Genomic DNA, 55,387 nt, shown 5'->3' with positions numbered 1-55,387 from the left:
CCGCGCAGCATGCGGCTGTCGGGGTCGTAGACGGCGTGGTCGAGCGGGGACATGGGCGTGGCCGGGATCCACGGCGGGTTGCACACCACCAGCGGCGCCCGTCCCACCGGGAACAAATCGGCCTGTTCGACCAGGACCCGGCCGGACAGGCCCAGCCGTTCCATGTTGTCGCGGGCGCACTCCAGGGCGGCGGGGTCGAAGTCGGTGGCGATCACCCGGCGCACGCCCCGCCTGGCCAGCACCGCCGCCAGCACGCCGGTGCCGGTGCCGACGTCGAAGGCCACCTCGGCGTCGGGCAGCCGCGTCTGGGCGACGAGGTCCACGTATTCGCCTCTGACCGGGGAGAACACCCCGTAGTGCGGGTGAATGCGCTCGCCCAGCGCCGGGACCTCGACGCCCTTGGCCCGCCATTCGTGCGCGCCGATCACGCCCAGCAGTTCGCGCAGCGACCCGACCGCCTCACCGCCGGCCGGGCCGTACACCTCGGCGCAGGCCTCGCGCACGTCGGGCGCGCGGCGGAGCGCGATCTCATGCTCTCCCGTGTACGGCACCAGCAGCATCCCCAGAATCCGGGCCCGCTGCGACTGCGCCTGGCGCTGCCGGTGGAACCCGCTGCCGGGCCTGGGCCGGGGACAGCGCCGGTCCATCGCCCTGAGCAGTTGCCTGGCGTTGTGGTAGTCGCCGGTCCACAGCAGCGCGGTGCCCTCGGCGGCCAGGCGGTGCGCCAGGTCGGCCTTGGTGGTGTCGTCGGCGAGCTCGACGTGTGCGGGCTCGGGTGCTCCCGCCGCCGAACGCCAGGCTGCCCGCCGCTCGTGTCCCTCGTCATTCCAGGAGATCATCGTCATCCGACGGTGTCACGCCCCCCGGCCACGGGCAACCGGTTTAACGCCTGCGATCAGCCAAAAGGGCCTCAGACCAGCACGCCCGGATTGAGCACCCCCGCCGGGTCCAGCGCGTCCTTGGCCGCGCGGAGCGCCAGCGCGAACGGCTCCGGCCGCTGCTCGTCGTAGTAGGGGCGGTGGTCGCGGCCGACCGCGTGGTGGTGGGTGATGGTGGCGCCGTGGTCGAGCAGGATGCGCGAGACCCTGGCCTTGAGCGCGTCCCACTGCGCGACCTCGGCGCCGCGCTCGGCGGGCAGGGAGACCGTGTAGTAGGGCGCCGGCCCGTCCGGGTAGACGAACGCGAAGCGGCAGGTGGCGTCCACCGCGCCCATGACCGCCGCGTGCAGGGCCGGGAACCGGTCCCAGGTGACCGCGGTCTCGAACGTCTCCACCACCTTGCCCATACCGGGAAAGGCATTGCGGAAGTACGGCATCCGGGTAAACGTGCCCTTCCACTCCTTGTCCTGGCGTACGCCGCCGACCTCGCCACCGGCGATCTCCAGCGCCCTGGCCATGGCCGCGTCCACGGGGTGGTCGGCCGACTCGAAGCCGAGGATGAGCACCGCGTGCTCGCCGTCGCCGCCCGCCGCGAGTTGTGCCTCGGCGGCGTCGAGCAGGCGGCAGTTCGACGGGTGCAGCCCCGACTGCGACAGCTCGCGCACCGCCGCGACCGCCCGCTCCCACGAGGCGAAACGGACCGACGCCGACAGCTTGTGCGCGGGCCGCCGCTGCAGCCGCACCCATGCCCGGGTGATCACGCCGAGCGTGCCCTCGGAACCCAGCAGCATCCGGTCGGGCGAGGGTCCCGCGCCAGAGCCGGGCAGCCTGCGCGACTCCCACACCCCGGCCGGGGTGATCGCGCGCACCGACTCGACCAGGTCGTCGATGTGGGTGTGCAGGCTCGCGTAGTGGCCGCCGGCCCGCGTGGCGATCCAGCCGCCCAGCGTCGAGAACTCGTACGACTGCGGGAAGAAGCGCAGCTGCAGGTCGCCGGGCAGCTGGGCGTTGAGCGCCGGCCCGCTCGCCCCGGCCTGCACGAGCGCGGCGCGCGAGACCTGGTCCACCTCAACGACCCGGTCCATCCGGCTCAGGTCCAGGCAGATCGCCGGCCCGTCGAAGCGCGCCTCGACGCCGCCGACCACGCTCGTGCCGCCGCCGCGCGGCACCACCGCCACCTGCTGCGCGGTGGCCCACTCCAGCACCTGCTCGACCTCGGTCTCGGTGCGGGGCAGCGCCACCAGGTCGGGCGCGCAGGCGAAGTCGCCCCGGTAGGCGCGGATGAGGTCGCGGTAGGCCTGGCCGTAGGTGCGCTCCGCGCGGGCGCGCGCCTCGCCGATCGCGAACTCCTTCCATGCCTCCGGTACGGCCAGCCGTGGCGGCGGCAGCCGTACCCGGTCGAAGGGGACGGGTTCCTCGAAGTCATCGCTTCCGCTGATCATGCGGGCGATGCCCCGCAGCTCGTCCAGATCCGGCTCAACGCCCCACGCCCAACGGCTCATGGGTCCTTGCTACATCATCGGCGGCCCGGACATCATCGGAGCCATGGCTCGAACGGTACTGGCGTGATCAAGGCCGTGCTGGCTGTGCTGGCCGTGGTCGTGCTGCTGCTGGGGTTGCTCTGGGTGTTCCAGCGGCGGCTCATCTACCTGCCCGACGCCGGTGCGGTGCCTCCGGCGGCCACGGTCCTGCCCGGCACCCGCGAGGTCACCTACACCACGGCCGACGGGCTGAAGCTCGGCGCCTGGTATCTGCCCGGCACCCGGAACGTCACCGTCCTGGTGATGGGCGGCAACGCGGGCAACCGCGTGCACCGGGCGCCGCTGGCCGCCGCGCTGGCGCGCGAGGGCTTCGCCGTACTCCTGATGGACTATCGGGGCTACGGCGGCAACCCCGGCTCGCCCACGGAGGACGGGCTGGCGCTCGACGCGAAGGCCGCCCGCGCGACGCTGTCAGGAAAGATCCTCTACTTCGGCGAGAGCCTCGGTGCCGCCGTCGCCACGCGCCTGGCGACCGAGATCCCGCCGGACGGCCTGCTGCTGCGCTCCCCCTTCACCGACCTGGCCGACGCCGGTCAGCACGCCTACCCCTTCCTCCCGGTACGCGCGCTCCTGCGCGACCGCTTCCCGCTGAAGGAGCAGCTCGCCACCATCCGGACCCCCATCACCATCGTGTACGGCTCCCGCGACACGATCATCCCGCCCGCCCTGAGCCGGGCCGCCGCCCCGCCGGGAGCGACCCTGGTCGAGGTCGGGGACGCCGACCACAACGACCGCACCCTGCTCGACGGCCCGGAGCTCATCGCCGCCGCGGTGGAGCTGGCTCAGAGGGTGTAGTCGAGGACATAGGAGTGCGAACCATCGGGCGCGATGAGAATGTCCATCTCGCCCCTGATCCCGGCCAGGCCGCCCACGCCGGAGTCGGGCACGACGGTGACGCGCAGCGACTGACCGGTCGGCTCGCTGACCGCCGAGTGCGCGACGGTGAAGGCGCCGGTGCGCCCGTCCAGGGTGGCGTCGATGCGCTCCAGCGCCACGTACGCCTTCGACTCCTCCACCGGAGTGGCCACCATCAGCATCGTGACCAGGCTGGTGCCGGTCAGGTCGCCGTGGAAGGTCTTGGTCAGGGTGACGACGCCGAGCGAGACTCCGTCGCGGTCGTCGTAGGGCGGCTGAGGGGTCCAGTCCGCGAGGTCGAAGGTGCCTTTCGCTGTCATGGGCACCAGCGTGGCAGGGATGCCTGTCATCTTCTGTCAGGTACCGGTCAGCCGTTCCACGACCGGGGCGAACTGCTCCATGAACTGGGCGCTGATCGAGATGTAGGAGATGCCGAGCCGGTCGCGGCGGCTGCGCAGCGTGTCGGCGATCTGGTCGGTGGAGCCGGTCATGATGCCGTAGCCGCCCCTGGCCACGATCTCGCGCGGGTCAGCGCCGAGCTGCTGCGACAGCCAGCCCGGCAGCTCGTCGCCGACGGCGGCCAGGTTGGTGTTGATCTCCAGCCGGTTGAAGCGGTCACCGGCCAGTTCGTAGAGCTCGTCGAGTTTGGCGGCCAGGTCGTCCTCGGTGGCGGTCGCGGGCAGCCCGAGCGCCACCGTGTCGGCCCGCTCGGCGGCCAGCCGCAGCAGCCGGGTGCCCGCCGCCGCGATCAGCACCGGCACGTCCTTCACCGCGTCGAGGGTCTCCACGACCCGCTCCACCCGCTCGGACGGCGTGCCGAACCGCACGCCGAGCGCCGCCGCCTCCTGCTCGGCGCCGGGCCGACCGGCGCCGATGCCGAGCTCGAAGCGCCCGCCGCTCAGCGCCTGCAGCGTGCTCACCTCACGCGCCACCACCGCCGGTGTCCGGTACGGCGCCGCCGCCACATACGTGCCGACCCGCAGCCGGCTGGTCACGGCGGTGGCAGCGGCGGCGGCGGTGAACGGGGAGAGCGTGTTGAGCGTGTCCGGGATCAACAACGTGGAGTAGCCGAGCTCCTCGGCGCGCCGGGCCAGCCCGGTCCACGCCTCGCCCGTCGCCGCGAAGCCCCCGACGGTTCCGAATCTGAACGCGTGAGAAGTCATGTCTCCCACCTTCTCTCCGGACCGCCGCCGGGACATCGTCCACAGGACCGGTGATCTCCTACCGCACCGGACGCAGCGGGCGGGCGGCGCCGTACTCCCGTGGCTGTACAGAGGTCGGCTCGTCTGTTACCTTCCGCCCGTGCTGTACCTCTACCAAGCCATGGGACTGGCCACGCTGGTGCTGTGGATCTACTGCCTCTTCGACGCGATCACCACGCCCGACGAGGCCGCGCGCAACCTTCCCAAGATCCTCTGGGTGATCATCGTCCTGCTGTTCCCGCTGGTCGGCTCGCTCTTCTGGCTGGTGGCGGGCCGTCCACAGACGCAGGCGCCGCGCGTGGCGGGCCACGCGAGGGCGACCAACCCGGACGACGACGAGGAGTTCCTGCGCCGCCTGCGCGAGCGCGCCGAGGAGCAGCGCAGGAACGCCCCGAAGGACAAGCCGGACGACAAGGAGTAGCCGGATCTACTGGGCCACCGCGCAGCGGCCGCGGTCGGCCCTGCGGGGGCCTTCAGCGTTGGGCTTGATGTCGAAGTCGAAGATCGCGGTCGGCAGGTAGAGCGAGCAGCACGCGTTGGGGATGTCGACCACGCCGCTCACCCGTCCCTCGATGGGCGCCGAGCCGAGGATCAGGTAGGCCTGCTCGCCGCTGTAGCCGAACTGCTTCAGGTACTCCACGGCGTTCAGGCAGGCGTTGCGGTAGGCCAGAGTGGCGTCGTTGTAGTGGTTCTCGTTGGTCTTGTGGTCGACGGAGATGCCGATGAACGACAGGAACTCGGTGTAGCGCGGCTCGACGTTGCCCGGCATGAAGATCGGGTTGGTGGAGACGGCGTACTTGCTCATGCCGTCCTTGATGAGATCGACGTGCATGTCGATGAAGCCGCCCATCTCGATGGCGCCGCAGAAGGTGATCTCGCCGTCGCCCTGGCTGAAGTGCAGGTCGCCGCCGGAGAGCTTGGCGCCGGGCACGTGCACGGGGTAGAGGACGCGCGAGCCCCGGGAGAAGTTCTTGATGTCGTGGTTGCCGCCGTTCTCGCGGGCGGGGACGGTGCGGGCGCCTTCCCTGCCGACGCGTTCGAGGTCGGAGCCGCCGAGGGTGCCGGCCAGGACGCCCTGCTCCAGCGGGGGCAGCGCGAGCGGGGGCACCCGGCCGGGGTCGGTGGCGATGAGGGCGCGCTCGCGCTCGTTCCACTTGGCCAGCAGGTCGTGCGAGGGCGCGGTGCCGAACAGGCCGGGGTGGGTGATGCCGGTGAAGCGCACACCGGGCAGGTGGCGGGAGGTGGCGACCTGGCCGCGGAAGTCCCAGACGGCCTTGCAGGCCTGCGGATATTCCTCGGTCAGGAAGCCGCCGCCGTTCTCCTTGGCGAAGATGCCCGTGTAGCCCCAGCCTTCGCCGGGCGCCTCGCCGCGCGTCTGGGGTACGGGGCCGAGGTCGAGGATGTCGACCACGAGCAGGTCGCCGGGCTCGGCGCCCTCGACGGCCACGGGTCCGCTGAGCATGTGCGCCACCGACAGGTCGACGTCGCGCACGTCCTTGGCGGTGTCGCTGTTGAGGATCTGGCCGTCGGTCCATTCGCGGCATTCGATGCGGATCGAGGTGTCGGGCGGGACGGTGGCGACGGCGGGGATGTCGGGGTGCCAGCGGTTGTGTCCGGGCGCGGCCTGGTCGCGCATGGATCGGGACTGGTCGACGGAGAAGACGACGTCAGGCATGGGACGGCTCCCGTTCTTGGGGAAGGCGGGCGTACATCCACAGGCCGCCGAAGGCGACGACGCAGATGCCCGCCAGGATGAGCGCGAGGGTGGCCGAGGGGGTATAGCGGCCGGTGAGCAGGAGGAACGCGGGGATGACCGCGGTCAGCCAGGCCTCGACGAGCGTCACCCAGCCGGTGTAGCGGGTGAGCTCCGCGCGCCCGAGGCCGAGCACGAGGAAGAAGAGCAGCCACAGGAACGACCACAGCACCCAGATCACCGCGAACGGGTAGTCGCGCACGACGAAGGCGTTGTGGGCGGCGTAGACGAGCGCGGCGATCGCCACGAACAGGGAGAACCACCCCACGCCCGTGCTGGAGAGCCCGGCGAGCAGGCCGATGCCCACGTAGAGGTAGGTGAACCCGAACAGGTAGATGCCGGAGGCGCCCATGATCGCAGCCGGGTCCCCGCCCGCGGTGATGATGATCACCGTGGGCGTCACGACCTGCAGCGCTCCGGCGAACAGGTTGAGGATCGCGGCGGACTTCGCCTCGACCTTGCCGAGCAGCATCATCGCGTTGACGAACAACACCGCGCCGACGTACAGCAGGCCCACGCTGGCCATGGCCGTCACCTCCTGACGACGCGGGGCTCGTGCGCGCTGGCCTCCTGCGCGTCCAGGGCCCGCCGCAGCCCCGGCGTCACCTGGCGTACGGCCGGCGGCGAGAACCGCCGGGCCGCGGCGGCGCCACATCCTTCGCACGCGGCCCGCTCGGGCGCCTGCCCGATCGGGTGCCGCGCGTCGAAGGGCCCGCAGGTCCGGCACGTGTACTCATAGACAGCCATCGCCACTCCTCCGCCCAGATACTTCACACAGAAACTATTATCCTGGGAAGTATTGTCAAGACCTCAGAGTTGCTGCAGCACGCGGAAGTCCATGCCTTCGGCCTCCGCGAGGAACACCGCCTGCTCCAGATGCCGCCCGCGCATCCGCATCGTGCCCCGCGGCCCCTCGTACACCAGGCCCTCGGCGATCCGCCCGATGCTGCGCAGGTCCAGCTCCCCCGCCCGGTTGAGCAGTTCGCCCAGCAGCAGCACGCCCTCGAAGCAGGACTCGCCCATGCTGTTGAGCACCGGCGCGTCGGGCCCGAACCTGGCGTGGTAGCGCCCGCCGAGGTCGAGGCTGCCAGCCGTCCCCAGGCCCTCGAAGAAGCCCGCCGCCGAGTACAGCCCGCGCGTGCTGGCCGCGCCGGTCGCCATCAGCATGTTCTCGTCCATCAGCGGGCTGAAGCGCACGTGGTCGCGGTCCAGCCCGGCCGCGGCGAAGGCCCGGTTGAAGGCCACCGCGTCCTGGCCGACGAGCAGCATGAGCACACCCTCGCCGCGTCCCTGAGCGATCCGGGTGAGAGCTGCGCCGAAGTCCTCGGTGCCGAGGCGCACGTAGACCTCGTCCACGATCTGGCCCCGCGCCTGCCTGACGTAGCGGCGGGCCGCCCTGGCCGACTCCCTCGGCCACACGTAGTCGTCGCCGACCACCGTCCAGCGCCGGACGCCGAGTTCCTCGGCCATCCAGCGCAGCGCCGGGCGCAGCTGCCGCCCCGGCGTCTCGCCGGTCAGGAAGACCCACGGGGTGTGCTCGCCGCCCTCGTAGAGCGGGGTGTAGAGGTACGGCACCCGCCCGGCTATCCGGGGGGCCACGGCCTGCCGTACCGCGGAGATGTGCCAGCCCGTGACGGCCTGGACCTCGCCCGCGGTGATCAGCCGGTCGACCTCGTCGGCGACCTCGCGCGGCGGGCGGCCGCCGTCGACCACGCGGAAGACCAGCTCGCGGCCGAGCAGCCCGCTCCTGGCGTTGATCTCGTCGGCGGCCAGCGTGGCGCACAGCTCGCAGGAGGGACCGAAGATGCCGGCCGGGCCCCGCAACGGGATCACCAGGGCGACCGCGAGAGTGTCCATGGCGCGCTCCTTCGCGGTCACTTTATCCGCGAAGTATTTGCGCGTGAACTGTTAATCTGGAGTGAACATGGAGACAGCACGCCTGCTCACGCTCGCGGAACGCCAGTTCACGCAGCGGATCTCGACCGCGCTCACCTCGGTCGGCGGCACGGTCGACCAATGGCGCGTGCTGGGCCTGCTCGCCGACGGCCAGGGGCACCCGATGACGCAGGTGGCCGAGCACGTCATCCTCGCCGCGCCGACCGTCACCAAGATCGTGGACAAGCTGGTGTCCCAGGGGCTGGTCTACCGGCGGGTCGACGACGCCGACCGCCGCCGGGTGCTCATCTACGCCTCGGCCCGCGGCAAGGCCGCCCTGCGGCGGTGGGAGACGGCCGTCGAGGGCGAACGCGCCCGGCTGGAGCAGGAGGCGGGCGAGGACCTGGCCCAGCTCGCCGAGGTCCTGACCAGGATCGTCGCCCGCCTGAGCTGACCTACTCGCCTTTCTTCCAGATCTGGCTGCGCAGGTCGGTGCCGCGGATCACCTGCACCCGCCACGGCTCCAGCCGCAGCACGTGCAGCTTCGGGTCGGCCGGGCCGGTCCAGAAGTTGCCCAGGTTGTAGCCGGCGCCGCGCGGGCTGGTCTTCCGGTAGAGGTCCCACACGCGGCGCTTGACCTCGATGTCCGTCACCCATTCCGCGACCGTGTCGACGTTCACCGCGTTCTGGCGCGGGGTCCAGTAGGAGAACGTGGTGTGCGGGTTGTTCGCCAGATGCGCCGCCTTCACCGGCGTCTTGTACGTGGCCAGCCAGCCCAGCGGCTCGTCGTCCACCATCTCCCAGATCGGGATCAGCACCCGGGCCCTCGGCCGGTTCTTCTTGTCCACTGTCGTCATGGTGGCGTAGACGATGTCGCCGATGTAGGCCTCGAAGGCGTCCTGGATCTCGCTGAACTTCGTCATGCCGTCTCCTCCAGCACCACGACCGGGATCTCGCCCCTGGCCGCGTTCGCATAGCGCTGGTAGACCGGTCGACTGGCCACCAGCTCGTTCCACAACCTGCGCCGCTCGGCACCGTGCGCGGTGTGCGCGCGGACGTGCAGCTTCTTGTCGCCCAACTGCACTTCCGCCTCGGGGTGGGCCACCAGGTCCCGGTACCAGCCGGGCAGGTGCGGGCCCCTTTCCGAACCCGGGCCTATCAACACCAAATGGCCGTCGTCGGAGCTGTAGGCGTGTGTCGTCGTTCGCAGACGGCCGGTCTTGCGGCCCACTGTCGTGATCACCAAGTCACTCATACGGGCAGCATGGCCGCCGGGACTCCAGCTTTCCTCCAGACCCCCTCTGGGCCCTTAGGCTGCTGTGTCATGTCTGAGGAACTCGCCCGCGTCCACCGGTTCCAGCGGGACTTCAACCTCCGCAAGGCGCGGCGGACCATCGACGTGCCCGGTGGCGTGGCTGTACTGAACGACCGCTTCCAGGCCTCGCACGACGACAACAAGCTGATCATCTGGGCGGGCGACGACCCCGCCGCCGTCGTCCAGGCGGCCGACGAGGCGATGGCCGAGCGGGGCCACCGCTACGTCCACGTGCTCGACGACGAGCTCGGCGCCGCCTTCGCACCCGCTTTCACCGCCGCCGGGTACGAGCACTCGCCGTACCTCACCATGGTGTACCGCGGCCAGGCCCCCACAGGCGTGCCCGCCGCGGACGAGCTCGGCCTGGACGAGATGATCTCGGTGTTGCGGGCGAACTGGCGCGAGACGCTGCCCGGCGCCACCGACGAGGAGGTCGAGGCGCTGGCCCTGCGCATCCAGGACCGGGTACGCGGCGCCGCCACCGTGGCCTTCCGCGGCGTCCGGGCGCCTGACGGGGAGGTCGCCGCCCGTGCCGACCTGTACGTTCAGGACGACATCGCCCAGATCGAAAGCGTCTACACCGCCGAGCGGCACCGAGGCAAAGGCCATGCCCGCACGCTCATGGAGTCGATGCTGGCCGAAGCCGCCGGGGCCGCACTGATCTTCCTCTACACCGGGACCGACAACTGGGCCCGCGAGTTCTACGCCCGGCTGGGTTTCGAGCCGCTGGGCCGTACCCACGGATTCCTGCGCATCGAGTAGAGACTGACCCGGAGTGGTAAACCCGTGTTGTGCCGGATGTCCAAGATCGCCTAGGGTGGACGCTTCCACCAGAGGCAGGGGGCCGCTGCGTGCCGAAGCGCCACCCGGCGACACCCGACGACTGGTCGGTCGCCTACACCCGGACCGTCGCCGGCAACATCCGTGCCCACCGCGAGCGCCGCCGCATGACCGTGCAGGCGCTCGCCGACCGCTGCACCGCCCTGGGCTACCCGCTCGAACGCACGAACCTCAACAAACTGGAATCCGGCGTCCGCGCCTCCATGTCCGTGGCCGAACTGCTGGTCCTCGCCCGCGCCCTGGACACCCCGCCCATGCTGCTCCTCGTCCCCCTGCACGACGAGCCGGTGGAGATCCTGCCCGGCGTCGAGGCGCCCGCCACCGAGGCCGCCGCGTGGCTGGACGGCACCGCTCCGGCCCCCGACGCCGACGACACCGAGGCGGGCGAGGAGCGGCGCGACGCGTTACGGCTGCTGCGCGACCACCACCGCGCCGTCGAGGAGTGGACGTCCCGCTCCCGCGCCGCCCGCACAGCCGGTACGCGCGCCGCCGACACCCAGGACCCGAACCAGCGGGAGTGGAAGGAGGCGGCGCACCTGCACGCCGAGCAGGCACGCCACGCCGCCGACCGGCTGGCCTTCCTGCGCGACGGCATGCGGCTGCGCGGCGTACCGCTACCGGAACTCCCACCCGCCCTGATCCACCTGGACACCCCCTGACCGTCACCGCGGTTCGGGATCGGTTCCGTCCCACTTCAGGGTGATCTTGAAGTCGGCGGCGGCGTCGGCCGAGACGAGGAGGCTGCTCAGGCGCCCCGACTTAGCCGAGACGTTCATGCCGAACTCCACCATCACCTCGTGTGGTCGAGCCTTGCGCAGCGCGTCCAGAACCGACTCCGAGACCCCGCGCAGGGTGTCGGCGACGGCGGTGAAGTCGGGCATGCCGCCGGCGACGTCGGCGGGGCCGCCGTCCTTCCGGCGCACTTCTATCCGGGCCCCGTTGGGCAGCACGACGGGGGTGGTGCCGGCAGTGCTGAGGTCATCCATCGGAACGTTCCTTTCGCGGACGGCCGGGGCGCAGCCAGCCGCCCCGGGACATGGTGATGCCAGGAAGGGCGGAGACGGTCAGCCTGCGGGCGTACGGCCGCAGGTCGACCTCGTGGCGGGCACGTGCCGGACCTTTGAGTTTCTGCTCGCCCAACGGCCAGACGAGCACTTCGAGCGGGGACCTGCGGGCTACGAGCCGCCACGGCTTCCACGTGGTGCCGATCACCAGCGGCGCGTGGCCGGCGACCTTGTGCGACATCTTCGGCAGCCAGACGTGCAGGCGTACGCGCTGCTCGCCCCGTACGACCCACAAGGTCGTCGGGAAGCCCGCCAGCCGGATGAGCAGCAACAACAGCAGGATCGCCAGGACGATCAGTTCCACTTGCCAGACCACGCCGGCGGGAGCGGCGAGGGTGAACGCGGCGGGACGGGCCGCGGGGGCGAAGCGGCCGTCCTGGCCGGCCGCGCGGGACATCAGATCGGAGTAGGTGCTGGTGAGCCGGTAGGAAAGCGTGCCGCCGACCGACATGGGCGGTGGACCGAGCGCGTACCAGGGCTGGGCCCCGGACGCCCACGAGAGCGTCACCATGGTTTTGACACCCTTCGCTCCCGGCGGCAGATCCAGGCACGGCGGGGTCGCGGAGGTCACGCGCAGGCCCGTCAGCCCCGACGCGCGCGCGGCGAGGCCGCAGACGCGCAAGGGAAGGTGGCGCGTGGCGGAGTCCGCGCTGACCTGGACTTCCGCCGTGCGGGCCGCCATGTCGACGGCGCCGGGCGTCACCTGAACCGTGACCGCCCGCCCCGCGGCGGCCGCGCGGGCGTCCTCGGCCAGCAGCGCCTCGAAGCGCCGGTCGGCGAAGGTCTCGGGCAGTGAGGCCAGGAACGGCGCCGCGTTGGCGGGCACGATCGCACCGGTCTCGGCGGGCGAGAAGACGCACTGCGCGATCGTGAAGCTGCTGCTGGCCCCGCACGAGGAGCCCGCCTGGAAGGACGGGGCGGTATCGCCGCCGCCCCAGCTCAGCACATAGCCACGGACGAGCTGCGGCACCCCGTCGCGCCGGCGCTCGCGCAGCTTCGCCACCCGCTCCCGCAACGCGTCCCACTGTGCGGGGGTGATCGTGCCGTCGGGGTTCTGCTTGGCGTCGGTCACCAGAATGACGGCGGACGGACGTACTTCGGTGGAGTGCTCCAGTTCCTCCAGGCCCTTGCTGAGGCCACCGCCGATGTCGGTGCCGCCGCTCATGGGCGGCACCCGGGACAGAAAGTCCGCGGCGCTGGTCAGCGGCCCCAGCGAGTAGGTGGCCTGGGTCGGCGCGGGCTTGGTGAAGGACACCAGCGCGACCCGGTCGACCGGCTTGATTCCGCTCAGCAGGGCATTGAGCGCCACGATCACCTCAGTACGGCGCGCGTCCATGGAACCGGACGCGTCCAGCACCACGACGTAGTCGGCCCCGGTGAACACGCCGAGGCTCTGGTACACCTCGCTCCGGCCGGCCTGCGGCGGTTCGGCCGGGCCGGTACCGGCCAAGGCCACCGGCGAGACGAGCAGCAGCACCGCAGTGATCACCACGAACATGTGCACTCTCACGAGGTCTCCTCGCCTCAATCCCCTGGGCCGTCACCCAGGCGGAGGATCTCCGGTACGGCCGTGCGGGCCTCGAGCTGAGCCCGCAGCGCCTGGTCGATCGCGGCCAGGCCGCGTTCGCACCGTCGTAGGGCGGCATCCACCTGCTCGATCCCCGGCTCGGCGCCCGCGGTGTCCGTGCCCGTCTCCAGCAGCGCGTCCACTAAAGCGCGATCCGCCTCCGCATAAAGCAGCAGCCCTTGGACGAAGTGCTCGCTCTCCCGCAGCGCTCGCGCGTGGCGCTCGGCCGCCGCGTCGTACTTCATCTTGCGGTCGGTGAAATGGGCCTCGGCGGCGCGTTCTTTGGCGATCTTGTCGGTCAGGTCCTTGAGCTGTGCCTCGGCCTTGGCATAGGCGTCGGCGACGCGCGGCTCGATCAGCGCCCGCAGTTCGTCCGTCAGGATCGGCCAGGCGTCCAGCGCCTCCTTGAGCGAGCGTTCGGCGCCGGCGTTGCCGGAGCGTAGCGGCTCGATGGCCGCGGCGAGCCGCTCCACGGTCGCGCGCAGCTCCGGCAGCCGTTCGGAGAGTTCCTGGACGCGTTCCAGGCGGTCGCGTTCCTCTCGCAGGCGGGTGTACTCAGCCTCCACGTCGGCCACGTCCTCGACCGACCGCCGCAACCGATCGATGCGCAGGCGCTGGTAGGCCGCGCGCCCGCGTAACTCGGAGATGGCCTCTCTCCGGCGTTCCAGCTCGGCCGTCACGTCGTCGCCGGGGTCGGCCGCCTTGAGCAGCTCGGCCAGTTGGGGCAGCACCGGCTCGGTCTCCTTGAGCGCGTCGTCCAGCCGGATCAGCGCGTCGAAGGCGGCCGCCTGCCCGGACTCGGCGGCCGCGGTCAGCGCGGCCTGCGTCCGGCGGTAGGCGGAGGCGAGGTCGGCCAGCGCGCCCGCCAGGTCGTCGGCCATCATCTCCCCCGGGGGACGGTCACCGGCCAGCTGACGGCGAGCCCGCCGTCGACCGGGGAGAACACGAGCACGGGCAGTTCAGGACCATCCAGCCGGAGCCCGACCTGGTATCGCCCCGGATTCAGGGGTGGCGCGCCCGCGTAAGGCAGCGGCACGTACGCCTCCGCGCCCTTTCTGCGCAGCCACAGGCGCAGAGCCTGCGGTGTGAGCACGTCGATGCGGGCGGGAGCGCCGTCGCGCGGGTCGACGGCGTAGAGTTCCGGCTCACCGGCGCGCAGACGATCGGCCAGCGGGAGCAACACGTCCTCCAGGACTCCCGCGTGCTGCCAGTGCAGTTCGAGCGCGAGGGCGTCCTCGAAGACCGCGGCCAGTCCGGGCTCCCCGGCCGCTATCAGGGCCGCGCCCCGGGCCGCGGCGTAGGCGCGGGCCTCCGCCGGGACGTCCAGCACCGAGCCCGTGCCCTCGGCGTGGCCCAGGCCGCGCAGCACGCTGCCGCGCAGCGGTCCGATCCCGCTGCCGCCGCCGAGAAACAGCACCGGGGCGCCGACCGCGTCAGGGCTCGATCGCGCGAGCGTCGCCGCCGTCTCGCCCAGCCGCGTCGCGATCGGTTCGAGCACGTCCATGGCCACCCTGGCCCGCAGGCGGCCCTGCCGGTCGTAGACCGGTGTGGCGTGATAGTTGGTGTCGGTCCGGCAGCGGTTGAGCGCGAGGTCGGCCTTGGTCAGGTCCCCTTGGGGCAGCACGGACAGCGCCCCCGCCAGCGCGAGCCGCTCCTCCCGGCCCGCGTCGGGCAACGCGGCCACGGCCAGCCGCCAGAAGGGGTCCAGCTTCCGTGTCCGCGCGCCGGTCGTGACGTGGTCGCGTACGGCCGGCAGCTCGCCCGAGGTGTCGCACAACAACAGCTCGGCGTGGCCGGCGCCGAGGTCGGCCACCACGACCGAGGCGGTGCCGCCCAGGTCGGTCCGGCCGCGCAGGACGGCGGCGAGCGCGGCCACGGGCCCCGGCACCAGCGTGACGGGCGCCGGGGTCAACGCGGCGAGGATCGGCTCGATCGGCTGCCGGCCCCGCCCGAAGACGGCGTACGGCACCGCCACGACCACCTTCGTGACGCCCTCGGGCAGCAGCTCGCGCAGCACGTCCGCCTGCCGGTCGGGGTCCAGCTTCTCGCGGCCGGGGGCGGCGGGGTCGGTGGCGGTGGCGGCGCACCGCTCGGTGAAACCCCCCGTCGCGGGCACGGCCACGGCGACGCGGGTGAACGCGCAACCGGCGTCCACACCGGCACTGGTCATGGCTTCCTCCTCGTCCGCTCGGTGAGCCAGGCGCTCCGGGCATGGCGCCGGTGCTCGCGCTCGGTGAACCGTTCCTGTTCCGCCGTGTTCGCCGCCCGGCGCCGCTTCATGGGCTCCGCCCAGGCCGCGGAGAAGGCGGCGGCGAGCGTGCGCAGCAGCCCCTCCGGCGGCGAGGTCAACGACTCAAGCGCGGCGAGCACCAGGTCCAGCAGAGCAACCGGGTCCCCCGGGGTGAGGGCCGTCATGGAGATGGCGGAAGAGGCGTCGTCCGGAACGTTGAGCGCCTGGTCGATAAGCCAGCGGCGCAGCTCCGCGTCCAGCTCCGGAGTGTGCCCCGCCAGGCACAGCACGTACGGCACGGCCCCCCAGCGACCCGTGGCCCGCCCGGACGCGGCCAGCCGGACGATCTTCGCGGCACCCTGCGGCGCGAGATCCACCACCATCCGCCGCACGGCGTGCGGGTCGCGGCCCAGCACGTCGGGCAGTTCGCGGGCCGGCGGAGGCGGCGGCAGCGCGCGGCTGGGGCTCGTGGACGAGTTCAGCAGCCTTTGGACCCGGGTCATGAGCCCGTCGGAGGTGAGGCTGACCGGCTCGGGCGCGGTGCGCATGGCGGCGACCATGAAGGCCATCGCCGCCTGCTTGTCGAGATGGCGCTCCAGGTCCTCCCAGCAGTCCTGAAAGATGCCGCGAAGGCTCCGGAACCGCCAGTCGCGGTCGTTGTCAGGGTGCCAGACCCGGTCCGTGGACGACACCTTGTCGGTGAAGTACAGATGGAAGGGTTCGGCGGGGTTCTGGCCGTGGGTGGTCGCGCGCAGTCCCGAGCGCACGCCGTACGGCAGGAGGGCGGTGACGGCGTCCAGCGCCTCCAGCCTGGCCCTCCACGGCAGGTCGGCCCCGGGGATCGCCACGCGGAACGGCTCGGCGACCAGGGACGCGCAGATGTCGAAGCACCAGTCCACGCGGAACCGCTTGTACAGGGCGACGGTCTCGTGGAGCTCGTACCGGGGTGTGGTGAGGGTTATGGCGCCCTTGTCGGGCGGCATGGGCGGAAGCACGGCCTGGAGGCCGACGTAACCCGCACCGTGAAGCCTCTCGAAGGGGATCGCGCAGCACCAGGCGTATCTAGGCCCCAGAGTCCCGGCCGAGGGCGGTTCGGCGGTGACGAGCAGATAGCCCGCCATGGCCGACGGGGTGGTGAAGGTGTACTGCGGATCGGTGTGCCGGAACGCCGGGAACCCGGTCAGCTCCTTCCCCTTCAGGCTGACGGACTTGATCAGGCCGGGCGCCGCGTGCCGTCCGCGGCGCGGATACGTGAACGTCGCTCCGGGCCGGATGTCGGTCTCGAATTCGGCCCAGGCGACGGCGATCTCCTCGTTCATGAGTCGCAGAGCCCGTCCAAGAGCAGGGAGAGCCGTTTCAGCCGGTCCCACTCCTCGTCGTCGCGGACCTGCTCGTCGAGCAGGTAGTCGTGCTGCAGCGCGACGAACTCCGCCGCGCGTTCGGCGCCCAGCAGTCCCTTCAGCACCGGTTCGGCAAGCCGGTGGTACAGGTCCTCGTCGGTCCCCGCGATCCGCCGGAACAGCTCGTCCAGCCCCTTGGCCTCGACCGTGTCGAGCGTGGCCACCAGGTCCTCCGTCGCCAGGTCCGGGAGCAGTGCCTTGCCGACCGCCTCGGCCAGCTGGGACCGTCCCCCGGTCCTCGCCACCCGGCGCACGGCGGCGAGCCCGGCCGCCCGGTGCAGGTCGGTCAGCGCCGTCCGGCGCAGGCTGTCCGTCGTGCCTCCCGGCCTGTCGTTCAGCCCGGCCGCTCTGGCCAGTCGCTCCCGCAGCCCCTCGTCTGGCGGCTGAACCCGCCAGTCCCTCGTCAGCCTCGTCTCCTGCTCCAGCATCCACACGCACAGGTCGCGGTCGAGCTCCGGATCGACGTCCAGCAGGTCGAGCGCCTGCCCGAGTTCGGTCAGCAGGCCGATCAGCCGCTCGCGCAGCGCCGGCATGTCGGTCAGGTACGGGTGCAGCGGACGTATCCGGTCGGGGGTGACCGGCACGGCGTCGATGCCGACCAGCAGGCGCAGGGCGTCGCTGGAGGGGCCGGAGCCCAGGTGCAGGAACGGCTGCAACCGGCTCTTCCCGTCGTCGCCCAGCGCGATCTCCAGCAACTGCGGGAAGATCATCCCAACCCCCTGTTCCGTGCACCCGCCCAGCCTGGCCGCGGCGAAGACCAGGGCCTCATAGCCGTCGATGTCCGCGAAGGGATCGGCGAACCTCACCGGCGGCGTCCACGGCCGCCGGCCGAGAAGGTGCCACAAGGGCAGGAGCCACTGCGGCTCAGGCCGTTTCGCGCACAGGTAGCCGACGTACTCGGTGGCCTGACCGGCATCGGTGCCCAGGACGTGGTCGACCAGCGCCACCGTGACGTCGTCCACCTCGCCCAGCCGCGATCGGAGCTCCGGCGGGTAGCCGAGCTCCCGGACCAGCCTGGCGAACGCGCCGACCTGGTCCGGGTCGTGCGAACGCAGCTTGCCGAGCACGTGAACGAGCAACCCGCCGAGCGTTCCCTGTGAACGAGCGCAGGTGGCGTACTCCAGCGCGACCCCGAGCCCGCCCGGCACGCCGAGCACCCGCGTCAGCCCCCGGGCGATGACGTGCAGGTACCGCTCGGAGCAGGGCAGGTCCAGCCGGCGCAGATGGTCGGGATCCAGGGGCGTGTGGATGTCTCTGACCAGCTCGACCCAGCAGGCCGCGCGCCCCTCCACAGTCGTGTTGGTCGCGTTGACACGGCCGGAGGAGAGCCCCTGCCGGACCATGGCGCGATCCTCCTCCAAGCCCGTCAGCCGCTTGACCGCCGCCTCCGGCGCCATCAGCGTCCTGGAGCGCAACGCCGCCACGATCGCCTCGGGACTGTCCAGGTCGAAAGGGCCGGTCTGTCGGGCCAGCGGTTCGAGCAGGCCGGTGGGCGCGCCGTCACCCGGCGCCCCGTCGTCCAGGCAGCGCCAGAGCAGGGCATGGTAGTCACGGGCGTCCCGGTCGCTCAACTCGCCCGAGGTACCATCCCAGCGCAGCTCGTAGGCCTCGGGGCCGGCCGTGTCCCCGAAGTACAGTCGCAGCTGGTGCACCGCGGCGCTGTCGGCCCATGTCGCCGCCGCGATCGAGGCCCGCACGCCGAAAGGCAGCAACCCGGCGATGGCGTCCAGGCAGGCCAGCCGTTCCGGGACCGGCACGGCCGCCGCACCGGTGATCACGACGCGACCGGCCAGCAGCGCGGCGGCGCCCGATGCCAGCCAGTCGAAGGGGAAGCGGGCCACCCCGGCCTGGATCGCCCCCCAGCCGCCGGGGCGGACGTTCAGCGTGATGTGCGGCTGGTCGGACCATGGGGAGGGCGCGGCGTCCATGGCCTCGGCCAGGTCCGTGTAGCCGGCGAGCAGCGGTTCCCCCGGACCGGGCGTCCCGACCAGATCGGCGAAGGTCGGGCTGTAGTAGCGCAGCCGGATGCTCGGGCGTCCCGCGGCGTCCAGGATGTCGGTGGCTTCGAGCCTGCTGAACGACATCAGGGGCGCGCCCTTGTTCCGCGCGGCGGGTCCGGGAGCGAAGGTGTAGTACGGCAGCGGCGGCGGATCGGCGCGGTTCGGCGGGGTCCCGGGCAGGTAGCGCCGGATCTCCTGCTCGAAGAAGGCGAGTTTGTCGTCGCTGGCCTGGAGCACCGTGTAGCCGGCGCCGCCGCCTTCGGCGTTGCCGAACACCGCCCACAGCGCACTGACCGCACGCGGCTCCACCGGCGGACCTGCGCTCATCGCCCACCACCCGGCGTGCCCGGCTTGGCCTTGCGGACCGCCATCGCCAGGTTGACCAGCGGTTCCAGCACGTTGATCGGGTGCAGCGGGCCACGGATGCCGTTGACCATCTTCCCGGTGACCGGATCGGGCACCGGACCGCTGTTCACGCAGTCGTCGAGGTTGACCTGCCCGTTCTTCTGGTAGAAGCCGATGGCGGACGTCGCGTAGTACCGCACTCGCTGTGGCAGGAATTTGGTCTCCAGCGCGGCGCGCATGTAGTTCACCCCCTCGTCCCGGTAGAGGTCGCAGATCCAGGCGAAGAACGCCTTGCCGTTCTCGTCGGTGACCCTGGGGGCGTGCGGCGGCTCCGGATCGCACAGCGCGAAGGTCTGCTTCAGCGCCTCGCGGTAGATCGCGGGGTGGTCGAACTTGGTGACGCAGGTCGCCACGTGGTGGTGCAGCCGTCCCTTGATCAGCTTGTCCGGGTCGTACGTCTGCAGCGCCTCGGTCATGTCGCGGAAGAAGCCCATGGTCAGGGCCTCGAACTCGTCGGCGTCGCGGAGCGGGTCGTGCAGGTAGATCAGCGCGTTGGCGTCGGCGAGATGCCTGATGATCGCGTTCTGGTTCGGGTACGGCTTGCTGAAGTCGTATGCCTCGCCCGGCAGGTCCTGGATGTGCAGGGTGAAGGTGACCGTGTCGCCGGAGCGGTTCCAGCCGCCGCCGCGCAACCTGGACGGCACCCGGAACGGCATGAGGCGGCGGCTGTGCCCGCTGCCGATCAGGTCCCCCACGAACCGCCAGGCCAGCGGCTTGCCCTCGGTCAGCGTCTTGGGCGGGAAGGCGTGTCCGTCCTCCAGCGTCTTCACGATCGCCCGCTGGAACAACGAGGACTCCTCGCTCAGCGGGATGATGTTCCAGGTGCCGAAGCCCTCGATGCGCTCAGGCGCCAGGAACAAGGCGCCGAGGAAGGTGGTCTTGCCGGAGAAGGTCGGTCCCCACAGCACGATGCGCACCTCCGAGTCACCCGGCCAGGCGAGGGGCGCCTCCGGCGCGGTGCGGGTCTGCTGAGGGGGCGGTTCAGCGTGGCCGGGTTCGGCCCGCTCGTAGTCGGCCTGCGGGCCCTGCGAAGGTGTGGCCACGGTGCTCCTTTACTCAGCGCGAGGCGGTGAACGGGATGGGGACGGGCCGCGCGACGGCCGAAGGCGGGGCCAGGGTGTTGGCGGCGGTCTTGATCGCGTCGTCGTCATCGTGGGAGACCAGGTCCCAGCGGGCCGCGCGGAACTCCTCCCAGACGGCCTCCGCCCTTCTGGCCGCCTCGCGCTCGTGCATGTTGGCCGGCCTGGCGCCGGAGTCGACCAGCAGGACGGTCCTTCCGAGCCAGTCGGACGGCTCGGTCAGCGCCGTACGCCAGTCGAGTCCCAGCGGACACCGCCTGACCATCGTCTTGTGCTCCTGGTCGCCGGCGGGATGCGGCGCCCTGGTGGCGGAGACCAGCAGGGCACGGTCGCCGTGCCTCCACGTCTCCAGTTCCTCGACCGCGTGCAGCGCGTCCTCCAGCGCGACCGCCTCCGGGTACTCGTAGTCGGCGCTGTAGTCGCTGTCCAGCAGGAAGCGCAGGTCGTTCAGCGCGTCGGCGGAGTTCTGGAACGGCGTCACGCTGGGCGGCTCCTCTTTGGGAGCGGCGCCGCGCCGCTTGCTGATCTCGTGATCCCAGTAGAGGATCACCGCGACCCGCACCTGCCCGCCCGGCCGACCGCGCTGGACGTGTTCCACGATGTCGACGACGGCGGCGACCCGCTCGTGGTTGCGCGGCCCGCCGAGCTCCACCAGCACCACCAGGTCGAGCGGCAGGTCGAGCCTGGCCTGATCCAGCTCGGTGAGCAGGCCGGACCAGCTCGCCGCGGACTCGCGCACGGTTCCCGTGGACGCCGCGACGTCCACCCGGCCCGGCCCGTTCAGGGTAAAGGCCAGGGTGGCCGACTCGCCGGGTGCGAGGTCCAGCTCGACGATCCGCACCGGCTTCCAGCCGTCGCGCCGCTCACCGGTCAGCGCCACCACCGGGATCTTGAGCGCGATCCGCTCGACGCCGCCGGGGGCGGGCGGCGCGCAGACCCGTACCTCCGCGACGGCGGCGGATCCGGCGTCGATCCCGGCCGGGAACAAGGTGCGCGGCTCCAGCAGGAAACCACCCGCCACCTGCCCCGGGCGGGCCAGCACCAGCGCGTAGTCGTGGGGAAGGAACGTGCCGCCCGCCAGCCGGGCGGCGACGGCGGCGGCGGGCGCGTCGGTGGTGACCGTCTTCACCGCCGCGTACCGCGCCGCCAGGTGGGCCGCCAGCCGGGCGGCGAGCGGCCAGTCGGGACAGCGTTCGAGGATGACGACCGCCTTCTCGCCCCTTGCCGCCGGCAGGGACGCGTCGATGGCCGCCTCCAAGGCGTCCCGGCCGGGCAGCTCGGCCGCGCGGCCGCCCGCGAGCTGGAAGCGCCGGCTCAGCGGATCGGAGCTGAGCGAGGGGATCAGCCGGTCCCACGCGATCACCTCGCCGCCGAGGACCAGCCCGTCCGGCCCGATCTCGGCCACCAGCACGTCCTCGTCCGCGGGCAGGTCCTTGAGCGCGGTGGCCAGGTCCATCGGCATGAGTTCTGGTACGGCGGAGCGCGCCCGGCCCGCGTCGGGCGAATCAGGCGTGGTCCCGGCCAGGGCGAACAACGCCCGCTCCTGCTCGGCCGGGCAGCCGCGGGCGGCTCGTACCGCGGCCCGCACGTCCAGCAGCCGGCGCGCGGCGGCCAGCCGGTCTTCCAGCGAGCGCCGGTCCACGGGCGTGGCCGACCCCATGACCAGCTCTCCGAGCAGCTCCCAGCCGCATCCGCCGCACGTCCTGGCGGCGGAGACGGCTCCGCAGACCGGGCAGCCCATCTCGCCGGAGCCCCCGATCAGCACCGGAGGAATCATCGTGCCGCCTCCCGGTAGGTCGCGGGCACGTCCTCGGGCATCATCGGCTTGTTCATCGCGGCCCTCAGCCCGGCCGGTCCCGCCGTCCGGACGATGCGTTCGGCCCAGTGTTCGTCCAGGGCCTGCGCCAGGTTGCGCATCTCGCCCGCGTTGCCGAACGTGGCGGGATCCCGCCCGAGATAGAGGCCGGTGACCACCCGCTTGAGCAGGTCCTTCAGCGAGGGGTCCACGGCGTGGCGCATCGCTGTGAGCATGCCGAGAAGGATCTGCAGCAGTTCGTCGGGCTCGTAGTCGGGGAACTCGATCTCGTTCTGGGCCGGGAACCGGCGGCGCAGCCCCGGGTTGGCCGCGATGAACTCGGTCATCTTGTGCGTGTAGCCCGCGGCGATCACCACGAGCCGGTCGCGGTCGTTCTCCATCCGGGTGAGGATGATGTCCAGCGACTCGCGGTTGAAGCCGCCTCTGCCGTCCTCGGTCAGCCGATAGGCCTCGTCCAGGAAGAGCACGCCGTCCAGGGCCCGGTCCACGACCTCCCTGGTCTTGGCGGGCGTGTGCCCGACGAACTCGCCCACCAGGTCGCCGGTGTCCACCTCGACCACGTGGCCGCGGGCGAGCAGGCCGGCCTCGCGGTAGAGCCGGCCGATGATCCTGGCCACCGTGGTCTTGCCGGTGCCCGGATTGCCGGTGAACACGAGATGGTTGGAGCGGTCGGGCAGCGGCACTCCCATACGCTGCCGTTCCGCCTGGACCTGGGCCAGCGACCGGAGCCGGTTCACCAGTTCCTTGACCTTCGTCAGGCCGGTCAGCTCCGTGAGCTCCTCCAGCGCGGTGCGGTCGTCGGGTTCGCCCGTCACCCAGGCGCTGAGCGTGCGCCGGTTGAGGTGCCGCACCTTGGACAGGCGGTTGAGCCAGGTCCTGGCCGACTGCGGTTCGCCAGCGCTCATCAGACCGACGAGCTTCGCGGCCTCGGTCCAGTCGTCGATCACCAGGCCATGTCGGATGCGCAGCAGATGGATCAGCCTGGACAGTTCGGCGGGGCCCGGTTCCGGCACGCGCCCCGCCGCGCCGGTCGCGGAGTTCACGCCCTGGCGGGACAGATAGTCGGCCAGCGCGGTGGCCGAGCCCTGGTCGCGTACGGCCTGCACCACCCCGTCCATGGTGGCGGCGGAGAACACCAGAATGCAGACGTTGCCCCCGACGCCGTCCTGTACCCACATGCCCAGGCGGTCGGCGAGTTCGCGGATGGCCCCGATGTGCCGGAAGAAGTCCTCGGCCCGCTCGATCACCAGCGCCGTGCGCACGCCGGGCTGGGTCATGTAGGAGTGCAGGGTCTGCACGGCGTACGGTGCTGTGATCGTCCCGCCGGGGCGGATCTCTCCGGTGCCGCCGCGAGGCTGCGCCGGCGGCGGCAGCTGTATCCGGGCACCCTGCGGCCCGTTCAGCCGCCGCATCCGGCCCATACCGGGCGCGGCGGTGCTCCTGGCCATGCGCCCGGTCAGCGACATGTCGCGGGACTCGGCGTCGAGGAAGTGCAGCGGCTCGCCGACCGAGCCGAACACCACCCGGTCGAACCCGGCCGAGCGCAGGAGCTGCCACAGCGCCGGTTTCAGGTTGCGTTCCTGGTAGTCCAGGCAGACGAACGAGTCGCCGGTGCCGGGGCCGTACAACGCCAGGATGGACGCTCCCGAGTCGAGCCGGAGCGCTTCGGCCAGCCGTTCCACCACGACCGCGTTCCTCTCACCTCGGCTCATGTCACCTCGCCTCGTGTCTGCGGCGGGCGGCGCAGGCGTTCCACGTCGCGGGCCGCCGGATCGGGCGTGCCGGACTCCTGGGGTTCGCGGACCTCGATGCCCTCCTCGCGCAGCCGTTCCGCCAGTGCGCGGGCCCGTTCCCAGCGGATCAGGTCCGAGCCGGTCGCGGTGTCGAAGGAATCGATGTCAAGCGTGCAACCGGGAGGGTCGCCCGGCACGGGCGCGACCCGGATCACGATCTCGCTGCCGTCGTTGTGCCGAACCTTGGCCACGAGCATGGCCCGGTAGTCCTCGCCCTCGTAGGTGTAGTCGTCCAGGCCATAACCGTTCTCCTGCAGGACCTGGATCACGCTGTCGGCGATGTTCGCGCGGATCTGCGAGGCGAGCTGTAGCGCCCCCGCCTCCTGAGCGATCTCCTGGAGCCGTTGCTTCAGGATCGGGACCTGGCGGTCGACGAGGTCGCGCAGTTCGTCGGAGCCGGGCGCCCGCGTGTCGTCGGCCACCTGCTCCAGCAGATCCTCGACCTCGACGGCGAGCCGGCTGAGCTTTCCGCTGGTCCACCAGTCCACCTCGACGAGGCTGTCGTTCTCGGTATCGTCCTGGTTCACGCCCTTGCACAGATGCTTGTCCCGGATCAGGCCGGAGACCATGCGCAATTGCCCGGTGGCGGAGCCGCGCGCCTGTCTCCATTCGCGGTCGCGCATCTCCAGGTCCAGCCGCAGCTCGCTGAGCTGGAGATAGGTTTCCTGCGCCACCGAGATCGCGGCCTCGGACCGGCCCGCGGCCACGTTGCCCTCGGCCATCGCGATCCGCTGCTCCAGGGCGGCCAGCCGCCCGGGAGCGAAGCGCTCGTGCGGCAGATGTTCTCTGATGAAGTCGCGCATGGCCGCGGCGTCGGCCAGCCACGTGCGGGCCGCCCGTGCCGCGCGCTCCTTGTCCGACACCAGGTCGTTCAGCCCCTCGCGCAGCCGTGCCACCTGACCGGCGCGTTCGGCGCGTTCCCTGGCGATCGTGTCGTCCACGCGGGCGCGCTCGGCGTCGAGCAGGCGCAGCGTCTCCTGCCGGAGTTCGGCCGCGGTGGTGTCGACCCGCTGCGTGAGGGCCGTCCGCTGCTCGGTCATGCGCCGCGTCTGCTCGTCCAGGCGGACGGTTGTGGCACGTTCCAAATCACGCACGCTTTCGCCGGCGGTGGCCAGCATGCCCTCGAAGGCGCTCTGCCGGTCGGCGACGACGGACAGCTCCCTGTCGAGGTCACGACGGACGGCCCCGCGCACGTCATCGAGCAGACTGGGCAGATTCTCGTTGAGATCGCGAAGGCGCCTCGCCGCGGCCTGCAGCCGGGCCCATTCGTCCTCGTCGACCACGATGCGCTTGCCACGGCTCATGATGGCTCCTTCGCTCTTCCCGTCGCCACGCCGAGCGAGGTCAGCACGTGGCGGGGCGGGATGCCGATGATCGTCAGGTCGCGGCCGGACAGGGTGACCTCGGCGCGGCGCGGCTGATGCTCCAGGTCGACGTCACGCAGACGGTCAGTGAGATGGTGGACACGCTGGTTCGTGCTGCCGCGCAGGCCCGTGCCGTCGTTGAGCGCGGCGACGTAGCGGCCGTCGATCAGGACGTCGATCTGGCTCAGCAGCTCCGGCACCCCTGGATCGGGAGGGTCGCGCGCGAGCCGTTCCAGCCGGAAGCCCGTGAAGCAGATGAGGGACAGGTCTCTGCGCGCACGGGCGAGCTCCGCGACGCGCGCGAGCCCCCGTGCCTGAGCCATGGGCTCACCACCCGAGAACGTCAGCCCGTCCACCTCCGGATCGGCGAGCAGGCGCTCGGCGACCTCGTCGGGCGTCATCGAATGAGCCGGGATATCCGAAATCCATTCGGGAGCAATGCATCCCTGGCAGTCGAATGGGCACCCTTGAACCCACACGGCCGCGCGCAATCCAGGACCCAATGCCCGAGTGGCCGGAGTCATGGCTGCGATATTCAGTCTTGGAGCTGGAGAACGCATGACGAACAAGGCCCTTCGCACCTCCACTTACCGTAGGCGCAGATCGGTGGAAGCCCCCCCAGGCACCGTCGATGCGGAGAAAGTAGCACGACTGGTTTTCAAGAGCCAGATTGGGATTTCGGCCCAGCGAAAAAGGGGCGGTCACTAATGTCGATCTTCAGATGCGCACCCATGATGTGGACGGTGTTAATTTCCGTTTCGGTTGGCATTTCGAGCGCACGCATTACCGAAATGCGTAGTTCCATGGCCTCGATCAGGCGCTCGCCGTATTCGGCCGGATCGGCCCGTACCAGGCGATGGGCGAGCGATTCGCTCTCGTTGACCGCGTCGAGCGCCTCCCGCGGCCGTTCCCCCTTCAGCAGGTGCCGCGCGTACGTCGCCAGCGCCTGCTGAAGGCCCGCGTCGTCCGGGGGCAGGGTGGTCCGATAACAGGCAATGGCCGTTTCCGCATCGGCCCGCGCGCGGTCGTGCGCGCCCAGCGCGGCGAGGATCTCCGCCCGCCGCACCAGCCAGGACGTCGCGCCCCGCTCCTGCCCGCCGTTCGTCGCGGCCACGAGTTCGTCGCAGTACTCCAGTGCCCGCGCCCAGTGCAGCGCCGACATCTCCGCCACGGTCAGCAGGCCGAGCACGGCCAGCACCTCGGCCCGCGCGTGCACCGGCTCCGACAGGCTCAGCTCCCGGTACGCGGCCAGTGCCTCGATCATCAGGGCGGTCGCCTCGGCATGGCGGGCGCCCTGATGGAACAGGCAGATCGCCTGCGTGCGCAGCGCGCGCGCCACCTGCCCCGGGCGGCCGGCCGTACGCGCCAGAACCACCGTTCGCGCCGCCGCCGTGGCGGCCTCTTCCGCATGGCCCAGTTCGAGCAGCGCGTCGCAGAGCCGGAAGAGCGGCAGGATCATCAGCCCCGGCCGCACGCCCTCGGGCTCCCACGCGATACGATCCGCCAGTGTCCGCGCGGCCTCGGACGTCCGGTGCATGCCCGACAGCAGCCGGGCGTGCGCCATGAGCAGTTCGGCGATCAGCTCCGGATCCTGTTCGCGCAGCAGCTCAGGCCGCAGCCGGTGCCGGGCGTACACCGAATCGAGCAGCTCCGCCGCCTCCTCGTCCCGGCCGAGCCGATGCAGGGCGTCAGCGTGCTCGAACCTGGCGCGTGCCAGCAGCGGGCCGAACTGCTCGGGCAGGTCGTCCGCCTGGCGCTCGGCCAGCTCGGCGGCCCGGGTCACGGCCAACAACATCTCGGCGGCACGGCCCAGCCGCAGCTCCTTACGCGCCAGGTCACGCCACATCCGCACCAGATCCATCGCGTGCTGGGTCGCCCGATCGGCTCTGACCAGATCCTCCTGCAGCCGCACCGCCCGCTCGGCGAGGTCACGCGCCGCCTCGTGCTGCTCGTCGGCGGCCAGGAACTCGCTCAGCTCGTGGTGCAGATCGGGGCCGGGCAGCATGTTCTCGGCCATGCCCGCCTCGTAGGCGTCCTGGAACATCTGCTGCGCCTGTCGCCCGAGCGAGATCGCCGCGATGCGATCTCCGGCCGCGAACGCCGCCTTGGCCGCCCGCTGCAGCATGAACACCCGGTTCACCAGCGAGCCGTCGGCCTCCTCTGTCAGCCGTTGCGCCTCCAAGGCGATCTGCCCGATCAGCTCCGCCTCCGGCACCGGGCCACCGGACAGCCGCTCACGTGCCTGCGGAATGAGCGTGTCGAGGAAGCCCGGTAGCCGCGCGCCCATCTCCGCCTGCGTGGCGAGGGCATGCACCAGCAACTGCCCCATCCGATGATGGCCGGACTCGGTCTGCCTGCGGGTCACGGTCACAGCCTCGATCGACAGCCTGCGCGCCCTCGCCAGATCGCCCTTCTCGAACGCGGTGCCTGCCTGGCAGATCAGCAGAAGGACGAAGTGCGGGCTGAGCAGCCCGAAGCCGTGGTCGATGAGGCTGCGCAGCCGTACCACCGTGTCGTCGACCAGGTCAGCGGCGGTGACCTCCTGGAACATCAGCGCCAGCACCGACCGTATCGTCGCCACGTGCGCGAACTCGATCGCGAAGTGGTCAGGCTCTGCCTCGACCAGCGGCGCCACGGCCCGATGGGCCTCGCCGACGCTGTCGTACGCCTCGGTGATCAGACCTTGCGCGATCAGGATCGTCGCCCGGGTGGCCTGCGCCGTGGCGCGCAACGCCATGAGGTCCGGGTCCAGGTCGGCGAAGCCGTCCATGAGCTCGATGCCCTCGTCCAGCACCTGCTTCGCGTCCTGGATCCGTCCCAGGCTGTGCAGCACCTCGCCCACGGAGACGAGGGCTGTCGCGCTGGTCACCGGCAGATCCTCCAGGCCGCGCACCAGCTCCCTGATGCGCTCCGCCACCCGAAGCGACTCCTCGGCGCGGCCCGCGTTGGCCAGGCCCAGCGTCAGCGACGACAGGACGTCCACCAGATCCGCGCGGTACGTCTCGGGCTCTGCCCGATGCAGCCCCTCGTACAACCGCAGTGCCTCGGTCAGGTGCGCCAGCGCCTCGGTCAGCTCGCCCATCAGCATGAGCTGGTTGCCGCTCCCCTCGTGCAGCCCGGCCAGCTGCCGGTCGTCCAACTGCAGCGAAGCCGTCTCCTGCGTGATCAGCCGCAGGATGTACGCCATCAGCGGGTTGAGCTCGACGCTGCCGTTCGGCAGCGCGTCCACGATGTCCTGCATCACCTCGTCGTCCAGGTCGCTCTCGGCGACGACGTCCCTGATGACCGCGCCGAGCGGCTCACCCGCCTTCGGCGCCGTCCTGACCGCCAGCGCGAGGCGGTCCGCGCGCAGCAGCCGCGCCAGCAACGGCCTGGCCTTCTTCGAGCTGTGCGCGCACGCCCGCGTGAGGACGATCAGGGCGTTGGCCAGCTTGTCCTCCGGCAGCCCGTCCAGCGCCGTGTCCGCCAGCTCCGGATGCCCGGAGAACACCTGAACGATCAGATACTCACCGAGGATGTCCGGACGCAGCGGAGCCCAGTACCGTGACTCGTCGGTCGAGCGCACGGGATACAGCTCGCTCAGCCAGGCCGCCACCTCGATGCTGTGCGCCTTGGTCAGCTCGAACACGTTCCTGAGCAGCGCCGCGGCGGAGCGCGCGTCGTCCGCGCCCACCAGCGCCGTCAGCGCGACGGCCTGCTTGTGGGTGGTCTGGCCCATCCCCGTCAGCCCGCGCGCGGCCACGCTGCGCGTCCAGAACCGGTTCTCCCGCGCCAGGATCCCCTCGAGCACGTCCCGGATGTCGACGTGGTCCGCCTCCACCGGTTCCTCCTCGGCGCGCAACACGGCCAGCAACGCCGCAGCGTGCACCTGGAGCACCGGAGGCCGGTCGCCGGCCGGGACCAGCGTGGTCGACGGAGTGCCCGGCAACCCGTGCACCTGCGCGAACGCCGTACATGCCAGGGCGAACTCCTTGTGCTGGTCGGAGATCGAGTCGCTGAGGCCGGGCAGCTCGTGGACGGTCTCGCGCCGCTCCACGAACTGCCGCATCCGCCGCTGCCCCAGCCGCGACGGCAGGATCGTCGTCCACCACTCGCCGTGGTGGCGTGCCAGCAGCAGCACCCGTAACCGCTGCTCCGTGGAGAGCGGAATGTCCGCGAGCCGGTCAAGCAGATCGGCCAGTTCCGGCCGGCCCTCGGCGTAGTCGATCACCACCAGCGCGTCCTCACCGACCCGGCCGAGCTGCTCGGCCAGTTCCAGCGCCCGGTCCGCCGCACCCCCACAGGCGACCTTGGACTCGAGCAGCCCGGCGATCCAGCCGCGCTCGATCATCCTGCTCACCAGTTCCAGCGCCAGCCGGGTCTTGCCCGTACCGCCCTGACCGGTGAGCAGGCGTAACGTCACCGGCCCCGCGCGCTCGCACCAGGCGACGTACTCCTCCAGAAACCCGTCGCGCCCGTGGAAGGGCACCACCTTGTACTCAGCCCGCAGCGGCCACGACGGCCCGGCTTCCTCGCTGGTCGGATGCTCCGGCTGCTCCACCACCAGAAGCTGCTCCAGAGCCGGCCCGATAGCCCTGCGGCGTTCCTCCCGCCATCCCTCGCTGGGCCCCGCGGCGGCGTACAGGGACGGAACAGCCGCGACCAAGGGCGCCAGCGGCACGAACCACCCGCCGTTGGGGACACGCTCGTCCGCGGTCCGCTTTATCAGCCCGCACACCCGGCCTGTCCGCACGTTCAGCACCGGCGCCCCGCTCATGCCCGGCAGAATACGATCCCCGGTGACCCGCAGCAGAAGACCGTCCGCCGCCCCCGTCGTGGTGATCCGGAGCTCCTCCCGCGTCCAAGCGCCTTCCTGGTACGCCTGGGTGAACCCGACCGCCCACAGCCCGTCCCCGTCATACCCCGAGCGCGGCACCTCCCGATCCAGCTCCACGTACGGGTGGCCCGGCAGGTCCGGCGTCTCCAGGAACGCCAGATCCGGCGCCGGATACGGATCCGCCCGCCTGTCCGTCATGTCCGGCAGCCGTTCCCGCACCGTGACACCGACCTCGCGCCCTGCCCAGATGATGGTCACCTCGTCGCCGGGGACCACGTGCGCGCACGTCAGAATGGTGTTGGGTGCCACGAAGACCCCGGTCCCGGCAGTCCCGCCGCAGCGGATCGGCACCGCGCTGCGATACAGCAGGTCCTCCAGACTCATGTGCGCGTCGATGCCCCCGCCGTACTCGCCGCACACGCCCGACGCCGAATCGTGATTTACCGTGCGCTGCTTTGGCCTGGGTCCTCGTCCCCGCAACGCGGCGCCGTGAGCTTCTCGCGCGCTCGCAGACGTGGCCGCTGCAGCCACCCTTGCTCTACGCCCCCATGTTCGCCGAGCAAGAGCGGGACGCTGAATCGTCGGCCATCGCGATGACGCTGCGATCATCTGCCCTGGTCGTGGCTCTCGACGGGCACGGAATGGAGGAGCAGGAGCGACCCGACGGGCGAGAGCCCAGCACGCGGACGGGCCGGTTGCGGAGGGCCACTGCGGCTCCACCTCGACGAGCTGCCTGGTCAACTGCCCGCCCCTGGAGTCGGTCCGGACCGACTCCTGGGCGGGCCGACGTTCATGTCGGCCCGCCAGCGATACGACTGCGCCGAGTCGATGATCGGCGCCGGGGTTCGGCGGCACGGTCCTCGGCGCGATGGCGAGAAGCCTGTTCGTGGACGGCTGCGCCGGCTCTGGCTCGGCGAGAGCCCTGAGCGTCTCAGATCCTTGCTGGGCGATCTAGTGGAGGAGCGCAACAGAACCGGCGTCGTTCTCGAGGAGAATCTGCGTCGTACTCGAGAAGGCGGAGACCAACTGCCCGAATCCGGCGCGCCGACTCATGCCGATCCCGGCTGTCGACGATCTCACCGGTGCCTCGCTGAGCTGGCTGGACGCCCGGCTTGTACCGGGCGAGGCCGAGCTCCTGGACTTCTTTCTCGCAGGAACGTCGGGCTCGCCGCCAGGGACGAGACCGCTCCCTTCCTCCGTCACGCCGTCGCGCTCTTCGACCCGGGCGGACTCAAGGGAGCGGTAGTGGTGCTCGCGTTCGCCGAACACGGTAACTATCTGGGCCTGCAAAGCAGCCTGACTCAGGAAGGGTTCGCACGCCGACAATCGCTATGACGCTTCTTCCGATGGGGGCCTCAACCTGCCCGCGCTGCGAGCGCGTCGAGAGCGCATAGGGGTCTGTGGCAAGGGTCAACGAGTCACTTTGTCCACCTACGCGACCTAGGCGCCTGGCCTCGCCAAAGCGAATCCACGCCTCATCAGACGCGCAAGCTGCGCGCCGAAGGCGCACGGTCAAAGCGCCCGAGCGCAGCGAGGACCATTGTCCAGGGCGGGGTCCAACTGCCCAACCACCCAGCCGGGCAACGGGTGGGACCCCAGAAGAACGCGCGAATCTCCATGCCTTTGGCCCAGGAAAGCGCCCGACCGGAGGGAGGACCTTCAGGGGTCGAGCTTCAACTCGACTGGAGAAACGCCTGGAACTACCAGACGCGCGTAGCGCGCTGATGTGAAAGACCTTGCTTGTGGAGCTATGGGGATTCGAACCCCAGACCTCTTCCATGCCATGGAAGCGCGCTACCAACTGCGCCATAGCCCCTTGCGGTACGGCACAAGTGTATCGGAACTTGGAGGGCCTCATGTCACGCCAAACCCCGTGTGATACGTCTACCTTCTATGTTCGAGGAGTACCGCCATCTGCTGACCGGGGTCGCCTATCGGATCCTCGGATCCATGGCCGATGCCGAAGATGTTGTGCAAGAGGCGTGGTTGCGCTGGTCTGGGGTGGATCAGGGGGCTGTGGAGGATCCCAAAGCCTATTTGATCAGGGTTACTTCCCGGCTGGCCATCGATCGGTTGCGCTGGGCCAAGTCTCGGCGGGAGGCCTATGTGGGGCCTTGGCTGCCTGAGCCGATCAGTACTGGTCCGGATGTGGCTGAGCATGTTGAGCTGGCCGAGTCTGTTGAGCTGGCCATGCTGGTCGTGTTGGAGACGTTGTCTCCGCTTGAGCGGGCAGTGTTCGTGTTGCGGGAGGCCTTCGACATGCCGTTCGCGGAGATCGCCGAGATCATTGGACGGGCTGAGCCTGCTACTCGGCAGTTGGCTCGGCGGGCTCGGGAGCATGTGCAGGAGAAGCGGCCTCGGTTCGCCACGGATCGGGGTGAGCGGCGGGAGATGACCGAGCGGTTCATCAACGCTTCCATGAACGGTGATCTTGACGATTTGATCGCCATGTTGTCGCAGGACGTGACGGTCGTCAGCGACGGTGGCGGGAAGGCTCGGGCGGCGCTGCGGGTGTTGTTCGGCGTGGACAACGTCACGCGGTTCCTCATGTCGATCACCACTCCGGACAACATCGCGAAGTTCATGGCATCTATCGGGATGCCGGGTGAAACCGGGGTGGAGCTCCGGATCGAGGAGATCAATGCCGCTCCGGCCGTGGTGATGGTCGTGGGGGGTCGGGTGGTGACGGTGTTGTCGCTGCTGGTCGTGGATGGGCGGATCGAGACGATCTATCTGATGGCCAACCCGGACAAGCTCGAGCGGCTCGTCTGACACCCCGGACGCCGCGACATCGCGAAGGGACCGCCCCCGCCTCACGAAGGGTCTGCGCGGGTACGGCCAACGATAGGCCGTGAAACACCGGGAAACCTGGCGGCTGCCTGGGCATGCAAGGACCGGGTGCGGGGCCCACGAAAGAGGTGACGGTGGTCGGGTGGCTCAGCGTGGGACGGACCGGGCGATGCCCAGTGTCGACAGCTGGGCAGGGCGGTGAAGGCTCGGCGGCGAGCGGGTGGCGGGTGGCGGGGTGGTCCCAGCAGGGCTGGTGGTGGCCGGGGTGGCCCGATGCGGACCGTAGCTGTCCGGGGGTCACGGAGGGGTGGTGCTGGGCGAGGGCGGATGGATCGGGAAGTGGCCGCGCGGCGCGGTGGGGTCGGGCGGGGTGGTGATGGTGGGCGAGGTGGTGGCCGGTAGGCGCGGGGTGGTGATGGTGGGCGAGGTGGTGGCCGGTAGGCGCGGGGTGGTGATGGTGGGCGGGGTGGTGGCCGGTTGGCGGGTCGCGGCCGGTTGGCGGGGTGGTGGCCGGGGGATCGGAGTGCTGATGGTCGGCGGGGTGGTGTACGGAGTGGTGACGGGGGCGGTGATCGTGATGCGGCGGCGAAAAGGTAAGCGGTGGGGTGGTGGGACGGTGAAAGGTTAGGGGCGGGTGGGCATGCGTACCTCGTTCACCAGCGCCCGCACATTCACCCCAGCCCCCTGCAGATGCCGAGCAGCCCCGTTGCCCCCATCCGCCAGCAACCCCCACAACAAGCTCTCCCCGGTAACAGCCCCAGGCCGCCACAAAGCCACCTCGACCACCTTCCGAGCACCCCCGGTCAAAGCGATCTCCCCTCGAGGCCCATAAAGGACGACACGCAGAGGCCGCAGCCGATGGCGGGTGAGCCGCCACTCCCCCACACCAGGCAGGGTCCGCTGACGCACGTCGTCAAGCGAGATCCCCAGCCCAGCCAGCAAAGCCCGAGTGTCCCGAAGTTCGAGCCGCTCCCGCAGCGAAGCAGCGGTGGCGGTGAACGAATCCAGCGAGAACGGCCGCGTCTCAGCCAGAGCCAGCAGCAACATGTCAGTGCCCAACCGCCCGTGCCCAGCCTCCAAGGCGAGCACTCCGGCAGTGACGAAGGCATGACGAGCAGAGTCGGTGAACCTCGCGAACATGACTACCTCCCGATCCGCCGGGCGTGCTTGCGATGGGCAGTCTGCCGCCGCACGCCCAGCGCGTCGGCGACCTGCTCCCATGACCAGCCCTGTGCCCTGGCATTGGTGACGTGCACGGCTTCGAGCTCTTCCAGCAGGGAGCGCAGGGCCGCGACGGCCTGCAGGCCGGTTCCGGGGTCGCGGTCAGCGGCGGCCTGCGCCAGCTCGGTGACGTTCATGTCTGTCAGCATAAGCTGACATAGGAGGATTTGTCAGCTAGTGCTGACAAATGTCCGCATGGTAAGCGCCTGCTCCCCCAGTTCCAGCGCCACAGTGACGCTCCCGAGCTCCGAGGTCCGCCGCACGTGCGTGCCACCGCACGGAATCGAGGCCTCCCCCTCGGGCAAGGCGCAGTGCCAGGTACGCCGAGCCGTCAACCCAGGCCCCGGCACATCAATCCAGACCGGCACGTCAGCCGCCACCCACTCCTTGAGCCGCTCGTTCACGGCAGCGGCGACAGCTGAGGGCTCCAGTACATCGGCGGCGAACCCCTTCTTCCGCAACGACTTCCCCAGCCGGTACTCATCCAGGCTCGCATAGGAGGAAATCCGCGAGGACGTGATCGCACTCTGGTCGAAGTCGGGATTGCCGAGGGCATCCAGCCGAGGAGCCGACTTGCGCCACATGTCAGCGACGGCCGCGTTGAGCGCGAGCGCGGCAAGATGACAGGCGGTGTGCCCGGCCGACAGCGCCGCCCGGTACCCGGCGTCCACCTCAAGCTCCACCTGCGCACCGACGGGCAGGGCAGTGTCGGTGGCGTGGACGACGAGCCACTGCCATCCGTCCTCGCCCCGCCGTACCGGAATGTCGGCGGCGAGGAAGATCTCGCCGGAGGGAGAGCGCGCGGCGGTGACGCAGTCGGCGACCGGCAGGCCGCCGATCAGGCCGCGGTCGGCGGGCTGGTCGGGCCAGGTGTGGTCGAGCGGGTGGAAGGGCGTCTCGGCGACGACGAGACCGTGCCGGTCCCCCGCCGGCACGGTCCCGACGATCTCTGAGCGGCCGCTGACCTGGCCGGTGGGGAAGGTGACGACGGTGGAGCTCACACCTTGATTGTCTCAGGCGACGTGACGGCCTTGGGCAGCCGTTCGTCCTCCAGGTAGCGGTTGCGTCCGGCGTACAGGCCGGTGAAGAGCTGCACGACCAGCACTCCGAAGATCAGCGCGTACGGCAGCGCCCACCCACCGGTCACCTGGTGCAGCACGCCGACGACCAGGGGTCCGGCGCCGGCGATGAGGTACCCGGCGCTCTGGCCGAACGCCGACAGCGCGGCGGTGGCCTCCGGCGTGCGGGTGCGCAGGGCCAGCATCATCAGCGCCAGCGGGAAGGAACCCATGCCGATGGCCACGAACACGACCCAGACCAGCGCGGTCGAGGGCGGCGCGAACCAGAGCCCGGCGAACCCGATGACGTAGGCGACGACCAGGCCGATCACGATGGGCCGCTGGTCGCCGAAGCGGGAGGCGATGGCGGGCACGAGCATGGAGACCGGGATGTTCAGGGCGGTGAAGATGCCGAGGATCACGCCGGCCTGCGCGGTCGTGTAGCCGTTGTCGGTGAGGATCGTGGCGAGCCAGCCGAACATGATGTAAGCGATCATCGACTGGGTGCCGAAGTAGATGGCGACCATCCAGGCCAGCTTGCTCCTGAGCAGGCGCTTCGGTCCGGCGTCCGCGGCGCCGGCGGTCCTCTCCGGCTCGCTGCGCAGCAGCGCCAGCCACGGGACGACGGCGATGGCTGCCAGTGCCGCCCAGACGCCCAGCGCCACGTGCCAGTCGCCGCCCGCGGCCCGCTCGATCGGAACGGTGGCCGCGGCGGCCAGCATGGTTCCGGCGGCCAGCGAGGTGGTGTAAACGGTGGTCATGATGCCGGTCTTGGCCGGGAAGTGGCGCTTGATCAGCGTCGGGATCAGCACGTTGCCGACCGCGCCACCGGACAGCGCCACGGCGCTGGTCAGCAGGAAGACGGGGGCGGAGTCGACCAGGCTGCGCACGAGGAGGCCGATGCCCAGGGTGACGAGCGCGGCGAGGAGCAGGCGGTGCTCACCGATCTTCCTGGCCATGGCCGGGGTGACGGCGCCGACGGTCGCGAAGGCGAGCACGGGCAGCGTCGTGAGCAACCCCGTGCCCACGCTGGTCATGCCGAGGCTTCCGGCGAGCTGGTCGAGCAGCGGCCCCACGCTGGTGACGGCGGTGCGGAGATTCAGCGCCGCGAGGACGATTCCCAGCACGAGCAGCCAGGCGAGGGGTGCGGTTCTGCCTCTGGTCTCTTGGGCTACCACGCTCATGCGGGAAGAGTCCTCCAATCATGGGACGAATCAACACGCAGCCTAACAGGCCCAAAACACCTCTTTATTCCTGACCGTTACGCAGATCACACTGGGCGGCGGCGCAGCCAGAAGAGCCCGATCAGGGGAAGGACCAGCGGGATGAACAGGTATCCGCGTCCATAGGCCGACCACACGGTGTCGTGCGGGAACGCCGCCGGGTCGAGCAGGCTGGCCGTACCCACGACCAGGACGCCTACGAGCTCGATCAGCAGCGACACCAGCGCCAGCCGCCGCGCGCCCCGCCACAGCGCCACCGTGAGCAGGACGTAGACCGCGGCCGCGAACGCCGACAGCGAGTACGCCAGCGGCGCCTCGGAGAAGCGCCCGATGATCTGAACCGCCGCCCGCGCGCCCGCGGCCAGCGCGAACAGCCCGTAGACGGCGATCAGCACCCGCCCGGGACCGGTGCCGAGCGGCGTTCTCACTGCCCCTGCCAGATCTGCTGCAGCCGCGCGGTCATCACCGCGATCGCGAACCCGGCCACGACCAGGATCCCCGAGCCCCATCGGCTGCGCTCGGCCAGCGCCAGGAACACCCCGGCGGGCGGGATCAGCGCGGCGCCGCCGAGGTAGCCGTAGAGGGTGCCCTTGGCGACGTGCTCCCCCTCGCCGCCGGCGACCGCGGCGATCACGAACCCGGCCTGCACCAGCACGGCCACTTCGAGCAGGCAGAACCCGACGAGCAGGACCATGCCCATGGCCCGGTTGCGGATCGCGCTGATCAGGCTCGCCAGCATGAGCAGGACCGAGAGGGCGATGACGACGGTCGCGACGATGGTGTTCATCGCGCAAAAGGCTACCGCCGCACCCCGCCGCCCCCGGCGACAGGCCGCATAGGATCGACCGCGTGGAGAGGATCCTGGTCAGCGCGTGCCTCATGGGCCGGAAGGTGCGTTATGACGGCGGCGCCAAGACCAGCGCCGACGCGCACCTGAGCGCCTGGCGCGAGGAGGGCCGCCTGGTCGTCTTCTGCCCCGAGGTCGAGGGCGGGCTGCCCACGCCGCGTCCGGCCGCCGAAATCGAGGGCGGCGCCGGCGGCGAGGCGGTGCTGGCGGGCGCCGCGCGCGTGCTCACCACCGAGGGCGGCGACGTGACCGCGCAGTTCCTCGCGGGCGCGCAGGCCGCGCTCGCCTTCGCCCAGCACTTCGGGGTACGGCTGGCCGTGCTCAAGGAGGGCAGCCCGTCCTGCGGATCGTTGTCCATCTACGACGGCACCTTCCACGGCCGGCGCACTCCGGGCCACGGCGTCACCGCGGCCCTGTTCGCGCTGCACGACATCAGGGTGTTCTCCGAGGAGCACATCCCCGAGGCCGCCGACTACCTGCGCACCCTGGAGACGTAGAGCGTGCCGCCCAGCCCGAGCGCCAGCACGAGCGCCATGATCCGGTGATACCACATGGTCAGCGGGGTGCCGTCGCCGGGACCGAGCGCCAGGGCCAGCACGCCCAGCAGCACCCCGCCCAGCGCGGCGGAGTAGGCGTAGACCAGCCAGTCCCATCTTCGGTGCCTGATCGCGCCGTAGCCGCCGATCAGCAGGCCGGTGCCGCAGATGGTCTCCACCACCACGGCCGGCACGATCCTCGGCTCGAACCAGACCCCGCTGTGCAGGGCCGCGAAGCCGTACAGAACGGCCGCGAGTACCACGGCCAACACACCCAGCGCCTTCCCCATGAGGACAACGTTGCCACTCGGATCCGCGGGGCGAATCATCCCTCGGATGGCGCCGGTGCTACATCAGCGGCCGTAGACAGCATCCGCCGGACCACCGCGATCACCGCGTCGATGGTCACCCGCGCCTCCTCCTCCGACTCGCAGGCCGCCACCTCCCGCCCCGACTCGCCCATCACGGTCGTCAGCAGCACGACCAGCATGTGGCTCTGCCGGTTGTCGGCGAGGCCGAGCAGTTTCTTGTTGCCGCCGATCCAGTCCCAGCCGCGCTGCCTGCGCAGCGTCGTGAACTCCGCCGGCCCGTCGCTCTCCAGGAACAACCGGGCCACGTCACGCTGCTCCCACGAGCCCTCCAGGTAGGCGCGCGCGCCGGCGAGGAAACGTTCCGTGGTGCCGCCGACCGCCTTGGCCGCCTTGGCGGTGCGTTCCTCCTGGTTGCGCATGAACTGCTCCCACAGCGCCAGGAACAGCCCGGGTTTGCCGCCGAAGTGGTGGTACAGGCTGCCGACGCTGATCCCGGAGTCCTCGACGATGTCGGCCACGGTGGCCTCGCCGTACCCCTTGGCCATGAAGACCTTCCTGGCCGTGCCCAGCAGCGCCTCGCGGGTGCCGCTCGATCGGCTCCACTGCCTGCTCATCAGTACTCCCAGGTGTCGGTACGCCGCTCCGCCCCGATGCAGAACACCGCCGAGCCGTGCTCGGCCTGCACGAGGTCTACCCGGATCCAGCCGTCGTTCTTGCTCACCTTGGCGGTGTATCCGCTGTTGGGCGTCGCCGAGACGAGGCCGCACCCGGCCGCGCCGATCGTGAAGGCCACCTCGCCGCCCTTGACCGTGACCACCTTGACGTCCCCGCGTGGCTTGGGCGTCTTCTTCACGGTACGGCGGGGCGTCGGCGTGGGCGTCGGCTCCGGTGTGCTGCTGGCCGAAGGCGTCGGGCCGTCCCCTGTCCGGAGCCTGTCGTTGCCGTCGGCCAGCGTGTTCGCCGCCATCGGCTGGACCCGCACGTCGTCCACGAACTCATCGCGTAACACGCCTCGCACACCGAACCACGAGACCGATATGGCCACAGCGGTCGCACCGCACCAAGTGGCAACATATCGAAGGGTTCGCCGCATGGGTTGCATTATGTACGGTTAGGCGCCATGGCGACGGTACTCGTAGTCGAAGACGATGACTTCGTCCGGTCGGCGATGATCCGCGAGCTCGACCGGCGCAACCACGCCGTGCGCAGTGCCGGATGCGCGCTCGACGCGCTCAGGGAGATCTCCCAGCGGCCGCCGGACGCCGTCATCCTGGACCTCGGGCTGCCCGACCTCGACGGCTCCGAGGCGCTGCGGATGGTGCGCGGCATCTCCGACGTGCCGGTGATCGTGGCCACCGCGCGCGACGACGAGGCGGAGATCGTCAGGCTGCTGGAGGCCGGCGCCGACGACTACCTGGTCAAGCCGTTCTCCGGCGACCATCTGGGCGCGCGGCTGGACGCCGTGCTGCGCCGGGCCAGGTCCGCGCCGCCGCCGCAGGTGCTGCGCGTCGGCGGGCTGGTCATCGACGTCAACCGGCGCGAGGCGGCGCTGGACGGGCTCCCGCTGTCGCTGACCCGCCGCGAGTTCGACCTGCTCGCCTACCTGGCCGCCCGCGCCGACCGGGTCGTGGCCCGCAAGGAACTGCTGACCGAGGTGTGGCAGCAGTCCTACGGCGACGACCAGACGATCGACGTGCATCTGTCCTGGTTGCGGCGCAAGCTCGGCGAGAGCGCGTCCAGGCCCCGGTACCTGCACACCGTCCGCGGCGTGGGCGTGATGCTCTCCGCCCCGCGATGAGGCGGACGCTGGCCGTCCTCATGGTGGCCGTCACCTCGATGGTGGCGCTCGCCTTCCTCGTGCCGCTCGCCCTGATCGTCAAGGAGACCGCGCAGAGCCGGGCGGTCGCCGACGCCGAACGGCAGGCCTCCTCGCTGGTGCCGGTGCTGGCGCTGACCACCAGGACCGGCGACCTGGACCTGGCCATGGCCCGCACCGCGGCCGGCCGCCGCGGCCACCTGGCCATCCACGTCAGCGGCGGGCCGACCTCCGGGAGCACCCGCGCGCCCGCCGCCGAGGTCGCCAGGGCCGCCTCACAGACCAAGGCGGGCACGATCGCGCTGCCCTCCGGGTACGTGCTGCTGCGCCCGGTCGCCCTCGACGGCACCAGGAGCGCGGTCATCGAGGTGTTCGTGCCCGCCGCCGACCTCAACCGGGGCGTCTTCTCCTCCTGGGCGGTGCTGACCGGGGTGGCCGTGGTGCTGGTGTTCGGCTCGGTGCTGGTCGGCGACCGGCTGGGCGCCCGCGTCGTACGCGCGGCCCGGCGGCTGGGCGGCGCGGCCACCGCGCTCGGCGAGGGCGACCTGGCCGAGCGCATCCACCCCGACGGCCCGCCGGAGCTGGTGGCGGCGGCCACGGCGTTCAACTCGATGGCCAACCGGGTCACGCAGTTGCTGGCGGCCGAGCGGGAACTGGCCGCCGACCTGTCGCACCGGCTGCGTACCCCGCTGGCGGGCCTGCGGCTCAGCCTCGACCATCTGGGGCCGCAGGCCGAGGCGAGCAAGCAGGCGCTGACCCGGCTGGAGGGCGAGGTGGACGCGATCATCGCGGCGGCGCGCCGGCCGCAGCGCACCGCCACGTTCTGCGACGCGGCGGAGGTCCTGCGGGAGCGGCTGACGTTCTGGTCGGCGCTGGCCGAGGACCAGCAGCGGCCGTGGCAGCTCATCGGCGCCACGCTGCCGGTACGCGTGCCGGTGCCGGCCGCCGAGCTCGGCGCGGTCGTGGACGCCCTGCTGGGCAACGTCTTCCGGCACACCGGTGAGGGCACCGCGTTCAGCGTGACCCTGCACGAGGGCAAGGACACGGTCGGCATCCTCATCGCCGACGCGGGACCCGGCATCAGGGACCCGGAGACCGCGATCGAGCGCGGCGCGAGCGGCGCCGGTTCGACCGGGCTGGGCCTGGACATCGCCCGTCGCCTGGCCGAGTCGACCGGCGGCACGCTGCGCCTGGACCGCTCGTCGCTGGGCGGCGCGCAGATTCAGGTATGGCTCAGAACCCGTGCCTTGAAAAAGCCCCTAAGCCGACCTTAACGCCGACATAAGCATGAAATTTCGGCCTATTGCGTGGTCCATGGTGGGCTGCATGCAGATCAACCGCACGGCGATCGTCGCCACCTCCCTGGCCGCCCCCACCCTGCTCGTGCTCTCCCTTTTCCCCGGTACGGCCGGCGCGCACGGCACCATGAACAACCCGCCCAGCAGGGCCATGGTCTGCTACGCGGAGGGCCCCGAGAGCCCCAAGAGCGACGCCTGCAAGAAGGCCGTCCAGATCGGCGGCACGCAGCCGCTCTACGACTGGAACGAGGTCAACCTCGCCGCCGCCGCGGGCCGCCACCGCGAGCTCATCCCCGACGGCAAGCTGTGCAGCGCGGGCCGCGACAAGTACCGCGGCTTCGATCAGGCCCGCGCCGACTGGCCGGCGACCACGATGACCGGCGGCGCCAAGCACTCGTTCAAGTTCCGCGCCACGGCGCCCCACCGGGGCAGCTTCGAGCTGTACCTGACCAAGGACGGCTACAACCCCGCCCAGCCGCTGAAGTGGAGCGACCTGGAGGCGAAGCCGTTCCACACGCAGAAGGACCCGGCGCTGTCCGGCGGCGCGTACGTCATGGACGCCCAACTCCCGGCGAAGAAGGGGCGGCACCTGATCTACGCCGTCTGGCAGCGCAGCGACAGCCCCGAGGCGTTCTACTCCTGCTCCGACGTCGTGTTCGGCGGCGGCAACGACAACCCGGCGCCCACCCCGACCGGCACCCCCACCGCCACGCCGAAGCCCACCCCGACCCCGACCCCCGGTGGCGGCATCTCCCTGTCGGCCGTCAACGCCGGCGTCGGCGTCTCCCCCGCCACGGTCAAGGCAGGCGGCCAGGTGACGGTGACGGCGGTCTGCGGCGGCTCCGGCGTCAGGGCCGTCGCGTCCAAGGCGTTCACCCCCGTCCGCGCCAACGCCACCACGTCCACGACCGCTTGGGCGCCGGTTCTCAAGGCGGCCAGGACCGGCGCCTTCCCGGTGATCGCCTATTGCGAGAACGGCGACACCGCCCGGACGAAACTCACGGTCACCCCATAAACACGAACCGCGCCTTCGGCCGTCCCGTTTCGACCAATTCAACGGGGCGGCCGGAATTTTTTTCGGGAAATTTGGATTTTCCGCAACTTCTTGATGGAGCCGGGAGTCGTATTAAGTGGGGCGCGTTAGTGAACGAGGGGAATTGGACTGGCGCACAGACTGCCGCACTGTGGGTGCAATGTCCTGACTGACGCGTTAATTGGGGGCCCCTTCATCACGACGGGGAAAGGATGGGCAATGCCTGTCGACCTGAACAACGCACAACCTCTGGCCTGGGACTCGGCCTCGCTCAACGCCGACACCAAGGCGATGCTCGACAACCTGCAGCCGAACATCCTGCGGGCGCACGTACGCGAGTACCTGACCGTGTTGTTCGTGCGCTTCAACGACGTGGCGGAGGGCAAGCGATTCCTGCGCCATGTCGCCACCACGCACATGAAGTCGGCGCGCAAGCAGCTGGAAGAAATGCGGGCCTTCAGCCGTGAGCGGAAGCCGGGCAGCGCGTACGTGGGGATCGGGATCAGCAAGGCGGGCTACCGCGACCTCGGGCACTCCGTCGAGGACGTACGCCGGTTCGGCGACAAGGTGTTCCGCGACGGCATGAAGCGGCGGGTCGCCCTGGTCGACGACCCGCCCGTGGAGCAGTGGGACAACACCTACCAGCGGGAGATCCACGCGGTCATCCTGATCGGGGACGCCAGGCCGGAGCCGGTCGAGCGAGTGCGCGAGGAGATTCTCGGCGAACTCCCGCAAAGCGCCCGGCTGCTCGGCGAGGAGACCGGCCAGGGCATGCGCAACCCGGCCGGTGACGGGATCGAGCACTTCGGGTACGTGGACGGGCGCAGCCAGCCGCTGTTCCTGAAGGACGAGATCGACCAGGAGCCGAAGGAACACTGGAACCCGGCGTTCCCGCTCAGCAACATCCTGGTGGCCGACCCGTTCGCGCCGAACCCGGCCCGGCACTTCGGCAGCTACTTCGTCTTCAGGAAGCTGGAGCAGAACGTCCGCGCGTTCAAGGAGATCGAGCGGGACCTGGCCGACGGCCTGGGCCTCACCGGCGCCGACCGGCCGCGGGCCGGCGCGATGCTGGTGGGCCGGTTCAAGGACGGCACACCGGTGACCAGCAAGCCCAAGGCCGCCGGCGGCCCGGTGCAGAACGACTTCACCTTCGACGCCGACGACGGCTCCAAGTGCCCGTTCAGCGGGCACATCCGCAAGACGAACCCGCGCTCGTTCGGCCGCAACGTGCTGATGGCGCGCCGCGGCCAGACGTACGGCGAGCGCACCGACCAGCCCTGGGACGACGCGCCGCCGGAGACCAGGCCCAGCGGTGACGTGGGCCTGCTGTTCATGGCGTTCAACTCCAGCCTGGTCGATCAGTTCGAGTTCACGCAGCAGTCGTGGGCCAACAACCCGGACTTCCAGAACCCGGCCACCGGCCACGACCCGGTGATCGGCCAGGGCGGCCGGGACATCAAGGTCACCTTCCCGAAGGTGTGGGGGCGGCCGGAGCAGTCCTTGCCGCAGCCGCAGGTCGCCCAGACGGTGACGATGCGCGGCGGCGAGTACTTCTTCATGCCGTCCCTGGCGTTCCTGCGCACTCTGTAGTCCGACCTTCACGGCCTTCCCGGGGCCTCCCGGGAAGGCCGTGAGCTGGAGCTTAAGATCATCCCGGGGGGATCCGGGATGATGCGCGCGTTCTTGAAGACCGAGGCCGGAAGCACCGTCGTACTACTGGCGGCCACACTGGCGGCACTGCTGTGGGCCAACTCCCCCTGGGGCGCCAGCTACGAGAGCTTCTGGCACACCGAGGCCGGGTTCGCCTTCGGGGCCACCGAGTTCTCGCTCGACCTGCGGCGGTGGGTCAACGACGGGCTCATGACGATCTTCTTCTTCGTCATCGGCCTGGAGATCTCCTACGAGGTACGGCTCGGCCAGCTGCGCGACCGGCGGCTGGTGGCGGTCCCCGCGATCGCCGCCCTGGGCGGGATGATCGTCCCTGCCGCCGTCTACCTCGCCTTCAACGCCGGCGGCCCGGCCGCGGGCGGGTGGGGCGTGCCGATCGCCACCGACACCGCGTTCGTGCTGGGCCTGCTGGCCGTGGTCGGCGCGCGCTGCCCGGACCCGCTGCGGGCCTTCCTGCTGACGCTGGCCATCGTGGACGACGTCCTGGCCATGATGATCATCGCGATCTTCTACACGGCCTCCCTGTCGGTGCCGGCGCTGGTCGCCGCCGCGCTCCTGCTGGCCGCGATCATGACGCTCCGATGGTTGAAGATCTGGCGGGCGCCGGCGTACATCCTGCTGGGGTTCGCGCTGTGGGTGGCGACGCTGGAGAGCGGCGTGCACCCGACGCTGGTCGGGATCGCGCTCGGGGTGCTGGTGTTCGTGTACGCGCCGAGCGACCGCAAGCTGCTGCGCGCCGGTGAGGCGGTGCAGCAGTTCACCAGCGAGCCGTCGGCCGGCGCGGCCCGCGAGGCGGCCAGGTCGGTGCAGCGGGCCGTGTCGGTGAACGAGCGGCTCCAGCTGCGGCTGCACCCGTGGAGCAGTTACGTGATCGTGCCGGTGTTCGCGCTGGCCAACGCCGGTGTCCGCCTCGACGGGGAGACGCTGCGGGCGGCGCTCACCTCGCCGGTGACCCTCGGCATCGCGCTGGGCCTGGTGCTCGGCAAGTTCGCCGGCATCACGATCGGCACGTGGATCCCGCTGCGGCTCAACTGGGGCGTGCTGCCGGGCAACCTCGTGTGGGGCCAGTTGCTGGGCGGCGCCGCGGTGTCGGGGATCGGGTTCACGGTGGCGCTGTTCATCGTGGACCTGGCCTTCGACGACGCGGAGATCGCCGCCCAGGCCAAGATCGGCATCCTTACGGGCTCGCTGCTGTCGGCGCTGGTGGGGTGGATCGCGTTCAAGCTCGCCTGGAACCGGGGCGGCGTGTGCGCACCGCCCGACGTGGAGCCGGAGGAGGAGCTTCCGGTGCTGCTGGCCGTACCGGTGGGGCCGGGCGACCACGTGCGGGGGCCCGCGGACGCGACGGTCACGATCGTCGAGTACGGCGACTTCGAATGCCCCTTCTGTGGCGGCTTGCATGAGGTGCTGCAGGAGCTGATGGAGCGGGATCCGGACGTGCGGCTGGTGTTCCGGCACTTCCCGCTGCGCAACATGCACCCCCGCGCGGTCGCGGCGGCCCTGGTCGCGGAGTCGGCGGCCGACGCGGGCCGCTTCTGGGAGATGCACGACATCCTGTACGCCAACCAGCGTTTCCTGACCGACGAGGATCTCGGGCACTATGCCGCCGAGCTGGACGTGGAGCCGTGGAAGGACGTGCCGCGGCACTCCCGGCGGCTCGCCCGCGACGAACGGTCGGGGCGCGACGGCGGGGTGCGGGGCACGCCCACCCTTTTCTTCAACGGGGTCCGCTACCAGGGGGCGCTGAACGCGGCGTCGATCATCCGAGCGGTGGAGGAAGCCAGAAAATCCCCATAAGGTCGAGAAGATCTCTTAATCGATAGATATGGGGCGTGGAATTGAGCATGATCAACCTCTTGATCCATATCGTGATGTTCATCGCCTTCGGCGCGGGGGCGGTGGTCACGGGACTTGCCAGGAAGCGGCACGGCAAGGGCGCTTTGCTGGGCATGTTCGGATGCATCGTGCTGACGGTCGGAGTGCTGCCGACGGTCGCCACCTCCGTCTTCGCCCCGTCGATCGCCCATGACCTCGGTTTGTCGACGGCGTCCATGATCTTCGGGATTCTCGGGCTGGTGAACATGGTGCTGACGCTGGCGGGCTTCGGCCTGCTGGTGGCGGGCGTGGTCGCCCACCGCGGGCCCCGTCCGGCGCCGCAGACACCCGCCTGGAACCAGCCCTCCCCCTACCCCCAGCCCGGATACGGCCAGCAGAGCTACGGCCAGCAGGGCTACGGCCAGGGTTACGCCCAGCCCAACGCCACCCCACAGCCCGGCTACCCCCAACCCGGCGCAACCCAGCAGCCCGGCTACCCCCAACCCAGCGCTGCCCCGCAGCCCGGAGCCGCGCCCGGCGAGCAGCCGCCTCCGCCCGCCGGTCCTCAGCCGTGGTCCGAGCCCGGCAACCCCGGGCAGCAGGGCTAGCCGGACAAGTACTCCGACCAGGTGATCGTGCCGCTGGGCCGGGCGGTGGTGGTCAGGTCGCCGGCGCGGACGGCGCGGCCGAACCCGCCCGGCAGCCGCATGCGCAGGATCGGCCGTTGCTTCCTGGCGCGCCGCCAGGCCTTGACCGCCTCGGCGAAGTCGAGCACTTCGGGCCCGCCGTACTCCGAAATGGCCTGGGTGGGCCCGGCCGTGACCCGCGCGGCCAGTTCACCCGCCACGTCGCGCACGTCGACCGGCTGGATGCCGCTGCCCGGCTCCGCGACCAGGAGCCCGAGGCGGGCCATCCCCGTCAGCGCCTGGTCCAGGAACTCGTAGAACTGTGTCACCCGCAGGATCGTCCATGGCACCCCACCGGCTCTGACGAGCTTCTCGGCGGCCACCTTGGTCCTGAAATAGCCCCATGGCACCCGGTCCACGCCGACGATCGAGATGTAGACGAGGTGCCCGACACCTGCCTGCCGGGCGGCGGCGAGCAGGGCGGTGGTGCCGTCCAGTTCGACCCGGCGGGTGTAGCGGCCCTTGTAGGGCGCCGCGGCCAGGTGCAGGATCACGTCCACGCCGTCGACGGCCTCCGCGATGCCCTGGCCCGTGGTGAGGTCCGCGATCACCCACTCGACCTTGTCGCCCGTCCGGGCGCTCCGGCTGACCGCCCGCAGCTCCGCCTCGCCCCCCAGCCTCCCGAGTACGGCCCCGCCGAGACGTCCACCCGCGCCGGTAACCAGAATTCGCGTCATGACATCCAGACGAGCCACCCCACACAGATGTGACAATGTCTGGAAATCATCGGCGCGATTTCCGGGGGAATCATGACTCCACCGCAGCAGGGCCCGCAGTATCCCGATCCCGAGGAAACGGTGCGCCACCGCTGGCCCCACCCCGGCCGGCAGCCCTCAGACCAGTCAGATCCGCACAACCAGGGACCACCACCGCCCCCACAGCAGGTCTGGCCCCCGCAACAGCCCGGCCCGAACCCGACACGGCCCCCGCAATACTCCGGCCCCCAGCAACCAACCGACCCGCACCAGCCACACCCCGGCCAACACCACCCCCAAACCGGCCCACAGCCACCTCAGACCGGCCCGCACCACCCCCAGCCCGGCCCACAGCCGCCCCAGACCGGCCCGCAACAGCCCCCGCGGCAACCGCCCGGCCAGCATCAGACCTGGCCACCCCAGCAGCACCCCGGAATGCCGCCACAACCACCGGGCCAGCCGCGACACCAGCCCGGCCCGCACCACCCGCAGACCGGCCCGCAGCAGCCGCCCGGTCAACACCAGACCTGGCCGCCACAGGGAGTCCCGCCGCAACAGTCCGGCCCGCAGACCTGGCCGCCACAAGGGGTGCCGCCCCAGCAGCCCGGCCCCCAGTCCCGGCCACCGCAGCAGCACGGACATCAGGGTCAGGACGGCCTGGGTGAGGGCACGGTACGCCTGCCGTACACGCCGGACATGCTCCCCGACGTCGAGCAGTACGAGGCCGCGACCCCGAAGTCGGGCTGGTGGTGGGTGATCGTGGTGGGCGGTCTGCTGCTGCTGGTGGCTGCGGTGGCGGTCGGCGTCATCTTCTGGGTCAGGAGCACCGGCCTCTAGTCGGCCACCCGGGTCAGCTCCATGATCCAGTTGGTCTCCCAGGTCTTCTCCCCGTCCACCGAGAACGCCTGCTCCCACCGCGCCTCGTCCGCGCTGATCCGGGTCCAGATGAAGCGGGCGCGCACAGGTGTGCCCTGGTGCTGGTCGTCGCCGTAGAACTCGCCCCGGTCCCCCTGCCAGGTGCCGCTCATGGGCGGGTCGAAGCGGCCGGTACGGGTGCTCGCCCAGTGGATGGTCCACCGCCGCTCGTCCACGTCGAACAGCCGGACCGTCAGCCCGCTGAACCCCTTCGTGGGGAACTCCACCTCGTCGAAGTGCGCGCCACCGGCGAAGTGGCTGCTCGCGACCGACCGGCCGGGGAACTCCTCCCACTCGTCGCTGCCGGCCAGCCATTTGGTGAGCCGCTTGTTGTGGACGTTCCAGGTGCCGGTGAAGAACTCGAATCCGTTCATGGTCCGAACGCTAAGCCCGGCTCACTGACATCTATTGTCAGTGGCATGCGTGCTTCCCGCCTGGTGTCGATCCTCCTTCTGCTGCAGACGCGCGGCCGCATGACCGCGCGGGAGCTGGCCGAGCGCCTGGAGGTCTCGGTGCGCACGATCTATCGCGACGTGGAGTCCCTGCACACCGCCGGAGTCCCCCTGTACGGCGACGCCGGAACCAACGGCGGCTACCAGCTCCTCGACGGCTACCGCACCCGGCTGACCGGCCTGACCAGCGACGAGGCCGAGTCGCTGTTCCTGGCCGGGCTGCCGGGTCCGGCCGCCGAGCTGGGCCTGGGCGCGGTGGTCACGGCGGCCCAGCTCAAGCTCATGGCGGCGCTGCCGGTCGAACTACGCGACCGGGCCGGACGGGTCCGCGAGCGTTTCCACCTCGACGCCCCCGCCTGGTACCGGGAGCGCGACCCGCTGCCGTTCCTGCCCGCCGTGGCCGACGCGGTGTGGCGGGAGCGGGTGCTCGACGTGCGGTACAAGAGCTGGAAGGGCGAGGTGACGAGGCGGCTGGAGCCGTACGGGCTGGTGGTGAAGGCGGGCCGCTGGTATCTGGTCGCCCGGAGCGGCGAGCACGTGCGCACCTACCGGGTGTGGCAGATCCTCGACCTGGTCGTCCGCGAGGAGGCGTTCACCCGCCCGGACGGCTTCGACCTGGCCGCGCACTGGCAGGAGTACCTGACCGAGTTCCAGGCCCGGCTGCGCCAGGGCGAGGCGGTGGCCCGGCTGACACCGCGCGGCATGGACCGGTTGCGGGAGATGATGACGCCCGGCGTGGTGAGCGCGGCGGAGACGACCGCGCGGCCGCTGCCCGACGGCAGGACCGAGGTGACGCTGCCGATCGAGTCGGTGGAGCACGCGCTGGGCGAGTTCCTGCGCCTGGGCGCAGACGTCGAGGTCCGCAGCCCGGTGGAGCTGCGCGAGCGCGTCATCGCCACCCTGGACGACCTGACCGCCCGCTATCGCGACACTTAACCGGGGGTATGGGGTGTTATAGCCCTTGAGGAGCCGTCCATGGACCTCCGCGACCACCTGCTCATCCAGCTCTCCACCCGGGACGTGTACGACGCCCTGATCCTCGGCGACCGGCCGCATTCGGGACTGGTCTTCACCGGGCAGGCGGCGCACGAGGCGGTGCGGATGGTCCGTAGGCGCGGCTACACGGCTCCGGTCCTCTGCGACCGTCGCCGCTACGCGGGCTCAGGCCGGGTCAGGGGTACGGCGGGCCTTTCCGCACACTGGATCGCCGACCAGGTCGAGGCCCGGGTGACGGTGCCGCTGACCGACTCCGGCTACATCGGGCGAGGCGACACCGAGGCGCTGCACACCATCCTGGACCAGGCGAGCCAGTGGGGCGAGGTGGTGGCGGTGCTGCCCGTCCACGCCGACTGGCTGGGCCCCGGCCTGCCCGCCCTCACCACCGCCATCGCCACGTACGGCCTGCCCGTCGCCCTGGTCGTGGAGGACGCCGCCCCTCCGCCCGTTCGTATCCCCGGGTTGCCGCTGCTGTCGGCGGGCGTCGCGGCACTCGGGGCGCTGGCCCATGGCGCGCCCTGGGCGGCGGTGGGGGTCCGGGAGGTCTTGCGGCATCTGTACCCCGAGCCGCATCAGGCCCGCGGCGGCTGGCGCAAGGGCGGGGCCAGGAGCGCGCTGGTGCCGGAGTTGCTGGAGTTCGTGCCGGTGGAGCGGCTGCCCGAGGGCGTGTGCGGCTGCTCGGTCTGTCACGGCCGTCCGCTGCGGCACCTGGCCGGGGCCGGGGAGCTGGAGGTCAACACCCACAACGTCACCGTGCTGCACCGGCTGCACGCCCGCATGCTCCGCTCTACCCACCGGGAACGCTGGTGGGCCGAGCTTCAGCCTGCCAGCAGTGCGTCCACCGGTCCGCGCCCAGCACCGTACGGCCCGGCACCTCGCCCGCGCACACCGGCATCGCCACCGGGCAGCGCGGATGGAAGCGGCACCCGCCCGGCGGCGCGATGAGGCTCGGCGGCTCCCCGCGCGCGCCGAGCCTCGGGACGGGCGCCGAGTGGCGGGCGGGGTCGGGGGCCGAGTCGAGGAGGAGCTGGGTGTAGGGGTGGCGAGGCGACTGGGTCAGGGCTTCGCTGGGACCGCTCTCGATCAGCCGGCCCGCGTACATGACGGTGATGTCCTCGGCGAAGTACCGGGCGCTGGCGATGTCGTGCGTGATGTAGAGCAGCGCCAGCCCGCTCTCGGCCGCCAGCGTCTCCAGCAGCCGCAGCACCCCGAGCCTGATCGACACGTCCAGCATCGACACCGGCTCGTCGGCGATCAGCGCCACGGGCCGCACGGCCAGCGCGCGGGCGATGGCGACGCGCTGGCGCTGGCCGCCGGACAGTTCGTGCGGCAGCTTGTCCATGAACTGCTCGACCGGCGTCAGGCTCACCCGTTCCAGCAACTCGGCGACGAGTTCCTTCTCGTGCGCGGCCGAGCGCGCGTGGCCGTGCAGGCGCAGCGGCCTGGCCAGGTGGTAGCGGACCCGGTGGAAGGGATTGAGGGAGGCGAAGGGGTCCTGGAAGATGAGCTGCACCTGCCGCCGGTACTCGCGGAAGCCGGTCACCTTCCGCCCGCGCAGCAGCACCTGGCCCGACGTCGGTGGATACACCTGGGCCAGCAGGCGGGCCACGGTGCTCTTGCCGCAGCCGCTCTCGCCGACGAGCGCGCTGGCCGTACCGGATCGAAGGGCTAGGGAGACGTCGTCCACGGCGTGCACGGTGCCTCGGCCGCGGGCGGCCTTGAAGTGCTTGGTGAGGTTGCGGCCTTCGAGCACGATGTCGCTCATCGGACCCCCTTTCCCTCGTTGAGCAGGCAGGAGACCCCGTCGCGCAGGGACGGGCTGATCTCCCGGCAGTCCGGCAGGGCTTGGCCGCAGCGCGGGTGGAAGGCGCAGCCGGGCGGCAGCGCCCGCAGGTCGGGCGGGGTGCCGGGGATGCCGAGCAGTTCCTCGCGCGGACCGTGCAGGCGGGGGAAGGAGCGCAGCAGGCCCAGCGTGTACGGGTGGCGGGGCGTGTCGTGCAGGGCACGGGCGGCGCCGGTCTCGACGACCCGGCCGGCGTACATGATGGCGATCCGGTCGGAGATCTCCATGAGCAGCGACAGGTCGTGGGTGATGAAGACGACGGCGAAGCCGTACTCCTCGCGCAGGGCGCTGATCTCGTGCAGGATGTCGCGCTGCACGACCACGTCGAGGGCGGTGGTCGGCTCGTCCATGATGACGATCTCGGGGTTGAGCGCGAGCGCGATGGCGATCGCGGCGCGCTGGCGCATGCCGCCGGACAGCTCGTGCGGGTAGCTGCGCCGCCGGTCGGCGCTGATCCCGACGCGCTGGAGCAGCTCCACCGACCGTTCTACGCGCGCGTTTCGTTTCATGGTGGGGCGGTGGATGCGGAGCACGTCCTCGATCTGCGCGCCCACGGTGCTGACCGGGTTGAGCGAGTTCATGGCGGATTGGAAGACGACGGCCAGCTCCGCCCAGCGGAACGCGCGCAGTTCCTCGCCGCGCAGGCCCAGCACGTCCACGGCGCCGCCGTCGGCGCGGTGGTAGGTCACGGTGCCGCCGGTGATCGCCGCGGGCGGGCGCAGCAGGCGGCCGATCGCGTGGGCGAGCGTGGACTTGCCGCTGCCGCTCTCCCCCGCCAGCCCGAGGATCTCGCCCCGCCGCAGGTCGAGCGAGACGCCGTCGACGGCGTGCACGGCGCCGCTGTTCGACTGGTAGTCGACGCCGAGGTCGCGGATCTCCAGGACGTTCATGCGCGGGCCTTCCGAACCTTGATCGTACGCAGCCGGGGGTTGGCGATCTCGTCCAGGCCGAAGTTGACCAGCGCCAGCCCGGTGCCGATGAGCGCGATGCAGAGCCCCGGCGGCACGAACCACCACCACGCCCCGATGAGCAGCGCCTGCCCGTTCTGCGCGAAGTAGAGCATGCTGCCCCAGCTCACCGTGGACAGGTCGGCCAGGCCGAGGAACGACAGCCCGGCCTCGGCCAGGATCGCGCCCACGACCGTCGCCAGGAAACTCGTGGCGATCACCGGCAGCAGCACCGGCAGGATCTCGAAGAAGATGACCCGGATCGGGCCCTCGCCGCTGGCCCGTGCCGCCTCGACGAAGTCGCGCCGCCGTACCGACAGGGTCTGGGCGCGCAGGACCCGCGCGCCCCAGGCCCATCCGGTCACCGCGATCACCACCGCGACCGAGGCGACCCCGCGCTGGGGCAGGTACCCGGCGAGCACGATGATCAGCGGCAGCGCCGGCAGCACGAGGAAGATGTTGGTCAGCACCGACAGCACCTCGTCGACGGCGCCGCCGAAGTAGCCGCCGACCAGGCCCACGGCGATGGCGAAGGCGGTGGCGATGACCGCCGACAGCACGCCGACGCCCAGCGAGACGCGCGAGCCGTACACGATCTGCGTGAGGATGTCCTGACCGGTCTGGGTCGTCCCGAGCCAGTGCGCGCCCGACGGGCCCTGCAGGCCCGCGTCGCTGGTCGCGGCCGGGTCGGCCGAGATCAGCAGCGGCCCCGCGAGCGCCATCAGCGCGAAGAAGACGAGGATGCCGGCGCCTATGCGGATCTTCATTGGCGCGTCCTTGGGTCGAGGAGGACGTAGGCCAGGTCGGCCAGGAGGTTCGCGACCAGTACGGCCAGCGAGATCACGAGGAAGATGCCCTGCATGAGCGGGAAGTCCTCGTTCTCGACGCCCTTCAGGAGCATGGAGCCGATGCCCGGATAGGAGAAGACGATCTCCGTCAGGACGGATCCGCCCACCACGAAGCCGAGCGAGAGGGCGAAACTGGTGATGTTGGGCAGGATCGCGTTGCGCGCGGCGTAGGCCCACATGACGCGGCGGCTGGTCAGGCCCTTGGCCTCGGCCATCACGACGTAGTCCTCGCCGAGCGTGGTGACCATGACGTTGCGCATGCCGAGGATGCGGTCGGCCATCGAGGCGACGACGATCGTGACCGCCGGCAGCGTCGCGTGGTAGGCCACGCTGGCCAGGAAGTCGCCGGTGACGCCGGGCGTCACCTCCAGCCCGTAGGCGCGCGAGCCGGGAAACCACTGCAGCGTCGAGCCGAAGACGAAGACCAGCACGAGCGCGACCCAGAAGTACGGCACCGCGTGCAGGAAGGTCGCGGCGGGCAGCACCCCGTCCAGCCAGGTGCCGCGTTTCCACGCCATGAGCACGCCGAGCGAGGTGCCGACCACGTAGCTGATCAGCGTGGCCACGCCGACCAGCCCGATCGTCCAGGGCAGGCTGTCGGCGATGACGGTGGAGACCTCGGTGGGGAAGAACGTGATCGAGCGCCCGAGCTCCCCGCGGAAGAGGTTGCCCAGATAGTCCACATACTGCGTCCAGAGCCCCGCGTCGCTGATCCCGAACGCCTTCTTCATCGCCTCGACGGCGGCCGGGTCCACGTTGCCCTTGAGCCTGGCCACCAGCAGGTCGACCGGGTCCCCCGGCATCAGCCGGGGGATCAGGAAGTTGAGCGTGACGGCGGCCCAGGCCGTGAGCAGATAGAACCCGAGCCGCCTGGCCAGGAACCTCACGTGCCCGCTGGCCTCAGGTTGAGCAGCACCACGGCGGCGTCCGGCGAGGTGTACGGCGAGGGCATCGCGTACGGGTCCTGCTCGGAGGGCCAGCCGACGTACTTGCTGGTGCGGAACTGCGCCCAGGCCGGGCTGTAGAACAGCGGCAGCACCGGCAGCTTCTCCACCATGATCGTGCCAAGCCCCTGCGCCGCCTTCTGCTGGGCGGCCAGGTCGTCGGTGGCCGCGTAGTCGTGGATGAGCTTGTCGCTGGCCGCGTCCTTCCAGCGCTGGTAGTTGCCGGTGGCGGCGGTCCCGACGGGCTTGGCCAGCTCGCTGAACAGCAGCGAGCGCATCTGGAAGTACGGCGAGGCCCCGGCCGGCGTGGCCCGGATCGACAGGTCGTAGCTGCCCTTGCCCACCTTGGAGACCCAGTCCTGGAAGGCGACGCCGCGGGTCTCGACGGTGATGCCGACCTTGGCGAGGTCCTCGCGGATGAGCTGGGCGGCGTTGACCCAGTCGGTGAACGGCGACGGCACCAGCAGCTGGAACTTCAGCTGGGCCGGGTCGACGCCCTTGAGCAGTTCCTTGGCCTTGGCGATGTCGACCTTGTAGGCGGCGTTCTTGTAGGCGGGCGGCAGGAACGCCTCGCCGCCGGGGATCGGGATGCCGGTGGGGTGGGCGACCTTGGTGTAGCCGCGCTCGGCCACCTTGACGATCTTGTCGCGGTCGATGGCCAGGCTGATGGCCTGCCGTACCTCTGGCTTGGACAGGACGGGGTGGGTCAGGTTCGGCAGGAGGGCGACCACGCCCTCGGGCGGGAAGTAGTACTTGTTGGTCTCGGGCTTGCCCTGGACGTAGATCTTGTCGATGTCGGGGACGAACGCGCCGGCCCAGTCGATCTCGCCCTGCTGCAGCCCGGTCTGGACGGCGTTGGCGGTGTAGGCGGGGAACCTGACGGTGGGGACGACGGGCTTGCCGGGCTGCCAGTAGTCCGGATTTTTCGTCATCTCGTAGAGCTGGGCGGAGAACTTCACCAGCTTGTACGGCCCGGTGCCCACCGGCTTGGGGTTGGTGAAGGTGACCGGGTTCTCCTTCTCGAACAGGTGCTTCGGCACGATCGCCGTGCTGCCCGAGATGTTGAAGAGCTTGGCGTAGGAGGTCGACTTAAAGTCGAGCTGAACCTTGTCCGGGGCGAGCGCCTTGGCCCCGGCCAGCTCCACGGCGCTTTTGTTGAGCTCCGGGTGCTTGATCATCGTCTCGAAGGTGAAGACCACGTCGTCGGCGGTGAACGGCTTGCCGTCGGTCCACTTCACGCCCTGGCGGAGGGTGAAGGTGATCGTCTTGCCGTCGTTGCTCCACGCGTGGCTCAGCGCCAGCCACGGCTGGGTCTCGCCCGGTTTGAGCTTGTTGAAGTACTCGAGCGTCTCGTAGATCATCCCGGTGGTGCCGAAGTTGACGCCCTCCAGGTGGAACGGGTTGAAGTTCTCCTGGAAGGTGCCCGAGTCGATCGCGTGCACGACCAGCGGCGGCGCCGCCGCGCCCGGCCCCTTCTGCCCTCCCCCGCCCGAACAACCGGCGAGCACCAGGGCGACGGCCATGATCGTTAAACGTTTCATCAGAAGCTTCCTCTCACCCGCAGATCGCGGGATCCCACCGGGGCGGCGAACGCCTGCGCCCGGCGGAATCCGGCCGGCGCGCCCCGCACGATCGTGAGCGCCCGGTAGTAG

The 55,387-nt window shown here is 70.9% G+C and carries 55 protein-coding genes and 1 tRNA gene (2 of these 56 cut by a window edge); 16 read left to right on the top strand and 40 right to left on the bottom strand.

The genetic code is table 11. From position 1 onward, the window contains the following. Nucleotides 1–839: the 5' portion of a methyltransferase gene (locus HNR40_RS46140; protein ID WP_184973310.1), read on the bottom strand. It extends 253 nt beyond the left edge of the window; only the first 839 of its 1,092 coding nucleotides appear in the window; the start codon lies at nt 837–839; the stop codon falls past the left edge of the window. Between the two features lie 71 nt (nt 840–910). Further along, a complete protein-coding gene (locus HNR40_RS46135) occupies nt 911–2,380 on the bottom strand; it encodes an FAD-binding oxidoreductase (RefSeq protein ID WP_184973308.1) in 1,470 nt (489 codons plus the stop codon). Between the two features lie 63 nt (nt 2,381–2,443). On the opposite strand from HNR40_RS46135, the gene HNR40_RS46130 reads away from it, so the two are divergent. Then, complete coding sequence (locus HNR40_RS46130; protein WP_312896781.1) at nt 2,444–3,214, top strand: alpha/beta hydrolase; 771 nt, start codon at nt 2,444–2,446, stop codon at nt 3,212–3,214. Here the strand turns inward: HNR40_RS46130 and HNR40_RS46125 are convergent. Together HNR40_RS46125 and HNR40_RS46120 are read right to left on the bottom strand one after the other, a co-directional pair. Next, nucleotides 3,202–3,594 carry a DUF3224 domain-containing protein gene (locus tag HNR40_RS46125; protein WP_246510574.1) on the bottom strand — a complete coding sequence of 131 codons (393 nt, stop codon included), beginning with the start codon at nt 3,592–3,594 and terminating at the stop codon, nt 3,202–3,204. The two genes, HNR40_RS46130 and HNR40_RS46125, sit on opposite strands and share 13 nt — an antisense overlap. Nucleotides 3,595–3,630: 36 nt before the next feature. Continuing rightward, a complete protein-coding gene (locus HNR40_RS46120) occupies nt 3,631–4,437 on the bottom strand; it encodes an LLM class flavin-dependent oxidoreductase (protein WP_184973307.1) in 807 nt (268 codons plus the stop codon). 139 nt (nt 4,438–4,576) lie between these two features. Between HNR40_RS46120 and HNR40_RS46115 the strand changes: the two genes are divergently transcribed. Next, the gene (locus HNR40_RS46115; protein WP_312896780.1) at nt 4,577–4,897 is read left to right on the top strand and encodes a PLD nuclease N-terminal domain-containing protein; all 321 of its coding nucleotides are present in this window, start codon (nt 4,577–4,579) and stop codon (nt 4,895–4,897) included. A gap of 6 nt (nt 4,898–4,903) precedes the next feature. Here the strand turns inward: HNR40_RS46115 and fmdA are convergent, their stop codons facing one another. The 4 genes from fmdA to HNR40_RS46095 form a co-directional block, all read right to left on the bottom strand. Continuing rightward, on the bottom strand, nt 4,904–6,151 hold the full coding sequence (fmdA, locus tag HNR40_RS46110) for a formamidase (protein ID WP_184973305.1): 1,248 nt from the start codon (nt 6,149–6,151) through the stop codon (nt 4,904–4,906). After that, the gene (locus tag HNR40_RS46105; protein WP_184973303.1) at nt 6,144–6,755 is read right to left on the bottom strand and encodes an AmiS/UreI family transporter; all 612 of its coding nucleotides are present in this window, start codon (nt 6,753–6,755) and stop codon (nt 6,144–6,146) included. Before HNR40_RS46105 ends, fmdA begins: the two co-directional genes overlap by 8 nt. Before the next feature lie 5 nt (nt 6,756–6,760). Further along, on the bottom strand, nt 6,761–6,976 hold the full coding sequence (locus HNR40_RS46100) for an FmdB family zinc ribbon protein (RefSeq protein ID WP_184973301.1): 216 nt from the start codon (nt 6,974–6,976) through the stop codon (nt 6,761–6,763). A gap of 63 nt (nt 6,977–7,039) precedes the next feature. Next, the gene (locus tag HNR40_RS46095) at nt 7,040–8,086 is read right to left on the bottom strand and encodes a substrate-binding domain-containing protein (protein ID WP_184973299.1); all 1,047 of its coding nucleotides are present in this window, start codon (nt 8,084–8,086) and stop codon (nt 7,040–7,042) included. Between the two features lie 67 nt (nt 8,087–8,153). Between HNR40_RS46095 and HNR40_RS46090 the strand changes: the two genes are divergently transcribed. Next, entirely contained in the window at nt 8,154–8,558 is a 405-nt protein-coding gene (locus HNR40_RS46090) for a MarR family winged helix-turn-helix transcriptional regulator (protein ID WP_184973297.1), read from the top strand. Nucleotide 8,559: 1 nt separating this feature from the next. Here the strand turns inward: HNR40_RS46090 and HNR40_RS46085 are convergent, their stop codons facing one another. Continuing rightward, entirely contained in the window at nt 8,560–9,027 is a 468-nt protein-coding gene (locus tag HNR40_RS46085; RefSeq protein WP_184973295.1) for a pyridoxamine 5'-phosphate oxidase family protein, read from the bottom strand. After that, nucleotides 9,024–9,359, bottom strand: coding sequence for a nitroreductase/quinone reductase family protein (locus tag HNR40_RS46080; protein ID WP_184973293.1), 336 nt, complete (start codon nt 9,357–9,359; stop codon nt 9,024–9,026). Before HNR40_RS46080 ends, HNR40_RS46085 begins: the two co-directional genes overlap by 4 nt. Nucleotides 9,360–9,428: 69 nt before the next feature. Between HNR40_RS46080 and HNR40_RS46075 the strand changes: the two genes are divergently transcribed. Continuing rightward, entirely contained in the window at nt 9,429–10,181 is a 753-nt protein-coding gene (locus tag HNR40_RS46075; RefSeq protein WP_184973291.1) for a GNAT family N-acetyltransferase, read from the top strand. 89 nt (nt 10,182–10,270) lie between these two features. Further along, the gene (locus HNR40_RS46070; RefSeq protein ID WP_184973289.1) at nt 10,271–10,918 is read left to right on the top strand and encodes a helix-turn-helix domain-containing protein; all 648 of its coding nucleotides are present in this window, start codon (nt 10,271–10,273) and stop codon (nt 10,916–10,918) included. A gap of 3 nt (nt 10,919–10,921) precedes the next feature. Here the strand turns inward: HNR40_RS46070 and HNR40_RS46065 are convergent, their stop codons facing one another. The 13 genes from HNR40_RS46065 to HNR40_RS46005 form a co-directional block, all read right to left on the bottom strand. Further along, nucleotides 10,922–11,245, bottom strand: a complete 324-nt coding sequence (locus HNR40_RS46065; protein ID WP_184973287.1) for a CU044_2847 family protein — start codon at nt 11,243–11,245, stop codon at nt 10,922–10,924. Further along, complete coding sequence (locus tag HNR40_RS46060) at nt 11,238–12,833, bottom strand: vWA domain-containing protein (protein WP_184973285.1); 1,596 nt, start codon at nt 12,831–12,833, stop codon at nt 11,238–11,240. The genes HNR40_RS46065 and HNR40_RS46060 overlap by 8 nt, the downstream gene beginning before the upstream one ends. A gap of 14 nt (nt 12,834–12,847) precedes the next feature. Beyond that, entirely contained in the window at nt 12,848–13,774 is a 927-nt protein-coding gene (locus HNR40_RS46055) for a hypothetical protein (RefSeq protein WP_184973284.1), read from the bottom strand. Beyond that, the gene (locus tag HNR40_RS46050; protein ID WP_184973282.1) at nt 13,771–15,060 is read right to left on the bottom strand and encodes a hypothetical protein; all 1,290 of its coding nucleotides are present in this window, start codon (nt 15,058–15,060) and stop codon (nt 13,771–13,773) included. Before HNR40_RS46050 ends, HNR40_RS46055 begins: the two co-directional genes overlap by 4 nt. Continuing rightward, the gene (locus HNR40_RS46045; RefSeq protein WP_184973280.1) at nt 15,057–16,439 is read right to left on the bottom strand and encodes a hypothetical protein; all 1,383 of its coding nucleotides are present in this window, start codon (nt 16,437–16,439) and stop codon (nt 15,057–15,059) included. The genes HNR40_RS46050 and HNR40_RS46045 overlap by 4 nt, the downstream gene beginning before the upstream one ends. Further along, the gene (locus HNR40_RS46040; RefSeq protein WP_184973279.1) at nt 16,436–18,847 is read right to left on the bottom strand and encodes a hypothetical protein; all 2,412 of its coding nucleotides are present in this window, start codon (nt 18,845–18,847) and stop codon (nt 16,436–16,438) included. Before HNR40_RS46040 ends, HNR40_RS46045 begins: the two co-directional genes overlap by 4 nt. Then, a complete protein-coding gene (locus tag HNR40_RS46035) occupies nt 18,844–19,968 on the bottom strand; it encodes a hypothetical protein (RefSeq protein ID WP_184973277.1) in 1,125 nt (374 codons plus the stop codon). Before HNR40_RS46035 ends, HNR40_RS46040 begins: the two co-directional genes overlap by 4 nt. Nucleotides 19,969–19,981: 13 nt before the next feature. Beyond that, nucleotides 19,982–21,769 (bottom strand): hypothetical protein, encoded by a 1,788-nt coding sequence (locus tag HNR40_RS46030; protein ID WP_221341641.1) that lies wholly within the window; start codon nt 21,767–21,769, stop codon nt 19,982–19,984. An 8-nt stretch (nt 21,770–21,777) separates the two neighbouring features. Beyond that, nucleotides 21,778–23,532 carry an AAA family ATPase gene (locus HNR40_RS46025; protein ID WP_184973274.1) on the bottom strand — a complete coding sequence of 585 codons (1,755 nt, stop codon included), beginning with the start codon at nt 23,530–23,532 and terminating at the stop codon, nt 21,778–21,780. Further along, on the bottom strand, nt 23,529–24,917 hold the full coding sequence (locus HNR40_RS46020) for a hypothetical protein (RefSeq protein ID WP_184973272.1): 1,389 nt from the start codon (nt 24,915–24,917) through the stop codon (nt 23,529–23,531). The genes HNR40_RS46025 and HNR40_RS46020 overlap by 4 nt, the downstream gene beginning before the upstream one ends. Then, nucleotides 24,914–25,501 carry a 4Fe-4S single cluster domain-containing protein gene (locus tag HNR40_RS46015; RefSeq protein ID WP_246510572.1) on the bottom strand — a complete coding sequence of 196 codons (588 nt, stop codon included), beginning with the start codon at nt 25,499–25,501 and terminating at the stop codon, nt 24,914–24,916. The genes HNR40_RS46020 and HNR40_RS46015 overlap by 4 nt, the downstream gene beginning before the upstream one ends. Before the next feature lie 134 nt (nt 25,502–25,635). Then, nucleotides 25,636–30,177 (bottom strand): trypsin-like peptidase domain-containing protein, encoded by a 4,542-nt coding sequence (locus HNR40_RS46010; protein ID WP_184973270.1) that lies wholly within the window; start codon nt 30,175–30,177, stop codon nt 25,636–25,638. Between the two features lie 1,359 nt (nt 30,178–31,536). Beyond that, nucleotides 31,537–31,609: transfer RNA gene (locus HNR40_RS46005), tRNA-Ala, on the bottom strand. Nucleotides 31,610–31,686: 77 nt separating this feature from the next. On the opposite strand from HNR40_RS46005, the gene sigJ reads away from it, so the two are divergent. Then, the gene (sigJ, locus tag HNR40_RS46000) at nt 31,687–32,565 is read left to right on the top strand and encodes an RNA polymerase sigma factor SigJ (protein ID WP_184973268.1); all 879 of its coding nucleotides are present in this window, start codon (nt 31,687–31,689) and stop codon (nt 32,563–32,565) included. 325 nt (nt 32,566–32,890) lie between these two features. Beyond that, complete coding sequence (locus HNR40_RS45995; protein WP_184973266.1) at nt 32,891–33,211, top strand: hypothetical protein; 321 nt, start codon at nt 32,891–32,893, stop codon at nt 33,209–33,211. Nucleotides 33,212–33,725: 514 nt separating this feature from the next. Here HNR40_RS45995 and HNR40_RS45985 read toward each other — a convergent pair. The 5 genes from HNR40_RS45985 to HNR40_RS45965 all read right to left on the bottom strand — a co-directional run bounded on the left by HNR40_RS45985 (nt 33,726) and on the right by HNR40_RS45965 (nt 36,872). Next, a complete protein-coding gene (locus tag HNR40_RS45985) occupies nt 33,726–33,941 on the bottom strand; it encodes a helix-turn-helix domain-containing protein (protein ID WP_376773596.1) in 216 nt (71 codons plus the stop codon). A gap of 33 nt (nt 33,942–33,974) precedes the next feature. Then, nucleotides 33,975–34,805, bottom strand: a complete 831-nt coding sequence (locus tag HNR40_RS45980) for an alanyl-tRNA editing protein (RefSeq protein ID WP_184973260.1) — start codon at nt 34,803–34,805, stop codon at nt 33,975–33,977. After that, nucleotides 34,802–36,046 carry a CynX/NimT family MFS transporter gene (locus HNR40_RS45975; protein ID WP_184973258.1) on the bottom strand — a complete coding sequence of 415 codons (1,245 nt, stop codon included), beginning with the start codon at nt 36,044–36,046 and terminating at the stop codon, nt 34,802–34,804. Before HNR40_RS45975 ends, HNR40_RS45980 begins: the two co-directional genes overlap by 4 nt. A gap of 86 nt (nt 36,047–36,132) precedes the next feature. Beyond that, nucleotides 36,133–36,513, bottom strand: coding sequence for a hypothetical protein (locus HNR40_RS45970; RefSeq protein WP_312896779.1), 381 nt, complete (start codon nt 36,511–36,513; stop codon nt 36,133–36,135). Continuing rightward, nucleotides 36,510–36,872, bottom strand: a complete 363-nt coding sequence (locus tag HNR40_RS45965; protein ID WP_184973256.1) for a hypothetical protein — start codon at nt 36,870–36,872, stop codon at nt 36,510–36,512. Before HNR40_RS45965 ends, HNR40_RS45970 begins: the two co-directional genes overlap by 4 nt. A 62-nt stretch (nt 36,873–36,934) precedes the next feature. Here HNR40_RS45965 and HNR40_RS45960 point away from each other — a divergent pair, with 62 nt between their 5' ends. Further along, nucleotides 36,935–37,429 carry a 2-thiouracil desulfurase family protein gene (locus HNR40_RS45960; RefSeq protein ID WP_184973255.1) on the top strand — a complete coding sequence of 165 codons (495 nt, stop codon included), beginning with the start codon at nt 36,935–36,937 and terminating at the stop codon, nt 37,427–37,429. On the opposite strand, the gene HNR40_RS45955 is transcribed toward HNR40_RS45960, so the two are convergent. The 3 genes from HNR40_RS45955 to HNR40_RS45945 are packed head-to-tail and all read right to left on the bottom strand — an operon-like array spanning nt 37,405 to nt 38,788. Continuing rightward, nucleotides 37,405–37,758, bottom strand: coding sequence for a hypothetical protein (locus HNR40_RS45955; protein ID WP_184973253.1), 354 nt, complete (start codon nt 37,756–37,758; stop codon nt 37,405–37,407). The two genes, HNR40_RS45960 and HNR40_RS45955, sit on opposite strands and share 25 nt — an antisense overlap. A 35-nt stretch (nt 37,759–37,793) precedes the next feature. After that, nucleotides 37,794–38,393: a TetR/AcrR family transcriptional regulator gene (locus HNR40_RS45950; protein ID WP_184973251.1), complete on the bottom strand. Its 600-nt coding sequence runs from the start codon at nt 38,391–38,393 to the stop codon at nt 37,794–37,796. Beyond that, complete coding sequence (locus tag HNR40_RS45945; protein WP_184973250.1) at nt 38,393–38,788, bottom strand: hypothetical protein; 396 nt, start codon at nt 38,786–38,788, stop codon at nt 38,393–38,395. Before HNR40_RS45945 ends, HNR40_RS45950 begins: the two co-directional genes overlap by 1 nt. Nucleotides 38,789–38,899: 111 nt before the next feature. Between HNR40_RS45945 and HNR40_RS45940 the strand changes: the two genes are divergently transcribed. The 6 genes from HNR40_RS45940 to HNR40_RS56860 all read left to right on the top strand — a co-directional run bounded on the left by HNR40_RS45940 (nt 38,900) and on the right by HNR40_RS56860 (nt 46,017). Next, on the top strand, nt 38,900–39,577 hold the full coding sequence (locus tag HNR40_RS45940) for a response regulator transcription factor (RefSeq protein WP_184973248.1): 678 nt from the start codon (nt 38,900–38,902) through the stop codon (nt 39,575–39,577). Further along, on the top strand, nt 39,574–40,869 hold the full coding sequence (locus tag HNR40_RS45935) for an ATP-binding protein (protein WP_184973246.1): 1,296 nt from the start codon (nt 39,574–39,576) through the stop codon (nt 40,867–40,869). Before HNR40_RS45940 ends, HNR40_RS45935 begins: the two co-directional genes overlap by 4 nt. Before the next feature lie 52 nt (nt 40,870–40,921). Beyond that, a complete protein-coding gene (locus tag HNR40_RS45930) occupies nt 40,922–41,908 on the top strand; it encodes a lytic polysaccharide monooxygenase auxiliary activity family 9 protein (RefSeq protein WP_184973244.1) in 987 nt (328 codons plus the stop codon). A gap of 237 nt (nt 41,909–42,145) precedes the next feature. Next, nucleotides 42,146–43,516 (top strand): Dyp-type peroxidase, encoded by a 1,371-nt coding sequence (locus HNR40_RS45925; protein ID WP_184973242.1) that lies wholly within the window; start codon nt 42,146–42,148, stop codon nt 43,514–43,516. Nucleotides 43,517–43,594: 78 nt separating this feature from the next. Next, a complete protein-coding gene (nhaA, locus tag HNR40_RS45920; RefSeq protein ID WP_184973240.1) occupies nt 43,595–45,391 on the top strand; it encodes a Na+/H+ antiporter NhaA in 1,797 nt (598 codons plus the stop codon). Between the two features lie 47 nt (nt 45,392–45,438). Further along, a complete protein-coding gene (locus HNR40_RS56860; protein ID WP_184973238.1) occupies nt 45,439–46,017 on the top strand; it encodes a hypothetical protein in 579 nt (192 codons plus the stop codon). Here HNR40_RS56860 and HNR40_RS45910 read toward each other — a convergent pair. Together HNR40_RS45910 and HNR40_RS45905 are read right to left on the bottom strand one after the other, a co-directional pair. Beyond that, nucleotides 46,014–46,772 (bottom strand): SDR family oxidoreductase, encoded by a 759-nt coding sequence (locus HNR40_RS45910; protein WP_184973237.1) that lies wholly within the window; start codon nt 46,770–46,772, stop codon nt 46,014–46,016. The genes HNR40_RS56860 and HNR40_RS45910 overlap by 4 nt on opposite strands. 165 nt (nt 46,773–46,937) lie before the next feature. Then, a complete protein-coding gene (locus HNR40_RS45905; RefSeq protein ID WP_184973235.1) occupies nt 46,938–47,432 on the bottom strand; it encodes a hypothetical protein in 495 nt (164 codons plus the stop codon). 54 nt (nt 47,433–47,486) lie between these two features. Between HNR40_RS45905 and HNR40_RS45900 the strand changes: the two genes are divergently transcribed. After that, entirely contained in the window at nt 47,487–47,627 is a 141-nt protein-coding gene (locus tag HNR40_RS45900; RefSeq protein WP_184973233.1) for a hypothetical protein, read from the top strand. Here the strand turns inward: HNR40_RS45900 and HNR40_RS45895 are convergent. Continuing rightward, nucleotides 47,624–48,079: a hypothetical protein gene (locus HNR40_RS45895; protein ID WP_184973231.1), complete on the bottom strand. Its 456-nt coding sequence runs from the start codon at nt 48,077–48,079 to the stop codon at nt 47,624–47,626. The two genes, HNR40_RS45900 and HNR40_RS45895, sit on opposite strands and share 4 nt — an antisense overlap. A 45-nt stretch (nt 48,080–48,124) precedes the next feature. Between HNR40_RS45895 and HNR40_RS45890 the strand changes: the two genes are divergently transcribed. Further along, nucleotides 48,125–49,093 carry a helix-turn-helix transcriptional regulator gene (locus HNR40_RS45890; protein WP_184973229.1) on the top strand — a complete coding sequence of 323 codons (969 nt, stop codon included), beginning with the start codon at nt 48,125–48,127 and terminating at the stop codon, nt 49,091–49,093. Nucleotides 49,094–49,940: 847 nt separating this feature from the next. Here HNR40_RS45890 and HNR40_RS45885 read toward each other — a convergent pair. The 6 genes in view from HNR40_RS45885 to HNR40_RS45860 are tightly spaced (each overlapping or abutting the next) and all read right to left on the bottom strand, a layout consistent with a single transcriptional unit that may run on beyond the window. Then, nucleotides 49,941–50,918, bottom strand: coding sequence for an ABC transporter ATP-binding protein (locus tag HNR40_RS45885; RefSeq protein ID WP_184973227.1), 978 nt, complete (start codon nt 50,916–50,918; stop codon nt 49,941–49,943). Then, nucleotides 50,915–51,886 carry an ABC transporter ATP-binding protein gene (locus tag HNR40_RS45880; RefSeq protein WP_184973225.1) on the bottom strand — a complete coding sequence of 324 codons (972 nt, stop codon included), beginning with the start codon at nt 51,884–51,886 and terminating at the stop codon, nt 50,915–50,917. The genes HNR40_RS45885 and HNR40_RS45880 overlap by 4 nt, the downstream gene beginning before the upstream one ends. Then, nucleotides 51,883–52,710 carry an ABC transporter permease gene (locus HNR40_RS45875; RefSeq protein WP_184973223.1) on the bottom strand — a complete coding sequence of 276 codons (828 nt, stop codon included), beginning with the start codon at nt 52,708–52,710 and terminating at the stop codon, nt 51,883–51,885. The genes HNR40_RS45880 and HNR40_RS45875 overlap by 4 nt, the downstream gene beginning before the upstream one ends. After that, nucleotides 52,707–53,678, bottom strand: a complete 972-nt coding sequence (locus tag HNR40_RS45870; protein WP_184973221.1) for an ABC transporter permease — start codon at nt 53,676–53,678, stop codon at nt 52,707–52,709. The genes HNR40_RS45875 and HNR40_RS45870 overlap by 4 nt, the downstream gene beginning before the upstream one ends. Next, a complete protein-coding gene (locus HNR40_RS45865; RefSeq protein WP_184973219.1) occupies nt 53,675–55,276 on the bottom strand; it encodes an ABC transporter substrate-binding protein in 1,602 nt (533 codons plus the stop codon). The genes HNR40_RS45870 and HNR40_RS45865 overlap by 4 nt, the downstream gene beginning before the upstream one ends. Further along, on the bottom strand, nt 55,276–55,387 hold the 3' portion of the coding sequence (locus HNR40_RS45860) for a PIG-L deacetylase family protein (RefSeq protein WP_184973218.1). Its footprint extends 581 nt past the window's final position; 112 of the gene's 693 nt are visible here — the last part of the coding sequence; its start codon lies off the right edge, out of view — the gene reads right to left on this strand; it ends in the stop codon at nt 55,276–55,278. Before HNR40_RS45860 ends, HNR40_RS45865 begins: the two co-directional genes overlap by 1 nt.

The sequence above is a fragment of the Nonomuraea endophytica genome (assembly GCF_014203235.1).
Taxonomy (GTDB): Bacteria; Actinomycetota; Actinomycetes; order Streptosporangiales; family Streptosporangiaceae; genus Nonomuraea; species Nonomuraea endophytica.
Note: the sequence above shows the minus strand (reverse complement) of the source record. Positions and strands in the feature narration are given on the sequence as shown.

Bases quoted from the DNA above. Each gene is read 5' to 3' on its own strand.
- HNR40_RS46015 (WP_246510572.1), bottom strand. From the start codon at position 25,501: ATGACTCCGGCCACTCGGGCATTGGGTCCTGGATTGCGCGCGGCCGTG.
- HNR40_RS46065 (WP_184973287.1), bottom strand. From the start codon at position 11,245: ATGGATGACCTCAGCACTGCCGGCACCACCCCCGTCGTGCTGCCCAAC.
- HNR40_RS46090 (WP_184973297.1), top strand. From the start codon at position 8,154: ATGGAGACAGCACGCCTGCTCACGCTCGCGGAACGCCAGTTCACGCAG.
- HNR40_RS46120 (WP_184973307.1), bottom strand. From the start codon at position 4,437: ATGACTTCTCACGCGTTCAGATTCGGAACCGTCGGGGGCTTCGCGGCG.
- HNR40_RS46020 (WP_184973272.1), bottom strand. From the start codon at position 24,917: ATGAGCCGTGGCAAGCGCATCGTGGTCGACGAGGACGAATGGGCCCGG.
- HNR40_RS46010 (WP_184973270.1), bottom strand. From the start codon at position 30,177: ATGAGTCTGGAGGACCTGCTGTATCGCAGCGCGGTGCCGATCCGCTGC.
- nhaA (WP_184973240.1), top strand. From the start codon at position 43,595: ATGATGCGCGCGTTCTTGAAGACCGAGGCCGGAAGCACCGTCGTACTA.
- HNR40_RS46040 (WP_184973279.1), bottom strand. From the start codon at position 18,847: ATGAGCGCAGGTCCGCCGGTGGAGCCGCGTGCGGTCAGTGCGCTGTGG.
- HNR40_RS46095 (WP_184973299.1), bottom strand. From the start codon at position 8,086: ATGGACACTCTCGCGGTCGCCCTGGTGATCCCGTTGCGGGGCCCGGCC.
- HNR40_RS45925 (WP_184973242.1), top strand. From the start codon at position 42,146: ATGCCTGTCGACCTGAACAACGCACAACCTCTGGCCTGGGACTCGGCC.
- HNR40_RS45865 (WP_184973219.1), bottom strand. From the start codon at position 55,276: ATGAAACGTTTAACGATCATGGCCGTCGCCCTGGTGCTCGCCGGTTGT.
- HNR40_RS45985 (WP_376773596.1), bottom strand. From the start codon at position 33,941: ATGAACGTCACCGAGCTGGCGCAGGCCGCCGCTGACCGCGACCCCGGA.
- HNR40_RS45950 (WP_184973251.1), bottom strand. From the start codon at position 38,393: ATGAGCAGGCAGTGGAGCCGATCGAGCGGCACCCGCGAGGCGCTGCTG.
- HNR40_RS45875 (WP_184973223.1), bottom strand. From the start codon at position 52,710: ATGAAGATCCGCATAGGCGCCGGCATCCTCGTCTTCTTCGCGCTGATG.
- HNR40_RS46100 (WP_184973301.1), bottom strand. From the start codon at position 6,976: ATGGCTGTCTATGAGTACACGTGCCGGACCTGCGGGCCCTTCGACGCG.
- HNR40_RS46055 (WP_184973284.1), bottom strand. From the start codon at position 13,774: ATGATGGCCGACGACCTGGCGGGCGCGCTGGCCGACCTCGCCTCCGCC.
- HNR40_RS45910 (WP_184973237.1), bottom strand. From the start codon at position 46,772: ATGACGCGAATTCTGGTTACCGGCGCGGGTGGACGTCTCGGCGGGGCC.
- HNR40_RS45885 (WP_184973227.1), bottom strand. From the start codon at position 50,918: ATGAGCGACATCGTGCTCGAAGGCCGCAACCTCACCAAGCACTTCAAG.
- HNR40_RS46075 (WP_184973291.1), top strand. From the start codon at position 9,429: ATGTCTGAGGAACTCGCCCGCGTCCACCGGTTCCAGCGGGACTTCAAC.
- HNR40_RS45900 (WP_184973233.1), top strand. From the start codon at position 47,487: ATGCTCCCCGACGTCGAGCAGTACGAGGCCGCGACCCCGAAGTCGGGC.
- HNR40_RS45905 (WP_184973235.1), bottom strand. From the start codon at position 47,432: ATGTCCGTGCTGCTGCGGTGGCCGGGACTGGGGGCCGGGCTGCTGGGG.
- HNR40_RS45965 (WP_184973256.1), bottom strand. From the start codon at position 36,872: ATGAACACCATCGTCGCGACCGTCGTCATCGCCCTCTCGGTCCTGCTC.
- HNR40_RS45930 (WP_184973244.1), top strand. From the start codon at position 40,922: ATGCAGATCAACCGCACGGCGATCGTCGCCACCTCCCTGGCCGCCCCC.
- sigJ (WP_184973268.1), top strand. From the start codon at position 31,687: ATGTTCGAGGAGTACCGCCATCTGCTGACCGGGGTCGCCTATCGGATC.
- HNR40_RS46025 (WP_184973274.1), bottom strand. From the start codon at position 23,532: ATGAGCCGAGGTGAGAGGAACGCGGTCGTGGTGGAACGGCTGGCCGAA.
- HNR40_RS46080 (WP_184973293.1), bottom strand. From the start codon at position 9,359: ATGAGTGACTTGGTGATCACGACAGTGGGCCGCAAGACCGGCCGTCTG.
- HNR40_RS45940 (WP_184973248.1), top strand. From the start codon at position 38,900: ATGGCGACGGTACTCGTAGTCGAAGACGATGACTTCGTCCGGTCGGCG.
- HNR40_RS56860 (WP_184973238.1), top strand. From the start codon at position 45,439: ATGATCAACCTCTTGATCCATATCGTGATGTTCATCGCCTTCGGCGCG.
- HNR40_RS46125 (WP_246510574.1), bottom strand. From the start codon at position 3,594: ATGACAGCGAAAGGCACCTTCGACCTCGCGGACTGGACCCCTCAGCCG.
- HNR40_RS46045 (WP_184973280.1), bottom strand. From the start codon at position 16,439: ATGAACGAGGAGATCGCCGTCGCCTGGGCCGAATTCGAGACCGACATC.
- HNR40_RS45895 (WP_184973231.1), bottom strand. From the start codon at position 48,079: ATGAACGGATTCGAGTTCTTCACCGGCACCTGGAACGTCCACAACAAG.
- HNR40_RS46105 (WP_184973303.1), bottom strand. From the start codon at position 6,755: ATGGCCAGCGTGGGCCTGCTGTACGTCGGCGCGGTGTTGTTCGTCAAC.
- HNR40_RS45880 (WP_184973225.1), bottom strand. From the start codon at position 51,886: ATGAACGTCCTGGAGATCCGCGACCTCGGCGTCGACTACCAGTCGAAC.
- HNR40_RS45890 (WP_184973229.1), top strand. From the start codon at position 48,125: ATGCGTGCTTCCCGCCTGGTGTCGATCCTCCTTCTGCTGCAGACGCGC.
- HNR40_RS46050 (WP_184973282.1), bottom strand. From the start codon at position 15,060: ATGACCAGTGCCGGTGTGGACGCCGGTTGCGCGTTCACCCGCGTCGCC.
- HNR40_RS45975 (WP_184973258.1), bottom strand. From the start codon at position 36,046: ATGAGCGTGGTAGCCCAAGAGACCAGAGGCAGAACCGCACCCCTCGCC.
- HNR40_RS46085 (WP_184973295.1), bottom strand. From the start codon at position 9,027: ATGACGAAGTTCAGCGAGATCCAGGACGCCTTCGAGGCCTACATCGGC.
- HNR40_RS46135 (WP_184973308.1), bottom strand. From the start codon at position 2,380: ATGAGCCGTTGGGCGTGGGGCGTTGAGCCGGATCTGGACGAGCTGCGG.
- HNR40_RS45955 (WP_184973253.1), bottom strand. From the start codon at position 37,758: ATGGGGAAGGCGCTGGGTGTGTTGGCCGTGGTACTCGCGGCCGTTCTG.
- fmdA (WP_184973305.1), bottom strand. From the start codon at position 6,151: ATGCCTGACGTCGTCTTCTCCGTCGACCAGTCCCGATCCATGCGCGAC.
- HNR40_RS45935 (WP_184973246.1), top strand. From the start codon at position 39,574: ATGAGGCGGACGCTGGCCGTCCTCATGGTGGCCGTCACCTCGATGGTG.